Consider the following 57,671-nt stretch of genomic DNA (forward strand, 5'->3'; position numbering starts at 1 on the left):
GCACGAAGCGAAGCGTAGGAGGAGGCTCGGCGCTCGCCCGCGGAAAGCGAGCGGAATGCTTCGGAAAACAACAGTAGAGTCACAGTGCCAAATGAAAAAAGCGAGCTATTCAACGATTTAATCGTTGAATAGCTCGCAATGTGAAAAGATATAGACTTTTTCAGTGCCCTCCAATAAAGGGTGCATTTTTATTTACATAATAATTGATCCGCCATCTGATGTTAGAGTTATAGAGGGAGAATATTACCTTGAATGATAGTAAAGTCAACGTCTCCCTGTCGCAAGTTTTTTTAGCTAAAACCGCATCTAGGTTAGACAATGTGCAGAGATTGCTAGTTTCAATTCACTAAAAAAAGCCCAGCTCTCACAAGGAGCTGGGTTAGAAAAGGAATTTTATTTCTCTTCTTTTTTGACCGCGAAGACATGTGAAATGGCACCGTCTGTAGCTATATCTACTTTAAAGGAGCCATTAGAATGGCGATCTGCTCGAGTTAATGCTTGTACATCAAGGATCTCTTGCACACCTTTTTCCGTTTCAATCATTAGCTGTTCCCCATCAGTTACTTTGACTACAGCTACGATACGATGTGGGTTCGCTTTTAATTCTGTTAACACTTTTAAGCCGCGTTTTGCACGACTCGTCATCTCTACTTCGGCAACATTCATTTTTTTCACCGCACCGCGATGTGTCACAATCGCAACATACGCAGTGGCATTTGGCGGTAAAACATTGATGCCAACTAATGCTTCTCCGTCTTTCAACGTAATCCCTTTGACGCCGCCTGTTTTTACTCCTGTTACTGGTAATTCCTCCACAGGGAAACGAATAGCATAAGCCGTATCTGTCGTTAACATTAGCTCTGCATCGTCTGTCACGATACCTGCAAAAATCATTTCATCGCCTGACTTAACATTCATCGTTTTGATCGGTTTCGAATAGCGTGTAACAGCATAATCTGCTACAGGTGAGCGTTTAATTTGTCCATCTTTCGTAGCTGTTAAAATATACGTATTGGCCTGTTCGAAAGTCTCAAAACCGTATACAGCAATAATAGATTCATCTTTCCCTGTCGGTACAATACTAGAAATATGCTGACCAAGATCCTTCCAACGAATATCAGGTAGTTCATGGACAGGCTGATAAATATAATTGCCTCGATTTGTAAACAGCAGTAGATGATGCTGTGTATTTAAGTTTGCTTCATATAATAAATAATCGGAATCCTTCATCGCGAAATCCTGACCATTCGAAGCTGCATGTGAACGTGTAGATGTACGCTTAATATAGCCATCTTTTGTGACAGTCACTACAACCTCTTCACTTGGGACAAGGACATCTAACGTAATTTTGATTTCTTCAATTTCTTGTTCGATTTTTGAACGACGTGGCTCTGCAAAGCGCTTTTTAATGTCAAGTAGTTCCTGTTTAATAACACGTACAAGCTTTGCTTCACTATTAAGAATACCTTCAAGCTTAGCAATCAATTTATTTAATTCTTCCTGTTCAGCACGCAATTCCGTAATATCCGTATTTGTTAAACGGTATAATTGCAAGCTAACGATTGCCTCTGATTGCACTTCTGTAAAGTCAAACTTCACCTGTAAATTCGTTTTCGCATCTCGTTTATCATTAGAAGAACGAATCGTTGCAATGACTTCATCTAAAATGGACAGTGCCTTGATCAAGCCATCAACAATATGCGAACGATCTTTTGCCTTTTGCAAATCATAAATGGAGCGGTTTGTCACGACTTCCTTTTGATGAGCAATATAAGAATCCAGTAACAATGGCAATGTCATCATTGTCGGACGACGATTATGGATAGCAATCATATTAAAATTATAAGCTACTTGTAAATCAGTTGTTTTGAACAAATAGTTTAAAATTCCTTGTCCAGGAACATCTTTTTTCAGTTCAATGACAACACGTAGGCCTGTACGATCCGATTCATCACGAATTTCCGCAATTCCTTCAAGTCGTTTATCGACACGTTGCTCATCGATCTTCTTCACAAGATTTGCTTTATTAACATCGTACGGTAATTCCGTAATAACAATTTGCTCTTTGCCACCTTTAATTGGCTCAACGACTGCTTGCGCACGCACAATGATTTTACCGCGTCCTGTTTCGTATGCTTTTTTAATGCCATCGACACCTTGAATGATCCCACCTGTTGGGAAATCAGGCCCTTTAATAACGGTCATTAAATCATCGACAGTGGTATTTGGGTTATCTAAACGCATAAGAACACCGTCTAGCACCTCATCAAGTGCGTGAGGAGGGATATCTGTCGCATAACCGGCCGAAATACCAGTTGAGCCGTTGACTAGTAAGTTCGGGAAACGAGCTGGTAAAACAGTTGGCTCCATATCCTGATCATCGAAGTTCGGTACAAGTTCAACTGTTTTTTTACCAATATCGCGTAGCATCTCCGCTGCAATAGCAGAGAGTCTTGCCTCGGTATAACGCATCGCTGCCGGTGGGTCACCATCAACAGAACCGTTATTCCCATGCATTTCAATGAGCATATGACGCGCTTTCCAATCCTGACTCATACGCACCATAGCTTCATATACTGAACTATCACCATGAGGATGATAGTTACCGATAACATTACCGACAGTTTTTGCTGATTTACGGAATGGTTTATCGTTCGTATTGCCCTCTGTAAACATCGCATATAAAATACGTCGTTGCACAGGCTTAAGACCGTCACGTGCATCAGGCAACGCGCGGTCTTGAATAATATATTTACTATAGCGACCAAAACGGTCACCCATAACTTCTTCTAAAGGTAAATCTTGAAATTTTTCCGTACTACTCATGCTTGGTCCTCCTCCTGTTGGATGAATTCATTGTCTAAAATATTTGAATCATCCTCCATACCGAAGTCTACATTAGCTTCGATCCATTTACGGCGCGGCTCTACTTTATCGCCCATTAAAGTTGTCACACGTCTATCAGCACGTGCACCATCCTCGATCGTCACACGTATTAATGTACGTGTTTCAGGGTTCATTGTCGTATCCCACAGCTGGTCAGCATTCATCTCACCAAGCCCTTTATAACGTTGTAATATGTAACCCTTTCCAACTTTTTTAATGGCCGCTTGTAAGTCATTTTCAGTCCAAGCATATTCAATCACTTCTTTTTTACCAGTGCCTCTTGATATTTTATAAAGTGGTGGTAATGCGATAAATACCTTTCCAGCTTCAATCAATGGTCGCATATAACGATAGAAGAACGTTAACAGCAGCACTTGAATATGCGCTCCGTCAGTATCAGCATCGGTCATAATAACGACTTTGTCATACGCTGAATCCTCGACAGAGAAATCTGTTCCGACGCCAGCACCAATGGCATGGATAATCGTTGAAATCTCTTCATTTTTCATAATATCCTGCAGCTTTGCTTTTTCTGTATTAATAACTTTACCACGCAAAGGTAAAATCGCTTGGAACGTACGATCTCGTCCTTGTTTTGCAGAGCCACCTGCAGAGTCACCTTCGACTAAATACAGCTCGTTTTTCGCTGCATTTCGAGATTGTGCAGGCGTTAATTTTCCAGAAAGAATGGTACTGGCTTTTTTGCTCTTCTTGCCGTTTCGTGCATCTTCACGTGCTTTACGAGCCGCTTCACGTACTTGTTGGGCACGAATAGCTTTACGAACAAGAGATGCAGACAATTCTGCGTTTTCCTCAAGCACATATAAAATTTGCTCCGAAACAACACTATCTACTGCCGAGCGTGCCTCACTCGTACCAAGCTTGCCCTTCGTCTGACCCTCAAATTGTAGTAAATGCTCTGGTATACGAACAGAAACAATCGCCGCTAAGCCTTCTCGGATGTCTGTCCCTTCAAGATTTTTATCTTTATCTTTTAACAGGCCAATTTTACGTGCATATTCATTAAAAACACGTGTTAAAGCTGCCTTGGCACCTGTTTCATGTGTCCCACCATCTCGTGTACGCACATTGTTAACAAATGAAAGGATTGTTTCTGAGTATCCATCGTTGTATTGAAAGGCGAATTCAACTTCAATTTCGTCTTGGATCCCTTCCACATACTTAACAGGATGAAGGACGTCTTTCTCCTCATTCAAATACGCAACGAAAGCTTCAATGCCGTTCTCATAAAAGAAAACATCACCTTTGCCTTCCTCGCGTTCATCAATTAACTCAATTTTTAAGCCTTTTAATAAAAACGCTGACTCACGTAAACGTTCTGCAAGCGTATCATAATTGTATTTTGTTACAGAGAAAATCGTGTCATCTGGTAGAAAATGAACAAGCGTTCCTGTCTGCTTTGTTTGTCCAATTTCTTCTAATGTCGTCACAGGATGGCCACCGTTTTCAAAACGTTGTCGATATTTTTTACCATCGCGATGAATCGTAACTTCTAAAAAAGTGGATAAAGCATTAACAACAGACGAACCTACACCATGTAAGCCACCACTTGTTTTATAGCCGCCTTGTCCGAACTTACCACCGGCATGTAAGACAGTGAAGATAATCTCAGGAGTCGGTTTCCCCATCTTATGCATACCTGTTGGCATTCCTCGGCCGAAGTCTCGAACGCTGATACTTTGATCTTTATGAATAGTGACAATGATATGAGAACCAAAGCCAGCCAGTGCTTCATCCACCGCATTATCGACGATTTCATATACAAGGTGATGAAGTCCACGGCCATCCGTAGAACCGATATACATGCCGGGTCGTTTTCGTACCGCTTCTAATCCTTCTAATACTTGAATGGCGTCATCATTATAGACGCTTGGTGACTGTTTATTCGTCAAAAATTTCCCCTCCAAAAAACAAACGCATGTTCTATTTATATTCTCTTCCTAATAATAATAGCATTTCCTAACAATATCTAGTGACAGGCCCAAAAAATTTTTAAAATTCCTCACAGCTTCATCGTTTTGATCTGTTTTACCGGAAGAAAAATTTGCAATAGTTGCTCCAATATGTATCAAGAACTCTTCTCTTCCTTTGACGCAGGGCAATAAGTTTTAGTTGCACTGGTCATTACTTTTTTTCAAAACGATACGAATCGCTGAAGGCTTTGAACTTTCATTCAAAAGCATTTGACTATTCTCTGAAAAATATACAGGTACAGTAATAAATGGGTTTCTTCTGTCTAAAGAAATTCGTACTAGTTTACTCTAGAAATTAAAGATAGACTTCTATTCTACCAAAGGAATGGGTGATTGACAAAATTGCCTTTTTACCTATATTTTTAGAAAGGGCTTTCATGCTGCCTACATGAATCATGTCTAAAAGACTAACCTAAAATCATATACATATAAAAATCCTTGAAAAATAGAGTTATCTTTTGTAATGAATTCAAGATACACTAAGAAATCTCCTTCATGTCATTGTAGATTATAGAGAAAAAGTGTAGAATATTTGTTACATATTATTAGTACCAAGTGTTAATTAATGAATGAATGAAAGGAGTCCAAATATGCTAAATGGACTTATTATTTTATGTGCTTATTTAATCGGCTCGATCCCCTCTGGGTTATGGATAGGCAAAATTTTTTATAAAACTGATATTCGCCAACATGGAAGTGGCAATTTAGGTGCGACAAATACTTTTCGTATTTTAGGAAAAAAAGCAGGAATCGTCGTAACGATTATGGATGTCTTAAAAGGTACAGCAGCCGTATTACTTGTAGCTCTTCCTCTATTCTCTAATGTCTCTATCCATTCGCTATTACTTGGACTAGTAGCCGTTATTGGTCATATGTTCCCAATCTTTGCAGGTTTCCGCGGAGGGAAAGCGGTAGCAACATCAGCTGGAGTTCTCTTAGGCTATTCATGGCCTCTTTTTATCTTATTATTTATTGCGTTTATTGTAACATTAAAAATTACAAAGATTGTAAGTTTAACTTCCATGATTGCCGCTTTAGTAGCACTTATTTATTCAATCGTTTATTATTTTGTTACAGGCGACTTTGCGTTAGGTATTTTAATAGCTTGTTTATTTACCTTTATCATTTACCGTCACCGAGCAAATATTGCACGCATTAAAAATGGTACTGAACCAAAGGTGAAATGGTTGTAACATAGAAAGGAGCATTCTAATGAATATTGTACTAACAGATGAAGCCCTACAATGGTTCAAACAAGAGATGGAAGTAGAATCCGGAGATACGATTCGTTTTTATGCTAGATATGGTGGTTCCAGTCCTTTTCACGAAGGCTTTTCCCTAGGTATGACACGCGAAGAACCATTCAACATTGGTGTTAAGAAAGTTATTGACGATGTTACCTACTATATAGATGAAAAAGATTTATGGTTTTTCAATAATCACAGTTTATATGTAGATGTGGATGTTACAAATGACGAATTAAAATATGAGTATAAAAAATAAAGCAGTGTTCCCTTTCGTTTAAACGAAGGGAACACTGTTTTTTTATTTGAATCTATTCCAACCTTAGTTTATCTTCTTTCAAAGTTGTACATTCTATAGTTATGTAAAATCTTGAGGAGGAAATGAAAATGTCTATTTCTAAAATTACTGATACCTCCCAAAACAATGACCAACTGTATAGTTCTCTTTCTCAAAATTTGAAGATAATTAAAAACACACTCGGGAATAGTAATGACCTTATCATACGAGAAATTACCATTGGAAAAGCTGAAAAATATGTTTTCGCGATCATCTACGTAGATGGCTTAACCGATAAAATAAGCATTTCTGATTCTGTAATTGATAAACTAATGCTTGATATTGAGGCAAGTGATGAAACAGAAACAGACAAGATTATTCGCTATTTAAGAGATTCTTGTTTAACAGTCGGCGATGTTAATGATATTTTCAATTTTTCAACACTGTACAATTCGATTTTGAATGGTGATACGGTCATTTTATTAGATGAATCTTCAACTGGAATTGTAACAAGTACAAAAGGTGCAAAAGATAGGGCTGTTATGGAGCCTTCAACAGAGTCGGTCATTAGAGGTCCACGGGAAGCCTTTACGGAAACATTGCGTACGAATACGGCTCTGATCCGTCGGAAAATTAAAAGTCCGAATCTCTGGATCAAGTCTCGTATTGTCGGTGAAGTAACAAAAACGGATGTTGCTGTTATGTATTTAAATGACATTGCGAATGACAAAATAGTAGCGGAGGTTCTTTCCCGATTAGATCGTATTAATATTGATGGTATTTTAGAAAGCGGCTACATTGAAGATTTTATTCAAGATTCTAAAACCACCATATTCCCTACAGTTTATAATTCTGAACGACCTGATGTTATTGCTGGTGAACTATTAGACGGAAAAATTGCAATTCTAGTGGATGGATCACCGTTTGTCCTAGTTGTCCCAGCTCTATTTACATCCTTTTTACAATCTGCTGAAGATTATTATCAGCATTGGATGATTAGTACTCTTGTACGTTTATTGAGATTTTTTGGAATTGGCCTAGCCTTGATAGCGCCATCGCTTTACGTAGCGATTACCACCTTTCATCAAGAAATGCTACCAACTCCTATGTTAATAAGTATTGCATCTCAACGAGAAGGAGTCCCCTTCCCTGCCGTTGTAGAGGCACTCATAATGGAGATTGCCTTTGAGGTGTTAAGAGAAGCAGGTCTTCGAATGCCAAGAACGATTGGACCAGCCGTATCCATTGTTGGAACATTAGTGATCGGTCAAGCCGCTGTAGAAGCAGGAATTGTATCAGCTGTAATGGTCATTATTGTGGCACTTACAGCCATTTGTAGCTTTTTATTCCCTGCTTATGGCTTATCCAATACAGTTCGTGCACTTCGTTTCCCATTAATGATTTTAGCAGCAATTGTTGGATTGTATGGTGTGATGTTTGGCCTAATGATCATTCTCCTTCACTTATGCAGTTTACGAACTTTCGGTGTTCCATATTTAAGTCCATTCGGGCCATTAATTCTAGACGATCAAAAAGATGCCCTTGTGTTGTTCCCACGAAGAGCATTATTGACTCGACCACGCTTAATTAGTCAAAAAAATACTGTCAGAGGTCATAAATATTTTAATACGAAAAAAAGGAATCAAAAGAATGTGTAAACGAGGAATAAACCATGTCAAAATATAAGGCAATATGTTTACTAATGATTCTTTCTTTACTTTTAAGTGGTTGCTGGAGTAAGCGCGAACTCAATGAATTAGCAATTGTCGCAGCATTGGGAATAGATAAGGTAGATAATGAGTTCGAAATAACTGTTCAAGTTGTAGATCCTGGTGAAATCTCCTCCAAACAGCCTACTTCAGGACGATCACCGGTTATTACCTATCATTCAAAAGGTAAAACGGTCTTTGAGGCCATTAGAAAAATGACAACAGTAACAGCTAGAAAACTTTATTTCGCTCACCTTCAAATCGTTGTACTCGGTGATGAATTGGCGAAAGAAGGAATGGCCGAACCGTTAGATTTAGTGTCAAGAGATCATGAATTCAGAAATGACTTCGATGTCATCGTTGCTCATGACGCGACTGCCGACGAAGTTTTAAACGTTTTAACACCTATCGAAAAAGTTCCAGCTAACAAATTACTAAATTCTCTTAAAACGTCAGAGAAAACTTGGGGTACAACACAATCCATTAAAATTGATGAATTAATCAATACTTTAAATAACAAAGAAACAAGTGTAGTCATGTCTGCCATTGAAATACAGGGAGATAAAAATGCGGGAAAGGATCCATCGAATGTTAAAAAATCGAAGTCTTCTGTGCTATTAAAGTACGCAGGCTTAGGTGTTTTTAAAGAAGATAAATTCATTGGGCTTTTATCAGAAGAAGATAGTAGAAGTCTAGGTTTTTTAAAGGACAAAATAGACAGTACAATTGAAATTCTTGCTTGCCCTAAGGAAGGTACTGTATCAACAGAGATTACGCACTCAAAGACGAAAATAAAAGGTAAATTTGAAAATGGAGCACCAAAAATCAATGTTTTTATAGATGTTAGCCAAAATGTCGGAGAAGTTGAATGTACGATAGACCTTACTAAAGAAAAATCGATTCACTACATCAATAAAAAAACAGAAGAACATATTAAAAAACGAATCGAAGAAACAATTAAAACAGTTCAGCAAAATTATCGGGTCGATATTTTTGGATTTGGTTCAGAACTTCATCGTACAAATCCGAAAGAGTGGAAAAAAATAAAAAAAGACTGGCTCACTATATTTCAAGAGGTGCCAGTTAAAGTTGAAGTACATGTGAACACACAAGGATTAGGGACGATGGAAAACTCATTAGTGAAGAAGCCGAAGGGAGAATAATCTATGATTATGACGATTTTTATACTATTAATTACAGCTGTTATAGCCTTTGCCTTCATTCCAAATTTAAACAAAAATAAAGAAACGAAAACAATCGTTATTTTTTCGATTTTTTTAATGCTCGGTGCTGCATTAAATGTTGCGGTCTCATTAAGGTTCAAAATACCGAGCCCAATAGATTTAATTACCTTTATTTTTTCACCAATTAAAGATTTATTCATTTCCATGACAAAGTAATAAAGCAACTTTATGTTAAGAAAGGGGTATCGTTCATGATGGAAAAAGAAATAATTAGTTCAAGACAATTTATGATCATTACCCTTCTCTTTTCAATTGGCACAGCCATTTTAATTATCCCTGCAAGTGTAACAAGCGAAGCAAAGCAAGATGCATGGATTGCAGCAATCATTGGTGTCGTTTTAAGTTTGCCCATAGTAAAGCTTTTCGTTGCTTTAGGAAATAGAACACCTACCCTTACATTTGTAGAGGCTAATGAAAAGATATTAGGTCGTTTTTTTGGAAAATTCACTGCAATTGGCTTTATTATTATATCTTTACTTTCTGCCGGTGAATTATTATATTTCATTGGGATTTTTATGAAAACGGAAATTATGCCAGAAACACCTACGATGGCGTTTGCATTTATGTTCAGTATTATCATTATATATGCTGCATTTTTAGGTATTGAGGTATTTGCCCGTTCTGCAGAAATACTATGTCCAATTTTTATTTTAATTTTTATTTTCTTTGTAATTTGTATTTCGCCATCCATCCAGATTGAAAATATACAGCCAATAATGGAAACACCAAAAAAATCATTATTCTTTAGTATGATTCGATTTATAAGTCTTTTTTCATTCCCGCTTGTTGTATTATTAATGATTTTCCCTTCCGCAGTTAACGTCCAAAAATCTGCACAAAAAGGTTTTTACATTGGCGCAATTTTGGGAGGGATTGTCTTAATTACGATCATCACACTATCTATCCTTGTCCTAGGTCCGGCAAATACTGCTTCTAGGACATTTCCTAGTTATTCATTAGCTCAAAGAATTTCAATCGGGAATTTTCTGCAGCGTATTGAAGTGATTATGGCGACCATGTGGGTAATATCTATTTATATTAGAACTTTTATGTATTTTTATGCTTCGGTGATCGGTATCGCACAAATATGTAAAATTAAAAATCATCGACCGCTCATTTTTCCACTCGGCATGATTATCCTTGGACTTTCACAAATTGTTCATCCTAATATTATTCATTCAGATATTTACAATAGAGATATCTGGCCTATATTTTCCTTTGTTTTAATGATTTTATTACCATTAGTTTTATTACTAGTCTCAATGATTCGCAAAATTAATGGAAATAATACACAAAATGAAAGTAATAGTAATAACGATAATTCTACACAAGGTGAAAGTAGCAGTAATGGCGGTAATACTTCTCAAAATGAAAGTAGTAGTAATAACAATGATTCTACTCAAAGTGGTAGTAGCAATAATGGCGGAAATACTACACAAAATGAAAGTAATAGTAATAACAATAATTCTACTCAAAGTGATAGTAGCAATAATGGCGGTAATGCTTCTCAAAATGAAAGTAGTAGTAATAACAATAATTCTACTCAGAGTGATAGTAGCAGTAATGGCGGTAATGCTTCTCAAAATGAAAGTAGTAGTAATAACAATAATTCTACTCAAAGTGATAGTAGCAGCAATAGCGAAAATCCTTCACCGAGCACAAGTGATAACGCTTCAAGCAATAATACACAGAATGATAGCGATACCGGCAATACTCCAAATAGTGATAAAAATAAAGATTCTCCAGAAAATTAATAACATAGTGGCATAAAAAATGATGAACCTGATCGTTTCATGGTCATCATTTTTTCTTTACATTTCTATTGAAAATTGATCAATTATGTCTCGGTATAGTTCTGTAAGCGGATATCTTTTGTACCGAAAGCGTAGCGACAGGTACAGGTGTTTGGACACCCGCTGAAAGAAGTTATAAGAATTCAATTCCAACCTTTGTTTATCTTCTCTCAAAATTGTACATTATATAGTTATGTAAATGTTGAGGAGGAATGGAAATGTCTATTTCTATAATTGCCGATACTATAGTTCTCTTTCTCAAAATTTGAAAAACACACTAGGGAATAACAATGACCTTATCATACGAGAAATGACCATTGGAAAAGCTGAATAGTATGCGTCATCGATCATCTATGTAAATGGCTTATCAAATACAGTTCGCGCTCTTCGATTTTAGCAGCTATAGTTGGATTGTTTGGTTTAATGTTTGGTTTAATGTTTGGTTTAATGTTTGGCCTTATGATCATCGCTTACGAACTTTTGTGTTCCATATTTAAGTCCATTCGGCCCATTAATTCTAAAGGATCAAAAAGACTGTTGTTCCCTCGTAGAGCTTTATTGACTCGACCACACTTAATTAGTCAAAAAATACTGTCAGGGTCATTTTAATACGAAAAAAAGGAATCAAACGAATGATTCCAAAATTTAAATAATAAAGATTCGGTGCTGCATTAAATATTGGGGTCTTATAAAGGATCAAAATTCCAAGCCCATTAGACTTGCTTACCTTTATTTTTTCACCAATTAAAGATTTAATTGTCTCCCTGACAAAATAATAAGGATCTTTATGTTAAGAGCAAAGGGGTAGCGTTCAAATGGAAAAAGAAATAATTAGCTCAAGACAATTTATGATCATTACCCTTCTCGCTTCAATTGGAACAGCCATTTTAATTAGCCCTGCTAGTGTAGCAAGTGAAGCAAAACAAGATGCCTGGATTGCCGCGATTATTAGTGTCGTTTTAAGTTTACTTTTAATAAAGCTTTTCATAACTGTAGGAAAACGGACACCTACCCTTACATTTGTAGAAGCTAATGAAAAGATATTAGGTCGCTTTTTCGGAAAAATAACTTCGATTGGTTTTATTTTTCTATCCCTACTTTCTGCCGGTGAATTATTATATTTCATTGGCATTTTCATGAAAACAGAAGTTTTGCCAGAAACACCTACAATGGCCTTTGCGTTTCTGTTCAGTATTATCATTATTTATGCTGCATTTCTAGGGATTGAAGTTTTTGCCCGTTCTGCAGAAATACTATTCCCATTTTTTATTTTAATTTTTATTTTATTCGTAGTTTGTATTTCACCATCCGTTCAGATGGAAAATCTACAGCCAATAATGGAGGCACCAGCAAAATCATTATTCTTTAGTATGATCCGATTAATGAGTATTTTTTCATTCCCTCTTGTCATATTATTAATGATTTTTCCTTCTACTGTTAACGTCCATAAATCAGCACAAAAAGGTTTTTACATTGGCACAATTCTTGGAGGGATTGTCTTAATTGCTATCATCACACTAGCTATCCTTGTCCTAGGTCCGGCAAATACTGCTTCTAGGACATTTCCTAGCTATTCATTAGCCCAAAGAATTTCAATCGGGAATTTTTTACAACGTATTGAAGTGATTATGGCAGCCATGTGGTTAATATCAATTTATATTAAAACTTTTATGTTTTTTTACGCTGGGGTCATCGGCATCGCACAAATATGTAAAATTAAAAATCATCGACCGCTCATTTTTCCATTCGGAATGATTATCCTTGGACTTTCACAAATTATTCATCCTAGTATCATTCATTCAGATATTTACAATAGAGAAACCTGGCCTATTTTTTCTTTTATTTTCGCAATCTTATTACCATTAGTCTTATTACTTGTCGCGAAAATTCGCAAAATTAACGGTAATCAAGGAAATAATACAAAAAGTAATTGTAGTACACAGAATGAAAGCGGTAGTAATAACGGAAATGCTTCTCAAAATGAAAGTAGTAGTAATAACAATAATTCTACTCAAAGTGATGGTAATAGCAATGCCGGAAATACTACTCAAAGTGCAAGTAGTAGTAATAATGATAATTCTACTCAAAGTGATGGTAATAGCAATGCCGGGAATGCTTCTCAAAATGAAAGTAATAGTAATAACGATAATTCTACTCAAAGTGATGGTAATAGCAATGACAGAAATACTACTCAAAATGAAAGTAGTAATAATAACGAAGATTCTATTCAAAGTGGAAGTAGTAGCAATAGCGAAAATCCTTCGCAGAGTGTTAGTAGCAGCGATACTGGCAATACGCCAAACAGTGATAAAAACAAAAATTAAAATTAACAGTATAAAATCATAAAAAAATGATGACCCTACCATATCAAGGTCATCATTTTTAATTGCTATTAAATGGCATTAAATATGATATTCAATTTGATCGACGAAATCCCATTCATATGGTGTTTCTTGGTAAACATAGTAGTTCAACCAATTTGAGAATAATAAATGAGTATGGGCACGCCACGTATTAATCGGTTCATTAGCAGGATTATCATGTGGGAAGTAATTCACTGGTACCTCAATATCTAATCCTTTCGCAACATCTCGACTATACTCATCAGCTAAAGTCGTTGCATCATATTCAAGATGGCCCGTAATCATAATGTTTTTATTATCCTTAGATTGCACAATAAAAACACCAGCATCTTCAGAATAAGATAGTAATCGTAAATCAGGATGGCTAAGTACTTCATCAATTGATACGGATGTATATCGTGAATGTGGTGCAGTAAATGAATCACTAAATCCACGTACTAAATCCACTGTTAAATCCGTAATAACATGAGAATATACACCTGAGCATTTAGCAGGAAGTCCAATTTTACCGATACCGTAATGATGGTATAACGCCGCCTGTGCACCCCAACATATATGTAAAATCGATGTTACGTTTGCCTTAGACCAATCCATAATTTCTGAAATTTCCTGCCAGTAGTTCACTTCTTCAAACTCCATTTTTTCTACTGGTGCACCTGTAATGATCATACCATCATAACGGCGATGACGGATTTGATTGAAGGTCGTGTAAAATAACTGTAAATGTGATTTACTGACATTTTTCGATTCATGCGTAGCTGTATTTAAAAATGAAATATTCACTTGTAACGGTGTATTCCCCAATAAACGAAGTAATTGCAGCTCTGTTTTTTCTTTTTCTGGCATTAAGTTCAAAATTAATATATTTAACGGACGAATTTGTTGCGTTTTCGCTCTGTCCTCTTCCATAACGAAGATTTTTTCCTCACGTAAATGTTCTCCAGCTGGTAAGTTTTTCGGAATATTAATTGGCATCTTGCATTCCCCTCTCTTTTATTTCTTTTGTTACATCAATGCACGGGCCCTGCGCAAAGCTCAAATATCAAACGATGAAATTAAAAAATCCCCCTCATTCCATATGAGATAGAATGAGAAGGATTTTTCCACGTTCACTCTTATCTCTCAAAGGATAAATCCTTTGCTGGAATTAGCACCTTTCTAACTTTCGTTAGAGGTTGCTGAAGCGTCATCGGGCCAAATCCCTCAACTTCTCATGATAAGATTATTTAATTAAAAAGAATTGTAACATGAACAATTAAGAATATCAATAATACATAGAATATTTTGTTATTAATCATGCATGTCATTATGTCATTTGTTTAACACTAAACTTGAATGTTTACAATCATTATTTGATGGTAAACATGCTGTACTTATGTTAACATATACCTTTAGTAACAGAGAGGAACGTGAATAGTTTGATTAAAATTGATTTTCCAAAACCAGATTTAGTAATTCGCCAACGCGAACAAGATTTAAAGCCAGGAGATGTACCAATCACACCATACCATGGTTTTATCGACTTCCATAAAATCACTCGTGAAAACGGTGGAATTTTCTTATTCTACAATGAAGAGAACGAACTATTATTTGTAGGGAAAGCACGTAAAATTCGTCAACGTATTAAAAAGCATTTTGAGGACAATGTGTCACCGATGAAAAATCATCGTGATGAAATTTTCAAAATTGAAGTGTATGAAGTGGAAGATCCAATGGAACGTGAAATTTATGAAACGTACGCGATCAATTCATTCCGCGCTAAATACAATGTTGATAAAGTATTTTATTAATATTTAACGAAAAAAAAGAATCTGCTTGCCCTCTGTAATGTACATGACGGCTTGCAGATTCTTTTTCAATACTTTTATTCTAAGAAAAATGCTTTACGTTCTTTAGTAATCCATTCCTCAAGCTCCGTATCATCGCGCTTTAAAAGGCGATTAATAAGCACGTCATGCCATACATAATCCTCTAATAAATAGATATGAACAGGATCATTGGTAATAAAAGCCGTTTCCTGATTTGCCGGAGAGTGACCATAAATCATCTCTTGACCATCTACAGACAAAATAAACCAATGAGGTGTAGACGCATTCCTCGTATAGCGAGTGATACGGTGTTGGTCAATGGAAGCTAAATGGTCCTCCACATACAAGGTAATTCCATGAACAGGTATATGCTTCGCTACCTCATGTAAATCTTCCCGCAATTCTTCATACATATCTTCCCACATTGATAATATGACTTTTTTCTCCGCTTTTTTTAATAATGACTGACAATAATTGAAGATTGCCTCTTTTCCTTTTAACGTGACAACTTTATGCTCCGCTTCCTGCTCTTTTACTTCTAATTTTTCTAATCGATCACTAATCGACGAAAAATTAGATTGCCAACGTTGCTGAATTTGCTGTAAAAACACAGCGACAGGAATGGAAGAGTATGTCGTATGATCTGCCGTTTCTTCTTTCAGTACTAACCCTTTTTCAACAAGTACATCAAGTATATCGTATATTCTTGCACGAGGGATACCGGAGTTTTTACTTACTTGATAGGCACTAACATGACTATTTTGTACGAGTGCAGTATAGGCCTTCGCTTCATATTCTGTGAATCCCAGCTCTTTTAATTGGGCGATTAATTCAACCATTCGATCCCTCCATTACCTCTATTATAAGTTAAGGCTATGAAGATACGCCAACGAAAAAAATTAGTCTTTACAGCCTCGTGAAATTTAGTTACTATTTCAGTAGTAACTATCAAAAGAGGTGTAAACATGCTATTTGAAGTAGATGTAAATGTAGTCATATTATTAATATCTTTTGGATTTTTAGCCGCCTTTGTGGATGCAGTCGTTGGAGGTGGTGGCTTAATTGCGTTACCTGCCCTTATGTTTGCTGGTTTAAATCCAGCAGCGGCAGTAGCCACTAATAAACTTGCCGGCACCATGGGTTCTTTAACATCAACCCTTTCTTTTTATCGATCTGGTCAGCTAGAAATTCGTTCGGTTATTAAATACTTTCCCCTAGCCTTTGTAGGATCACTTTTTGGTGCATGGACAGTTCATTTAATTAATCCTGAATTACTAAAACCACTTATGCTCATAATGCTTGCTGCTGTTGCAGTCTATACAATCTTTAAAAAAGATTGGGGTTCTGTAGCTACAGTCAAAAATTTAAAGTTTACGCACTTAGTCCTATTCATGCTGTTGTTATTTACAATTGGGTTTTATGATGGGTTTCTTGGTCCAGGAACTGGCTCGTTTTTAATCTTTAGTTTTTTATTAGTCGGCTTCGATTTCTTAAAGGCAGCAGGAAACGCGAAATTTTTAAACTTAGCAAGTAATTTTGCCGGCCTTTTAATGTTCGCCTACTTAGGTCAGATTCATTATGTCTATGGTTTACTAATGGGTATCGCTCAAATTGCCGGTGCATTTGTAGGCTCACGTATGGCGATTAAAAAAGGTAGCGGCTTTGTCCGCGTATTATTTATTATCGTAACGATTACTTTGTTAACTAAAAATGCTTATGATTACATAAAAAACGCCGTAGATATCTAGCTCTACGGTGTCTTAGCTTGTCGACAATCTTTGGCGTTCTGTTTCTTTAATTTGGAGAGGCTTTTGGTCATTTCGGAGGGGCTTTCTGTCACTTTAGAGGGGCTTTCTGTCACTTTAGAGGGGCTTTCCGTCACTTTGAAATTGTCTATCCATCAATCCAGATATTCTATCCACGATTTTGGAGGTTCTATCCACGGTTTGGGTGATCCTCGCCATCATTTTTGAAGGTTCTATCCATCACTTCAAGTTATTTCCGTCAATTCAGGTTCTATCCATCACTTCGGAGGGACTTTCCGTCACTTTGAAATTTCTATCCATCAATCCAGAAATTCTATCCACGATTTTGGAAGTTCTATCCACCATTTTGAAGGTTCTATCCACGATTTGGGTGATCCTCGCCATCATTTTTGAAGGCTCTATCCATCACTTCAAGTTCTCTCCAGTCACTTCAAGTTATTTCCGTCAATTCAGGTTCTATCCATCACTTCGGAGGGACTTTCCGTCACTTTGAAATTTCTATCCATCAATCCAGAAATTCTATCCACGATTTTGGAAGTTCTATCCACCATTTTGAAGGTTCTATCCACGATTTGGGTGATCCTCGCCATCATTTTTGAAGGCTCTATCCATCACTTCAAGTTCTTTCTGTCACTTCAGTAGTTCTTTCCGTCACTTCGAACTTTCTATCCATCAATTCAGAGATTCTATCCGCGATTTCGAATTTTCTATCCACGATTTTGGACAATCTATCCATCATTACGAACTTTCTATCCATCGCTTATTGTCTGCAAAATAAACCGCCGTAGATATTTTATCACTACGGCGGTTTCTAATTTAAATAAACAACTTTTCATTTTTAAATTTATGACTTGTTAATAAGCTAACAATAATAAATATCACTAAGGAAGCGACGATTGGAATTGTCACGGTATGCATACCAAAGACAGAAGGATAAAAACGATCAATGATTATATAAAGGATCATACCCGAAATCATTGACGCTATAGCACCATACTTATTGGCCTTTTTCCAATATAGTCCTAATACGACGGTCCAAATAAAGACTGCCTCAAGTCCGCCAAAAGCGAATAAATTTAGCCATACTAATAAATCTGGTGGATTTAGTGCAAAAACGACAACGGCTAAACCGATCACTGTCGTAACAATAAAACTTGCACGCTTAATTTCCGTATCATTCGCTGTTGGTTTTATATAATTTAAGTAAATATCTTTCACTACTGTGGAGCTTACAAGCATAAGTAACGCGTTGACTGTAGACATCGTTGCTGCCATCGGTGCTGCTAAAACAATGCCAGCTAAAAATGGTGGTAAAACTTTTAATGTTAGCATCGGCATAACTTTATCACCAATTTCAATACCCGGTATCACTGGTCGTGCAAAAACACCGATTAGATGCATCCCAAACATTATTGTCCCAATGGCAATAGTGCCAATGATAATAGCTAAATGCATACTTTTAGAATCTTTATAGCTCATAGCACGAACTGCGATTTGTGGAAGTCCCACAACTCCAACACCAATCAAAATCCAAAATGTAGATACGTATAATGGCGTTAACTCACCTTCTGCTCCAAATGGAGACACAAGATTCGGATTCTCAACGACAAGTGAAGCCATAATATTATCGATTCCTCCACCAGCGATGATTGTCCCAATTAATAAAATAATAGTTCCGATAACCATAATAGAGCCTTGCACCGTATCCGTTAGTGCAACAGCACGGAAGCCCCCAATAATCACATACACTAATACCGAAATCGCAAATATAAAGAGTGCAGTTGTATAGTTTAAGCCAGTTAATGATTCTATTAATCGAGCACCACCTACCCATTGGGCCATCATTGCGGAAAATAAAAAAATGATAATACTAATGGCCGATAGGATAACAATAGTATGACTCTTATAGCGTTCTCGTAAAAAATCTATTAACGTGATGGCTTGATACCGTCTTGCGATAATAGCAAATTTCTTCCCTAAAATCATTAAGACGAAATAACCTGCAGGAAGCTGCGCCATCGCCAGCAATACCCAGCCAAGCCCTTTCGTGTATGCAACGCCTGGACCACCAATAAAGCTACTTGCACTACCGTACGTAGCAATCATTGTCATAGCGAGGATAAAGCCTCCCATTTCACGACCACCGAGGAAGTATTCCTGTAAAAATGAATTGGAAGAGCGTACATACTTATTTGACCAGATCCCAATACCAAAAATGATGACTAGAAATAATAGCAGTGGAAAAATAACTTGCCAATGCATTATTGATCCACCTCCTCATCGTCAAATGGTACCTCTTTGAAAAAGAGTTTCATGACGACCCAGATTAACATAATCATAAAACCTGTCCCTGCAATACAGCTATAGAAAAACCATGCAGGGAAACCGAATACATACGTATAGCTTGTTGGATCACCAGAGCCTAGTCCATAGGCAAAACCAAACCAAATCGCAAAGTTAACGATAACAAGGCCGATACCGATAAGCGCCTCTCGATGCGCAATTTTAAAGCGTTGATCTTTCAAAATACAGTCCCCCCTAACCTACTCTATTTTACTGATATGTTCGTATTATGGGAACCTTTGTGAAAAAATAAATATCAATAGCTCAAGCTATTTTTTAAAAATAACGATTAACAGAGATTTTCCCCTTATTTCGGGTTTAACATTAGATTGTTTTAATTCAATAGTATCTAATAGCTCTACATCTAAATTTTCGCTATCTTCCCAGTATGAAATATTTCTAGATGCCATTTATTTTTAAGTCTTTGATATTTATTCTCTTCAATCCACATATGTAGGTTTTTGCAGGTTCCATTATTTTACAATCAGCCCCTTTATGTTCTAAAGCGGCATATTTTTGAGATGGGATTGTTAGAGTTACCATATCATCTGGAATATGTTCGTACTTTTTCACTTCAACACAAACCCAGTAACCATCTTCAAAATCATGATCTACGACAAAAGCACCAACTTGCTGTGAAGAATTTTCTACATGTTTCATTTCGCCAATTCGTTTTTTTAACTGCAAGGATGTTTTAGGAATTTCGATTATCTATTGATCAGCTGGACATAAAACCCGAAAACCTACTAGCTTTAACTCCTCAATTTCTTTATCTCTTTGCGCTGCAATGTGAATTCTGTCATTTCATTTCCCCTCATACAATTATTTTACATTTTCTACAATAAAAATAAATATTCCTCTTTTTCCTATAAAAATTGAAAAACGCCTGATATCCAAGCGTTTTTCAACATTCCTTAATATTGAAATTTTTTTAATAAGCTTTGAAGCTCGTCTGCCTGTTGTGCCATCTCTTTGGCTGAAGAAGCCATATTGTCTATGAAAGCTAATTGCTCCTTCGCTGTTAGCGTAACGTACTCCGTACTTTCGGTTGCCTTGCTCGCAATGCGTGCCATTGCTTCTGTTGAGGCAGTAACTTCTTCAACACTTGCGGACATTTGCTCCGTCACGGCAGAGATGTCATGTAACTGCGTACTAACCCCTTTAATCGACTGCATAATCTTGTGGAAGGCCAGTTTTGTATCATCTACAACATCCATACCTGACGCAGCTTCCTTCGAGTTACTAGAAATAGCCGAAATTACATTGGCTGTATCATTTTGAATTGAATGAATAAGTGTTGCTATTTGGTCAGCAGATTCCTTTGATTGTTCTGCTAATTTGCGAACTTCATCAGCAACGACAACAAAGCCTTTTCCTTGTTCACCAGCACGAGCCGCTTCAATAGCTGCATTTAAGGCCAGCAAATTCGTTTGATCGGCGATGCTTGTAATCACATCAACGATATTGCCAATTTGCTGTGACTGATCACCTAATATACGGACCTGTGCCTCTACATTGCCAGATGATTCATTAATAATTGTCATTTGATGCAATACACGATTCAAAGAATCATTGCCTTGTGCAACCTCATCACTCATTAAATCAGCAGCATCTGAAACAGTTGAAGCGGTTTTAGCAACTTGTTGGATGCCTATCGCCATTTCCTGCATGGCAGTTAGGCTATCACTCGTGCTTTGTAATGTAGTTTTTGAACCATCCGCTATATCTTCTAATGTTGACGTTAGCTGTCTTGTCATATCTGCTGTTTGCTGCGATTTAGTCGTTAAGCCATCAGAAGATACATCAACCTGTTTAGACGATTGTGCTATTTGTTGCATTAATACTTTAAAACTTGTCAGCATTTTGTTAAAAGATTGCGCTAGCTCCCCTGCTTCATCCTTGGAATTAATTTGTAACTGTTTTGTTAAATCTCCTTCTCCATCCGCAATATCTCGTAGTTGATTGTTTATTTCACGAAGCGGTTTCACAAATGCTCTTGTGAAAAGGAAGCTACCTAATATAGCTATGATTGCCCCGATGAACAATACAATAAGAAGCTTACCGATAAATGTAAAAATAATTGTATTAATCCCATCTATTGTTTCACCGACAAACCACATTCCAATGATGTCTCCATTTGCATCTTTAATCGGTGCATAGAGTGTTAAATATTTCGTTCCTACTACATCAGCTTCACCTATAAAGGTTTCCCCTTTATTCATGACATTTTCAACGACTTTTGGATCAGCATCTTTGCCCACTAAACGTTCTCCATTTAGCTTTAGGTTGGTGATCAGTCCTTTTGACCCTTGAAAAATGGTTACACCGCCATCGATGCTTTCTCCTACCTCATCTACAAAGGCTTCCTGATTAACGATTTTTGTATCCCCTTTGTAAAGTTCCCCATCTTGTATAGCCCAATCTCCCTTAAATCGTTCCTCTAGCAGCATATAACCAACCTTTGAAATATGGGTTATGCTCTGTACAAAATTGTTACGCATAATTTGTTTTACTTGTATATGAGAAACAAATCCAATCATAACGCTTAAAAATAGGATGACTCCCACTAAAAGCAAATTAAATTTTGTACTAATTTTAAAAGTACGCAATAAATTTTTCTCTCCTTTCTCATATTTATTAGGAATATTATGTATAAAAAATAAGCCAAGTTTATTAAACATTATTCTATAAATAGTTTCAATATATTATCAATAAATTACCATTTTTAATCATTATAGGGTGTTTTGAGTATAGGAAAGACGGTAAATTTACAATGTGAGGTTGATTTTGTTTCGACTGTGCGCATTCTAGAGAGGGTACGATGAGCCGCTTCACTTCGCTGTAAGTTCTCATTTGTGACGCTAATCCTTAAGGAGAAGTCCAGTCTCCACTGTCACCAATCCTCACTAGTAAATAAATATTTCATTTTTGGGGGACGTTTAAATTATTCTTCATATATTTAGAAAAGTGGCCGTTGAATAAGTTATTTATTGGAAAGTTCATCAATCGCTAGAACAGCTAGCTCCAAAGCTTTAATTCTTCTTTCTAAAAGCGTTCTTTGGGGACTACCAGCCTTTGACTTAACATATACTTTCTCAATTGATGGAACTAAACTAGTAAGAACATTGCGAGCATCTGCTAATTCTTCCTGGGTGTAATGATGGGGGCTTTGATGCCAAACGTTTTCTAGTATTGCTAATCCAATGCAAACAGCTTTGAGTCGTTTCTTTACTAAGGTAGTATTTGCGCCTTTCTGAATCATCTGGGATAAGGCATTTTCGAGTTTATTGATTGTCGATTGTAACGATTTTATTGATTCCAATTTTTCTACATTTGATACGTTTTCCATTTTAGTACTGCCCTTTCTTCGTTTCCGAATTTTATTCCTTGATTCTTGATAAAATCGTAAAAAACCCGATTTCACCCGCAATATTTTAACATAACTACAAAGTGAAAGCCTCTTCTATCTGTTTATCCTCGTCTTTAAGGGATATTAGTCTTTACTTGAATAAGGATGATTTTACAAAGAAGTTGCTTAATAGAATCAAAAAACGCTTGGATATCCAAGCGTTTTTTATCTTTATTCAGTAAATATTTTTCTTCTCCAAGGCGAAATGGCTTAATTCGCGGCTTTCACATACATTTGTAATACTTTTTTATCGATCTTTCCAACACTTGTTTTTGGCAATTCATCGATGAACATAATCTTTTTTGGAATTTTGTAGCGACCTAAATACTTTCTACAGATTTCTTTGATTTCTTCTAATATAGTATCTTGCTTATCCTGGCAAACGATAACGGCCACCACGATTTCTCCCCAATAATCATCAACCATTCCAATCACTGCAACCTCTTGCACTAGCTGATGACGTAAAATGCATTGCTCTACCTCCTGGGGATAAACATTTTCTCCACCTGAAATAATCATCTCTTTACTGCGACCGACAATGTAAAAATCACCATCATCATCCATCAGTGCTAAATCGCCAGTTTTTAACCACCCATCTTGAATGATTTTTTCAGTCTCCTGCCGATTATTCCAGTAAAAGCGAAACATATGCTTTCCTCTAACTAATAGCTCTCCGACTACGTTTGGCGCACAGCTTTCTCCTGCACTATTGATAATTTTAGCTTCATTGAATTGCATGCTCTTCCCCACAGCACCTTTTTTTAAATAAGCGGCCTCCCGTGAAATATAAAAATTATTGGGCCCCGCCTCTGTTAAACCATAGCCCTCTTTAAAAAATAGTCCCTTCTTAAAAAATGCGTCATATATTGGATACGGGCACGGTGCGCCCCCTGATAAAAAAACTTTCACTGAAGGGAAGCTACTGTTCTTAAAGTAATCCTCTGCAATCATCGCTTGGTACATTGTTGGCACAAAAAGCGAAATCGTTGTCTTGTACTGATTAATCGCCTTTAGAGCTTTTTCTGCCTCAAACTTATCACCAATAACAACTGTACCGCCAGCCATTAGCAGCGGTATACATAAGGCATTCAAACCACCTGTATGGAACAACGGCATATAATTTAACGTACAATCACTATCGCTCAAGCCCCAGCTAATAATTGTATTTATCGCATTCCAATTAACAGAATTAAAGGATAGGACAACACCTTTCGCCTTACCAGTTGTACCCCCTGTATAAATCATTAACCAAGGGTCATTAAGGTCTACTGCTCGAATGGTTAGAGTAGCCCCTTCATTAACTAAACGAAGGGAATGCATGTTTTCGAAAGATAAAGGGCAATTCATTTCTTCATCGTAAAGCAGTAAGGAAGGCGTAGCATCCGTCAAAATATCAGTTAATTCCGCCGTACTCATACGCCAATTCAATGGCACGTAGATAAGGCCTCTTAATCCGCAGGCGAATAAGACAGCAAAAAGCTGAATATGATTTTTCGCAAATACGGCTACACGACTCCCTGCTTGCAAGTTTTGGCGCTCAAAAAAATGACTCCATTTTGTGATTTCCTCTGTTAATTGCTGATAAGTCCATTGTTCCTTAGTTTCTAAGTTCACCAATGCTAGACGTTTAGGTGTTAGAAATGCACGTTTTAAAATCCAGGATTGCTCTACAAACATCTTGAAAGCCTCCTTATCACATCATAATTGCTCCATCCACATGAAGCGTGTGACCGTGGACATAGGAAGCCTCATCAGATGCTAAAAATAAATAAGCATTGGCAATATCTCTAGGTGTTCCTAATCTTTGCAGTGGTACGATGGAGCGCATTTGTGCTAGCACATTTTCTGGCATTTTTTTCACCATATCTGTTTCTGTAAAGCCAGGTGCAACCGCATTCACGTTGATGCCTTTGCGCCCCAATTCCTTCGCCCATGTTTTGGTCATGCCAACAATAGCAGCCTTTGTGGCAGCGTAATTTGTTTGGCCAACATTGCCATAGACACCGCTAACAGAGGATGTATTAATAATTTTTCCCCCACCGGCAGCAATCATATGTGGAATTACTTCTTGTGTACACTGAAATACTCCAGTCAAATTCACATCAAGCACCTGTTGAAACTGATCTTCCGTCATTTTTGTTAACATCGAATCACGAGTAATACCTGCATTATTCACTAAAATATCAACTCGGCCCGTATGCTCTATAACCGTTGCCACTAGCTTCTTGACACTTTCTCTATCTGCAACATTTACTTGCATAAATAATGCCTGGTCACCTAATTGCTGGGCAGCTGAAGTACCCGCTTCTTCATTAAAATCTGCAATGACAACGAATGCACCCTCTTCAATAAATCGTTCAGCAGCAGCATAGCCTATCCCGTTCGCTGCTCCTGTAATAATGGCAACTTTATTGTTTAAACGCATAATTTTTTCCTCCAATTTCTAAAAATGCTTCAATTTCAGTTGTAAGCTGTGGTAAATCATCAATTAATGGGGAGTGACCGCAGTCTTTTAATCTGACGAATTGTGCATTCGCGCCTAAATCGAGCATTGTTTCTTCATTCATTCCTTCTGTTATGACATAATCACGATCCCCTCTTAACACTAAAACTGGAATGGTAATCTGTTGAACTTCATGAGTGCCTTTGGCGACCTCATGATTAACAGCACTTATATTGAAGACATTTAATGCATGATAAACTTCAGCTAAATTTCGTTGCGTCAACATATCCTCCACATATGTCTGATAGTGTTCCGGGCTAGGCTGATTATGAGTGTATATAAGTGCGTTCCAGACCGATTGTAAGCCTTGCACATTTTTCGAATCATAGAACCCTTGTACTAATTTTGTTTTAAATGTATCGACGAGTACTTCTTCATAGGTAAATGCCCTTTTTAATGCAGCTTGATTGCCAGTACCTAAATCCGTGTAAAATGGGTAGCCTCTCGTAGATGCTGAAGCTAGTAAAATAAGCTGCTGACAATAGCCTGGATACTGTGCGACAAACTGCATACATACAGCTCCGCCCGTTGACCAGCCAATCATGTCAAACTGTTTCAATTGAATGGCGTCCACAAAAAGCTTCACATCATCGCTAAAATCTTTAATCGCAGAAATTGGTTTATAATAAGATGAACTACCAAAACCTCGTAAATCCAGCGCATAAATTGTATATTTTTCATCCAACGCATCGATTAGAACGTCCCAATGCTTGGAGGATGTCATATTGCCATGAATAAGTAATAAAACTCGTTCTCCCCCTTGACGTTTACGATAAGCAATCGTTTCTCCATTAGATAGCTGAACAGTTTTTAACATCGCATTTCCCCCTTATCCCCATCGAATCGTAATAGCTCCCCAGACGTAACCAATACCTGCACTAACAAGTGTGACGATGTCTCCATCATGGATACGGCCTTCATCTAACGCCAGCTGCAATGATACTATTTGGTCAATCTGTCCAATATGACCATACTCTCGTAAATATATGGATTGCTCCTGCTGCAAGCCGAGTTCAGATAAAATATAGTCATGAGCTGATTTTTTCATGTGAAGCATCGCTAAATAACGAATATCCCCCTCATTTAATCCACTTTTCGCCAAGGATTTTCGAATTACCTTCAAAAAATTACTTAAAGATTTTTGCTCTAAGCGCTCCTTCATCCCAATCGGATCGATTACATCGAGCTGATACAAATTATTTTCTAAATCAGAAGGCGTTAAAGGTTTTTTTGTACCACCGACAGGCACGACTACATCCTCTGAGAACGAGCCATCCGTCATAATATCCGCCTCTAATAAATGATTTTTGTCATAGTTTTTTTGTAACAGGATAGCGCCACCACCAGCCGCTAAATTGTACATAAAGCGTGTTCGAGGATTGCTGTAATCGATAAAATCAACATTTCGATAGCCACCAGCTAAGAGGATCGTCTGAATGGAATCATCCGACGCCATTAAGCTTTGCGCTAGTTTTAGCGCCATAATGGTCGTGCCACATCTTAATTGCACATCGAATGCCCAAGCATTTACGGCCCCTAGCTCCTCCTGCATTTTTATAGAGGCAGTCCACAAGGGATACTCTTTATGCTCCTCTCCCATATAAATCACAACATCAATATCTTTTGGGTCGATATGAGCTTTGCGTATAGCGTCCTGCGCTGCCCATATCCCCATTTGAACCGTATGATCTTGCTCACCAGGAATAGGCTTTTCATAGATGCCCATTTTTTGTCGAATAATATCCTCTGGAATATTGGAAAGCCTCGCAATCTCTTTAGAGGTCATTTTCGTTTGTGGAATATAGATTCCTGTGCTTACAATGCCTACTGTCATTCAAATCGCTCCTTCTCCTGCGACGGGACAACCGATGTTTGGTTTATTTTCTTATGCTTTAATCGCCATTTCCAAAACATCAGGCGCAGTGATCCAATAATTCCTTTTGGGAAAAAGATAACAGCTAAAATATAAAGAATTCCAAAGAAGATAATCCAACGTTCAAATATTGGATAATCACGAGCTAACCCCGAAAGTGCATGCTGGGCATATTCAATAACAGCCGATCCTAGTAGTGGTCCAACTAATGTGCTCACACCGCCAATAATCGTCATTAATAATGCATCTAGCGTAATGTCCATTGTCATCACACTCGTATTGACAAATCGTAGTGACACAGCATATAAAGAGCCTGCTAAACTTGCGACGGTTCCTGCAACAACTGATGCAATCACTTTATAGTACAAGGTGTTATAGCCTAATGATTTTGTTCGTTGTTCATTTTCTCGAACAGCAATTAAAATTCGACCAGTTGGCGAGTTAACGAAACGATTTAGCGCAATAAAAATAACGACTAAGCATGCTAGCACGATGAAATAAAACGTCATTCGATCTCTAAACATTTCGGGTGCTCTAAACGTAAAACCATCATTTCCGTATGTAACAGAACGCCATTTTTCTGCCACTACTAAAAATAGTCCCGAAAAAGATAATGTCAGCATCGCAAAGAAATGACTTTTTAATCGAAGTGTCAGTAATCCTACTAAGAAACTAATAAACCCTGCTAGCAACATGCCGACTACGATCGATAATAAAAATGTTGCAAGTGTTGGCTCCATTTGTTTCAGCATAACAGCCGTTGTGTAGGCACCTAAACCAAAAAACATCGCATGCCCGAACGACACAATACCTGTATAGCCAAGGAGAATGTCATAGCTCATCGCTAAAATACCGAAAATAAAGATTTGCGTTAATAAAATGAGGAGCGTCCTTGAATCATTAACGAAAGGGAGAAGTACTAAAATCGCTAATAGGAGGAAAAAGCATAGATGCTGCAATGATAGCCTCATTGTCATGTCGATCTCTCCTTTCTCATAGCAAATAAACCTTGTGGGCGGAAAATTAAAACAATGGCCATTAAAATCATATTGACCGCAAGCGATAGCACTGGCACATAATAAGCCATAAAGCTACCTGCTAAACCGACTAATATTGCTGCCAATAGCGAGCCTGAAAAACTGCCCATTCCTCCGATTACGACAACGATAAAACCTAAAATCGCATACTCCATGCCCATTTCCGCATAGATGACACCTGAATACGGAGCCATTAACATGCCACTAAGTGCTGCGAGTGCCGCACCAACCATAAAAACATATAAAAATACCCGCTTTATATGAATGCCGAGTGCTTGTGCCATTTCTTTATCCTGTACACCCGCTCGAACGATTAGCCCAATTTTCGTTTTCTTTAACATGTATTGGAAAATACTGAAAATGATAAAACCTACTACAATAATAAAAAATCGATATTTTATAATAATAACGTCCCCAATTTCCCAGCTGCCTGTTAAGTAGCTCGGTGTTTTTACTGCCACACCATTTGGACCAAAAACAACTTTAATCAACTCCTGTAGCACAAGCATCAGCCCTAATGTAATTAAAATTTGCTGAATATGATTGCCATACACAGGTGTTATAATTAATTTCTCAGTAATGAGCCCGAGTAAAGCGCCTGTTACGACGGCACCTACAACGCCAATGAGAAAGCTCTCAGTGAACATATACGTAAATATGCCAGCATAAGCCCCCCAAACAAATAACCCCCCATGAGCAAAGTTCAAAACATCCATTAATCCAAAAATTAACGTCAGACCTGCCGCCAGTAAAAAAATTAACATGCCAGTTGCCAGGCCATTAATGAGTAGATTGACGAATAGCTCCAATAAGTACACCACCTTTTATCCGATTCCAAGATATTTTCGTTTTAATTCTTCATGATGGATAAGATCCTGCATGTTGCCCGAGTGAACTGTTCTACCATCATCGATGAGCGTATACGTATCACCAATTCGGCTCGCCATTATAAAGTTTTGCTCAACAAGAATGATGGACGTTTGTTTTTTCATTTCAACAATGGCCTCCATTACTTTCTCTACCACTATCGGCGCTAGTCCTTTAGAAGGCTCATCAATCAACATTAATTTACTATCATTGATAAATGCCCTTGCCATGGACAGCATTTGTTTTTGACCACCCGAAAGATATCCGCCCGCCTTCTTCCAAAATTTCTTCAAATCAGGAAACAGCTCCAGCACATAATTTTGTCGCTCTAAAGTAGCCGTATCTTCTTTACGCATGGCCACTTTCATATTTTCCTCAACGGTTAAATCTGCAAAAATCCCTTGGTTTTCTGGTACATAACCTATTCCTAATTTTGCCACTTTATAGGTCGGGCTTTTTTTAATAGATTGTGAGCGAAATTCTACCTCTCCCTTTGAAGCAGGTGTTAAGCCCATAATCGTTTTTAAGGTGGTCGTTTTGCCTGCACCATTTCTGCCGAGCAGTACACTTACCTGCCCCTCCTTTGCCTCAAAATTGACCCCTTGCAAAATATGATATTGACCGATATATGTGTGGACATCATTTAATTTAAGTAAGGTGTTCATCGTACAGACCTCCTAAATATGCATTTTGTACGGTTTCGTTTTTCATGATGTTCCCTGGTGTTCCATCCGCTAGAAGCTGGCCGTTAAATAGCACCATAATCGAATCCGACAAATCTAGAATCATATCCATCTTGTGCTCAATGAGGAGAATGGTTTTATCACCTTGATTTTTAATCGTGCGAATCACCTCTAAAATTGTCGGCACCTCCTCTAAGGACATACCTGCCGTTGGTTCATCGAGTAAGAGGATTTCCGTATCAAGTGCTAACAGCATCGCAATCTCAAGCTTTCTCTTTTCCCCATGGGACAGCATTGTCGTAAGGGCATCTCTTTTATTGTCAAGCAAGACGAGTGATAATAGTTCCTCCGCTTTTTCTGTAATCGCCTTATAACTTTTATAATGGCGCAACAATTGATAACGAATTTTCTCCTTGGATTGCACAGCTAAACGGACATTTTCTAAAACGGTTAAGTTTGGGAAAACATTCGTAATTTGAAAAGAGCGCCCTAGCCCTATTCGCGTTCTTTCGATAGCTGATTTTTGCGCAAGCGATTGTCCCTTAAAATAGACATTCCCGGCAGTCGGCTTTAATTCTCCACTAAGCAAATTAAAGAAGGTTGTTTTTCCAGCTCCATTTGGTCCAATAATTGATTTCAAATGTTTTTCCGGCATATTAAAATTCACCTGGTCGACAGCTGTGTGTCCACCAAAACGAATGCTTAAGTTTTCTGTTCGTAAAATAGGTTCCATCTTATTCTCCTTTCAAGTACTTCTATCTCTCTTCACCCATTCTCATTTGAAAGTGGGTGAAGAGAGACAGAAAAATATCTGTCTCGTAATTTCACTTATTCATAATTGGAGGTGCCGTTTCTTCAGGGCTAAGCTCACGAATTAGCACTGGTACCGGATAATCTACACTATCTTGTTTTTCCAGACGGATAGAATACATCGACTGTAATGCTTGATGGTCTTCTTTTCGGAAAGTCATCTTTCCTTTAGGCGTTTCAAATGACATCCCTTCCATAATGCCGATAAGTTTTTCTGCATCCGTATCACCATCTGATTTTTTCAACGCATCTACAATTGAGATAGCTGCAGACATGCCTCCTGGCGTAAATAAATCCGGAACTTCATTGAAGCGTTTTTTATGTTCCTCAACTAACCATTTATTAATATCATTTTGTGGTAACGTATGATAATAAACGGAGAACCCTTCCATACCAATTAACGGATTCATAAACTTTAATGCAATAATATCTGGTGCACCCGTTGAAATTTTTATGCCCTTTTCTTGAATTTTCAAATCTGCAATTTGATTCCACGGTGAGTTTGCACCTGCCCATACAACAAATAAATAATCTGGTTTTTTATCAATTACTTTTTGCAAATTGGACGTAAAATCAGTTGCTGCTGGATCGGCATATTCCTCTAAAACAATTTCTGCGCCTAGCTTTTCCGCAGCAGTCTTAAATGCCTTCACCCCATCCCAGCCAAAAGAATAATCCGGTGCAAACGTTGCAATCTTAACACCCTTTCCTGCAATCGCTGCCGCCGCTGCATAAGCATCCTGGGAAGAATTTCGACCTGTACGGAAAATATACTTATTAAATTCTGAGCCCGTAATGCTATCCGCTACTGCCGGCTCTACCACCATAATCTTTTGGTATTCTTCCGCCAGAGGTAGAACAGCAAGCGTATCACCTGAGCTAGAGGAACCTACTAAGAAATCAACCTTGTCATCTTCTAATAGCTTTGTCGCTTTTTGTACCGCAACCTCAGGCTTTGTTTCTGTATCTTCATAGACAATTTCTATTTTCTTACCGTTAACTTCCATCGTGCCTCCTGTAGCATAATCAATCCCTAATTCAAAGCCATTCTTTGTTTGTTTCCCATACGACTCAAGGGCGCCCGTCAATGACGCAAGCACACCAATTTTAATCGTGCCCCCTTCCTCAGTAGTCCCCTTTGTATCGTCTTCTGAAGCTTTATCCTTCGATTCCTCTGAATTACAAGCCACCATCAACATCGTCAGCATCAATAAAAGCACAAATAACCAATGCTTCTTCATCCCAAAACCCCTTTCATAATGAACTAAAAGAAAGCGCTTTCGTTGCTATGAAAACACTATATAAAACTTCAGTTACAAATTAGTTACAAGATAAGTGTGTTTTTTCCGGGGATGAAGGTTTATCGAAACATTTTTAAGATTTATCGAGAAATTTTGATTGTTTATCGACCAACTTTATCAATTTTTCACCCAACTTTTAAAAAAAATCGACCTTCATGTACTCAAATCTTAGCTGCAGCCCTTTTTTGAAGCAAAGTGAGATTTATCGGAATAAAATTGTTTTTTATCGGAACAATTTCTGATTTTATCGGAATGTTTTATCGATTTATCGGAATCTTTCAGAAATTTACAGTTTTCTGAGCGCACATAAAAAGGACTCACCTAATTTGGTGAATCCTTATAGTTAGCCCTAAAGATTAATTATTAAATTCTTCTACCCGATCCAACCATTCACTCATTAGGCTCGTAAACAAATCCGCTTGTTCAATTTGCAAGTTATGCCCGGCCTTATCTAAAATTGTGAAGGCTGCTCTTGGGAATTTATCTAAAATGGCAAAAGCGTCCTTATAGCCAACCATTGAATCCTGTTTACCCAGCAAAAATAAGCAAGGTTTATCAAATGAAATTTCATCTATAGGAAAAGAAAAACGATAGCTTCCTTGGATTTTTTCTAAAAATTCTACATCTGCGTTTCTTTGACCTGCTAACACTTCATTAGTATAGCGATGACAATTATAGTCATCTAAAACAACAAGATGTGAGCTAAAATCCTCTAGTTCTTCTTTCGTTAATGTCGATAAAAACTCTTTATCCACCGAAACAATACTTTGTACTGGTACTGTTCGACTTTGTTTATTAGGAATAATCAGTGGACAAATAAACCCAGCCCCTAAAATTTGTTCATGATACTCCCTCAAGATTCCTCGCACTAAAAATCCACCATAAGATTCTCCTACCAATAAATAACGTTCATTTGGTATTAATGAGTGAATTAGTTCTACTACGGCCTCTAGCATTTCATCTGAATTATCGATCTTTTCGTAGTCTGTCGTTTTGCCCATCCCTGGAAGGTCAATATAGATTCGTTTCAAGCCCTCCCTTTCTGCAAAAACAGGCTCCATACATCCCTTCATTAGTCTATGGTCTGGCGAATATCCATGGAGCATTACGATTGGTGTTCCGGTCCCTATTATTTCATAGTAAATATTCGCCTTACTTACCTTACAAAATGACATAGTAGTTCCTCCAATTATTATAAAAATATTGATTAATTGTTCATCAAAAGTTGTTATGGCTTTTTCCTTGTAGGAGCTAGTTGATTGGAGTGGAGGCTGGGTGACTCCATGGGGATCATCGTCAAAGATGAGACCTTGGAGCGCAGCGAAGCGCTCATTGGACGACCCCAGGACACTTTGCTCTGCACGAAAGCGAAGCGTCAGCGCAAACGCCCAGCGAAAAATCACCCCCGTGATACCCAATATACACTAGCCCATTATTAAATCATAAACAACCATCGTCGATTCCATCGGTGTTGTATTTAGTTCATTTTTTAATTGCTGCACACATTTTTCATACCATTTTAACGCAAGGGAGCGGTTTTGTAATTGATAGTAACTATACATCAACAACCGATAACCTTCTTCCCATAATGGATCCTCACGAATCATTCGTTCTGCATAAAAAATAGCTTGCTTATAATTTTGTTGTCTCGTCGCATTTTGTGCTAATCTTTCAAGTACTTCAATATATAATGACTGTAACTTTTCACGATCCTGTATAAGCCAATCTAATTGTTTTTTTTCAGCATAAAGTGCATCCGTATAGCTTGTTTCAGCAAGATGCAGCCATTCGTTTGACAATTGCGGATCGAACTCCTCCATCCCTAATTCATAAAAGTAATGAAAGCGTTCGACATCAATTTGCAGAATTTGAATTTGCTGCAATTGGTACATATTATTTTTACGCTGAATAAAAAAGCTGTCCTGACGCGCATTTCTATTTGGCTCAAGAACTTTTAATAACGTATTCAATACAACTTTGAAATCCCGATCTAGTGAATCAACATTCCGCTCTGGCCATAATGCCTGTGCCATCTCTTCCTTTGGTGCAAAACGGTGGCGATGACAATATAAATAGACGAAGAGCTCCTTCGATTTATCGCGCTGCCACTCTTTATCTTCAAGCTTTCGATGCTCTCTTATTAAATCCAAACTTCCTAATAAATTCACCCGCACTTCCTCATGCGGATAAACGATATTGTCCTCTACTTGAAAATAGTTACGCATTGCCAAAATAGCGGTATTTTCTCCATCACATTTTCTACTAAATTGTAAAAGCTCATAAAAAATCATCCGATTTAATGGACCGAGAATGGTCTTCCTTTGTAAAAAGTAGTCATAGCCATTATTGATGCAAAACTGGGCGAACTGCTGAAAATAATGATTGAATTGTTGAAGATTATGTTCTTTGAAGGCAATGACAGATTGAAAGAATAGTACATGCATCTCACCATTTTGATCGCCACAGTCGTGGAATAGTCGCTGTGCCTTTTTTAATAATTGCCGCGCTTGTTCAAATTCCTGTTGTGAAATAATAATTTTAACCTCGGCAATTAATATAAGAGCGGTCATCCATGCATCTTGAACTTGCTCCGTTTCCCGTAATCCAAGTGCTACATATTTTTTAGCAGAAACAATATCTCCTTGTGCATGTTTGACAATTGCTAGTCCCATGTACGGTTCGGCCTTTACGCGAGAAATATTAATGGTATTCAACAATGTAAGGGCTTTTTCATAAGCATTGCAGGCTCCTTGATAGTCCGGAAAATCTATTAATAGTAAAGCATGTGCTTTGCGAATATAACCAACAGCCTCAATAAAAACCGATTTTTCCCGTAACCCCCTACGAATCCCATGCTGAGCGGCATACCATGCATCCTTCCCCAACCCTAATAACGCATAGACAAATGATGCCAACAGCTCACTCTCTCTATGTGTCGCGACAAGCTGTGGCGGTAATTCCAACCGCTGCGTCAGCAATTCCTTTGCTTCTAGTAGCTGCCCTGTTCTTAACCATATTCGAACATCGACATTTGCTCTTTGTAGCACATCCTCCGTCAAAGCAACCTCACCTATAAAAATTTGTGCACCTTTAGCCTTTCCTAAATTCACCAAATTTTCTGCATATTGACGTTGCAATTCGAGAAGTTCCTCTTCATTTAACGGTGTATGATTCGCTAGCTCTAATGCCTTTATCAAATATGGCTCTGCCAATGCTGGCTGGATTGTATCGAGATAAATATGTGCTAATCCTGCTTGCGATTTCGTCATAAAGAGATAATCATTTTTATTTTTCGCGATGCTTGCACATTGTTCATAGGACTGCTTCGCTCTTTCATAAAAAGCACGATAGCGGTGGCACTCACCTTCAAAATAATATAATTTGTAATATTTCGATTTTTCATCAGCTGTAAATCGATTTATTTTTTCTAATAGCCACTCAAATTGCCCTGCACAAACTAGACTTTCAGCATGATTTTGTAATAATTCACCACAAAAATCCTGTTCATTCGTTTTAAATGCATGATGAAGAACAGCTTGTATATTGTTCTCTTTTACATAATACAATGCTGCTTGTTTATGTAATGCAATATATTGTGAAGCATTTTGTCGCCATTTTAGCTCTAAAAAGCGAATGAACAATGCATGAAAACGATATAAACCATCTGTTGTGATCGGTTGAATAAATAAATGTCGCTGTACAAACAGTTTTAACGCCTCTGCTATTTCCGAACCATAAAATTGTGTAATAAACTCCTCAGAAAATGTGGGAAAAATCGCCAGCTTTAGTATGGTCTCCTGTTCGAATGCTGACATCTTAACATAAACTTCCTCCGATAAATAGGTGAATAGATCATTAGTAGAGACATTTAGCCAATGCTCTAAAGATTCATTGTTCCATTGCTCAGCTAATAAAGAAATACTAATTGCCCAACCTTCTGTAATTTCTAAAACCTTAGTTATTTCTTCTGCTGTTAAATGCACTGCTACATATTCCTCGAAAAAAACAGCGATTTCCTCTGAAGAAAACACTAATTCACCTTCTGAAATAACGAGTAATTTTTTTTGTAGCTTTAATCTTCTCGTAATATCCCAATTCGGCAACGTTCTAGAGGCGATGATAAAATGAACATTCGGTGGTGAAAACTCAATTATCTTTTCCATCACATAATTAATATGAAATTCATGATCAACAAGATGGTAGTCGTCAATGACAATTAAAATCGGCATTTCGATTTCACATAAACTATTGACAAATAGCTTAAACCAACGATTAAGTTCCTCTATTTTCGGAAAACGGGATAATTGATTCCATGCATCAAATTCTTGACCAAAGCTCGGAACAATACGTGTGATACTAAAAAATAAATGTCTTAAAAACGGCAATATATTATCATCTTCCTCCGACACACTATACCAGGAAAATTTGCTTGATTGTGCATGTAGAAATTGTGTAAGGATGGTTGTTTTGCCATACCCTGCTCCACTATGAATTAGTGTGCAAGAATAGTTTAGGCTTTTTTTCAATGTTTTCATTAATATAGCTCTACTAATACAATGATTGGAAGGACTCGGTGGAATACACTTTGATTGAATAATAATGTCTGTAGTCATTTGGTGATAACCTCCCCATTCAACTGGTTATGTAAGGTTATAAGTCTTCAGAGTTAAAATCTTTAAATGATGATTTCCTTGTATAATCCAATAATTTTACATTTTATATCCAATAAAAGCGAAAACTCACGTATCGCAATTGTTGCTAAGTCAAACCACGAGAGGAGTTTTCGCTTTGTTCTCCAAGTTTATCAAATTGTTTTTACCGTTACCAATTTTTAAGTAGCTCTCCATTACTTAACTCAATTTCTTAAACTCAGGCGTTTCCATTAATCTTTGGAAAAAGATATCTTTAGCTTCCCGATAGTCATCCATTGATTTGGCTTCGTATTCTTTCTTCAATTTATCATATGCATCGCGATATTTATTATTTGCCAATAAAACTTCTCTAAACTTCCAAAAGAAATCAAACTCAGAATTAATTACAGTTAATTGAACTCCTAAAGGAGGTATAGTTGTATCATCTTTAAATGCCCTAAATGTATCCGTTTTGACACTTCCATCATTACTTTCATATAAATTAGATAGAAGTTCTACTGCATTCGAAAATTGTTCAGCACTAACACGTACTTGGATGTCTAAATCACCTTTAGTAAGGCTATTCGGAATTGCTGAACTACCAACATGCTGGATATCGGCCTCTGGTAGAAATTCTATTATTTTATTTTTGTGTATCAAAAAAGTTTTCTCTGCATTTTCATGAAATAGTTCATTATTAAAAAAATTTACTTTTTCCATATAAAAACACCCTCCTTTTTTATAAAACAACACGAAATTAGTAGTTTTCCTTTATTTTACCACAATAGCCCAATTTTACCCTATTGCCAGTACGAAATGTGTTTCTTCAGGATTCTTTGCTAGATTTACAATCAGTACCTTCAGTTTTAGTTACTAAACCATGGCACTTGGCCATTTATCTCCTCAATTTAAAAAGAATCCATTTTGAAGATTGATCAAAATGGATTCTTATTCATATTGAGTTTTTCCATAGATATGAAAACCTTTGCTATACCGCCGTTTAAAGGATAGTAAATGTAAACTAATTCTGTTCTTTGATACTTATCAAAGACTGATTAAACTTGTTTGGCTCTTCCCACTGGGGAAAATGACTTGAGTTTTCAAACCAAATGAGTTTTTTCGGAGTTTTTATTGTGTGATAGTATTCCTCTACTAATGAAGATGAAACATGTCGATCATGACGCCCCTCAAAAAACGTAATAGGAACATCGAAACTCTTGTATTCACTAAAATCAACTTCCATGAGCTCTTGCCACAAATATTGTATAGATTGTAGACTCCCTTTTTCGCGATTAATTAAATCTTTAAATGTGTACTTTGATGAAAAAATGAAATCCTTTACCAATTGGTTGTAATTGCTTTTTCCATATAAAGAATGTTTGTATCGAACTACTAATTTAGTAACAAATAATAAATCGTTTAACCAATCTTCTTGAGTCAATGAAAGATCAATAGTTTTCAATCGCTGAACAATCTTTCTTTGATTTCGTTCTTCACTTTCTTTCAAAACAAAATCATATTGACACTTCAACCCTTTTTTCATGTTAACTACTTGACCACATCCATAATAACTATGTATTAGCTGCGGATATTTTTTAATGAACATCAAGCCTAGGACACTTCCCCATGAGTGCCCTAAAAGGTAAACTTTTTCTTGTTTAAACGTTTCTAACAAATAAAGAATTAAACTGTGAAGGTCTTCTATATAAGTTTCAATAGATATTTGGTCCTCTTCAGAAAATTTACAGTACGATTTTCCAGCCCCTCTTTGTTCCCATACTACAACATTAAACGCTTTTCCAAGTTCAACGTTATATTTATACATCAATGGTAATGCGGCATCACCTGGTCCACCATGCAAATAAACTAAAAGAGGTAGATTGTTATTTTCACCAAAAATGGAAATAAATTGTTTGGAATAGCCTATTTGTATATACTTAGACACTTGAGTTTTCAATTTCTTCTCCTACCTTGCTATTTAAGATTAATACGAATAACACACTATATCAAAAAAAGGTTTTTTTGACAATATATACAATCGATTAACAAACCCCTAATTATTTGTTAGATTGATGAGTTCACTTTACGCAATGTTCGCTATTGTGCAGTCATTAATATTTTGACATCTCCAGCTTTTTATAAACTTTAAGTTTGCCTTTATAGTGATTTAACATAAATGATTTGCTAGAAATGAAAAATCCCGATTATCAACTATATGATAATCGGGTAGTTTACTATTATAAAAGTTCTTTACGTAATTCAGCAGCTGATTTTGATGATAACAGACCGAATGGGATATCGAATACTGTTTTTGCACCTTTGTCTCCTGCTTCGTTTAAGCGATAAGCTGCACGTGCAAAAGCTACTAGAACACTAGACGTGAAGTTTGGATTACTCTCAAGCTTTAATGAGAATTCAAGAATTTGTTTTTCGTTAGCGCCGCTTTCACCACTACGAATTACGAATCCACCGTGTGGCATGCCAGTGTGGTTTGCTTTAAATTCCTCTTCAGAAATAAAGTTTACTGTAGTGTCATACTCATCAAAATAATTCGGCATCGTCACGATTTCTTGCTCAACTTTTGCAGCATCTGCACCTGCCTCAAGAACAACCCAGCATTCACGTGCATGTTTTTCACGCGTTGTCAGCTCAGGATTTTCGCCATAGCGAACACGGTCTACAGCCTCTTTAATTGGTAATGTGTATTGTACAGCATTATTAACACCTTCGATACGACGAATAGCATCTGAGTGTCCTTGACTTAATCCATCTCCCCAGAAAGTATAAGTTGTGCCCACTGGTAGAACTGTCTCCCCAAGTATACGATTTAATGAGAATAAACCCGGATCCCAGCCAACTGAAATGACTGATACTTTTCCAGATTTTTGAGCTACTGCATCGACTGCATCGAAAAACCCAGGAATTTTCGCATGTGTATCAAAGCTATCAATTGTATTAAACCATTGTGCAAAATGTGGTCCTTGCTCTGGTAAATCTGTAGCTGAGCCACCACATAAAATCATTACATCAATGTCATTTTGGAATTTTTCAGCATCATCTACTAAATACACACTTGCATTACTTGCGATGTTTACAGTTGAAGGATCGCGACGTGTAAATACCGCTACTAATTCCATATCTGGATTTTGCGAGATAGCATACTCTACTCCGCGCCCTAAATTTCCATAACCAACAATACCTACTCGAATTGCACCCATTAAAAATTCCTCCTCACGATTACGTGACTCTGTGAAGCTTTTCACGTTAAATCTAATTACAATAATACGTTTTGTTAGGAAAATTCACAATAGTTCGAGTACGTGTTTTTCTCTTGAAATTATACAAGTTTTCTATGATTTCTATTCGTTAATGGCATGAATACGGTTACATTTTACTAATCTAACGGCTAACCTTTAAGTTTTCGTTAAAGCCTTGTAAATTGAGACTATTCCGACCGTATGTCTTGTACAATAACACTAACGACAAAGGGGGCATGTTGAATGAAAGGTAATTGTTATTCACCAAGCACAACAATGGAACAAGGAGAATTACTCACTCGTCCATTCCAAAATGCACAAAAATCTAATACAGCTTATATCGAAACTGAGGCAATGCACAAAAAGATTCCACCCAACACACACCAATGTTTAAGGGTTATACCTTTTGGCGTTATAGAAGAAACCCTAAATATCTCCATACAAAACCAAAGAGTCAATGAAGCTTACTTTTACCATAGCGGAAAGGAGATAGTACGCTGGTTAGTTAAAAAAAGTGAATACAATAAGTAATAGCACTCCTCACAGTATTTCCTGTGCCAATTCGGCAAGACGCTCTTCATTCATAATGTGATAGCCATTCTTTTTCTTCTCTAAAATTTTTTCTTCGCAAAATTGCGCAAGTACATATAATAAATGTCGATAGGAAACCCCTAAATATTCACAGATTTCAGTATGCTTTTCTTTATAAACTCCTTGATCTGACGAAAATTGAATAAATGCAGCCAATCGATTTTCAAGTGGAAATGCTTGATTTTGTGTATATTTTGACGTCATTTTGAACGCCTTTTCCCCTAAAAACACACAAAGTTTACGCAAAAATAGTACATCCGTGAGTAACTTTTCTTTGCAGGACTGTGTAATCGAAAAACAAATCGTCTCGGTTACTGTCTGAATCCCCTTCGTATATCTTGCCTCATTAAGCAACTCAATTTCCCCCATAAAACGTGGTGCCTCCAAGTAATCGATAAGCGAGACCTTGCCATTTTTATGTGTCATGTATAGCTTCGCCTTCCCTTCGATCATGTAGTATAGCGTATCTGGAAATGACCCTTCTTGAAAAATCCATTCACCTTTGTCAAACTTACATATTTCTAGAAATGGATCAATTTTAAAAGAAAAAAAATCATCTATTGGATATTTATCAAGATAATAAGAACGTTCTTCAGCTGTCAGTATATGCATTATTTTACTCTCTCCTCCGAAATGTGAGATATCTCACATTATTGTAACGATGAACGTGCTATTATTCAACATAGTTAAATTGGAGGTACAAAAAAATTTATGAACAATCAACGATGGCTTTCTCAAAATTTCTTTGCATTTTTCTTTACATGGGGTATTTTCTTACCTTACTGGACTGGGTGGCTTGTAGATGCCAAACATCTTACTGTTTCACAGGCTAGCGTCGTAATGGGCTGTGGTCTTTTAGCACGAGCAACATCAAATCTATTTTTCTTCCCGACGCTTGCAAAATATGTGAATAATAAACGACTCATTAGTATTCTTGCAATAGGTGCACTAATCACAACTTTACTTTACATACTAAGCACGAGCTTTATCTCGCTTCTTATTGTTACCCTTTTATTTAGCGTTTTCTATCCAGCACTGCTACCTGCCGTTGAAAGTAGTGCGGCAACGCTCGTACAGCATGGAAATGTACACTATGGCAAAAGCCGTTCCTATGGTTCCCTTGGCTTTGTCATTGCAGTATTAATCATTAGTATGCTGACAGGTGCATTTGGCAATGACATTATCTTCTGGAGTATGGTGGTCGGCCTGATCGGTATGCTGTTGATGCAACAAATGGCTACACCTAAAGAGTTACTCGTTGTACCGACGAAAGAACAACGTGCAAAATCATTGTCGATGAAAACATTATGGTCTATTAAAGGCTTCCCTATTGTTTTATTAGTCGTTATTCTGTTGCAAGGCGCACATGCTTCTTATTACAGCTATGGCTATATATATTTAGGAGATTTACATGTTGATCCATTCTATATGGGGATGATTATTAACATCGCCGTTATTTGCGAAATCTTATACTTTATGAAGGCTGATACATTATTTAAAAAATGGAGCTCATCTTCTTTATTACTTTTAGCAGCAAGTAGTTCTTCGCTACGTTGGTTACTTATTTACCTATTCCCTAATGTCTGGGTATTTATCGCTTCTCAAACATTGCATGCATTTTCTTTCGCTCTCGCACATTTCGCTTTTATCGGCTATTTGACAAAAACATTGCCGAAGGAGCAAATTCCGAATGCACAAGGCCTCTACTCTGCATTAGCAATGGGATTAAGTACAGCGATCCTTACATTTTTAGGCGGCTATTTATACGAGATTTCACCTGGACTATCATTTGCAGCAATGCTTATTTGTACTGTTCCAGCAATCGGTATACTGCTTGCAACTAGAAATAAATATCAATATTAAAAAAATGCAGGTAGGAAAGTTCTTTGATCTTTCCTACCTGCATTTCTAAACGCTCACCTTGGATAATAAGAAAATCCAGGTTATTTATACAACTGGCCATTTTTCCTTTCTCAATACGTTAAGAAGTTCAGGACCAATCTTTAAATTGCTTTGTACTAGCTCAGATGGAGTAAGGGCCATCCATTGATTTAACGAAACATCCTGAAATCTATCACTTTTAAATATTTCAAGGAACCATAATGTCTCTGTGCCGGTATTCTCAATGTAGTGACCATTTGCAAACGGCACGTACCCTACATCTCCTGCACGATAATCGAATGTTCGAGCTACACCATTTGCAGCAAACACTGTCATACGCCCTTGACCTTGAAGGTAATATTGCCATTCGTCATTATTCGGGTGCCAATGCATCTCTCTCATTGCACCAGGCTTAATCTCGACAAGCGCTGCGGCGATATTTTTTGAAATAGGAAAGTTTGTTGAATCCACAATTCTAACGCTACCGCCAGGAGTTTTAATAGGAGTTTGGGCAAGCAGGCGATGCTTGAAGGTTTGAGGGACTGTACCGTATGGGGATTGTACTTTTTGTGTGTCTAGAGGTCCTGGAACCTTATCTTGATAAATATAGACCTGTTCTTTCGGGATATGTGTAAAAGCACTCAAAGGAACACCAAAGTTAGAGGACAGCACATCTTTAGGAGTATGAGCAAACCAATCAGATATTGAAAATGTACTAAGATCTGAAAAATGTCCATCATCAAACACCAGTAAAAATTCACAGCCATCATGAAGACCCTGTATGGAATGCGGAATTCCAGGTGGGAAATACCATAAATCTCCCGGTCCTACATCAGCAATGAAATTACGCCCATTTTGATCGACTGCTGTAATGCGTGCATGGCCAAGAAGCATATACGACCATTCTGCTTGTTGATGCCAATGCAGTTCCCGTACTCCACCTGGTGTCAAACTCATATTAACACCTGCCAATGTAGTGGCGATTGGCAAATCACGAACAGTAATTTCTCGAGACCAACCGCCATTTTTTAAAACCATATGCGTATCAGAAAAAGAGAATTTTAAATTTGGTACAAGTCCAGCATCTGTTTTTGGAGGGACAAGCATATTAGGATTTTCCAGATCCCTCATAAAATCTCTCGGCCCTTTATCAACCCACCCCGCCCCATCTTTCCGAATAGGCTGCGGAACATAAGAATAGTCCTCTGGCATGTTCTCCAATGGATTCACCTCTTCATAAAGAAATCGTTATTTAAATATGTATGGATTTTTTACTTGGAATATTCTTCTTTCCCTTTCAGCTTAGTTGCGAGGATAGCAGAGGATGTTGGTGTTAAATAGATTTCTGTAGTTTGGCTAACATTTTACATGCCTTCACCATTTCCGGAATATATGTATTGGAGCGATATTTCGATAACATAATGACCAACCCCCTTTACGATTTTAAACTATATATTCGCTTTTTCCCTTAAAATCCCTTTGTAAAATATCGCTTCCTTAAATAGAGGTGCGATGCAGTTTTTCATAAATTTATTTCTTTTTCAAAGTAATCGCGACTTATGTATAACGGTTTTAACCTAAAATGCTTAACCCATCTTATTTTATTATCCCTTTTTAACCAAATTTACAGTTGGAATGTTATCGAATAATTTTACATATATTTACTTCGCCCCAAACGTCATTGCAGTTTGCTATCACACCATTATTTTAATTTCCCAGATAAAATCAAGTATTATTTGAGATCCGCAAAAGCCTTCGAACGCTGCGGCTTTTCATAGTATAAAAAAGATAAAAATGGGGAGTTGTACCGATGAATGCAATATCTATCCTACTGTCAGTGGTATATTAATAAATTAAAAGTTAGTAGACCAAATTAATTCATTAAATTTTAGAGCGCAGTTTTAATCGCTCTTTTTAGATTTAAACTCATAATTGTTCATTTAGTTGCTGTAGCGTATGGTGACACGGCGGCTATTTCCATGATAAAATTTACATATATTACATAACGAGGTGCTAACATGGAAAATAATACTTTAGTTTGTAAGGCTTGTGGTAGTGATTCCTTCGCACAAGGTGAATTAGGCGGATCTATGGCAAATGTAAAACCCATTAAGCTCGATATGGTCCATTTTTCGAGTTCGCCACTAATTTTGACTATTTGTACGAATTGCGGAGAAGTAGCTTCAATGAAAGTTAAGAAAGTTGATAAGTTTAAATAGCTCTTATAGTTAAACTTTGGGTCACTTCCAGTTGAGTGACTCTTTATTAGTTTCTTTCCTCTTGTAAGATTACTTACTTGGATTAAAAATTAATCATTTAGAAATGAACTACTCAAGCACTAAGGAACTGTTCTAGCTTAAAAGTACTGAAATCAACCTTTCAGGCACATCGGAGCAAGAATCTAATAACCTTTTTCTTTACCAATTTTGGGATACATGAATTTTGCTAATATAAAAATAACCCCACAAAAACAATTATGCCTCGGCATAATTACGTCCGGAATGGCTTTGTGCTTAGGCATGTAAATGTTTTTTGCGCGAAAGCGTAGTGCTAACGCAGCATCAGCAATGTGTTTTTTGCCTTCGAAACGCAGCGTCAGCAACATGTTTTTTGCCTATGCGAAAGCAAAGCGTCAGCAACAGCACCGATATTGGTCACTCAGTCGTTGCCACATGACATGGCGTTCTTAGACTGGGTTCCTCTGTTTGAACACACGTATAAATCCGCATTTATCTCACCTCCTATAGGAGTGGTAGACTTCTGTAGCTGACGCTTCGCCTTTTCTACAAAAAACATTTGCTGGAAGAAGTTAAAGAAAATCCGTTCCATATCTAAAAAATAGGAGGTGGATAACATGCATTATTTCCAAGTTTTTTTCCTTACTTTATTTTTAAGTGTCGTCAGCTTTTTTGCTTTAGGCGCAACAGGATTCCTTGCCTATATTGATGGTATACTAATGTCTATTGGGCTAATAATAGTTACTTTACTTTCTATTATTATGAGCTTATTAGTGAGCATTAATAGACAATTAAAAAAGAGAGTGTAAATGGATAAAACGACAAAAAAGGAAGACCTTTTATTGGGAGAATTAATTCACCATAACCAACCCTAAAAAAGAGGTCTTCCGCTACACATATAGGACAGTGAGTTTTTGTTGTAGCGATTTTCATAATAGCAACTGGAAATAATTCTATAAGGCACAATAAAAACTCATTATTAAAGAAACTACGCTAAACCATTAATACATAATAAGTATATATTTCACTAAAGTAATTTAGCATATTTTTGGATATATCCTACCAAAAAAAGTTCAAACATTAAATATTTCCCCTTGTGTAATTTACCCCAAGCACGTTCACTTCACTAATTCTAGAATATATGAATATAAATGATTACATGATTTCCTTTACTAACCTCGATTTTTTCTCAAAAAAAACGATTTGTCGGAAATGTAGTAGCAATTGCATTTTTCGTAAAAATATTATGGTAAAATATCTCTTTATTCTTTAAGCATCAGGAAAGAAGGAAAGATATGGAGAAAGACAAATCAAAAAAAATTAAGAAGAATTTTAGCCCGAAAGACGCTATTTTTGTATTCTCTTCTTTTACATTCGTTTGTGTAGCTATCATTTTCGCTTTAATAGTTTATGATGTATTCACAGTACAGGATTTCCTATCATTCAATCAGCCATTCACCATGGTAACGTGCGTAGTTCTCGCTTCACTTAGTCTACTTTTGTTTGGGGTAATTTTAACTTTGTTTAATCCCTCGAAATACATAGACGAAACAAACAAAAGCTATCAAGACTATTCGTTGTTAAATATGGGTGCCTTTATGTTTATAGGCGCGTTATTTGAAGAAGTTTTGTTTAGGGGAATTATTCAAAATTTACTACTTGTATTTTTAGAACACCCGTGGACTGCCATTATCATTACAACTTTATTGTTCATTGGGATGCATACTCAATACTTCAAAAAACCTATAATGTTAATAAATATAATCGTTCCAAGTTTAATTTTCGGATGGATCTATTGTCAAACACACAATATTTTAGTACCTTTTCTTGTACATTTTTTGATGAATATCGGAATGACACTATTATTCAAATACAATTTAATAAAAGTTAAACATTAAAATATACACAGGATTAATGAGGCTTGTCGACGAAATAGCTTGATAAATTAATTCCTATCAACTATTGGTTCATGCCGGATTCTTCACTTGAATTAATTATTCTTTTCTCAAAAGGTTACGCCTGAAAAGAGCCACCAAGATCATCATAGATCAATTGATATTCTAGGTTACTATTTATAGCGGAATCATAAATTTTCCATTACAAATAATAACAAATCGTTTATAATACTATTTGAATGAAAAAACACGATTCGGTTGGTAGTCCGGATGCATCATTAATATGATGTCAGTAACCTTCCCCTCCTCGGGATGTCCATCATTCGATTTTAATATGAGGAGGGACCTACTATGAAACTAACCATTTTTTATGATGGCCAATTTTATATAGGGCTAATAGAAAACATTTCCGAAAACAAATACAAAGCATACAAGTATACTTTTGGGAATGAACCTAAAGATCAAGAAGTCTTTGATTTTGTAAATAAAAATTTGTTGGATTTTATCAAAAATAATGATAAACATGATGGAATACCTATCCAACAAATTAAAATGAAGAAAATCAACCCTAAAAGGCTTCAAAGAAAAGTTGCAAAAGAACTAAGAAATCCAAGTATCACCTCTAAGGCCGAAGAAGCGATAAAAGCCGAATTGGCACTTAGAAAAAAAGAAAAATCTATTACCAGTAAACGACTTAAAGAAGAACGCAAAGAATATATTCGGAATATCAAAGTTCAAAAGTCTAAAAATAAACATAAAGGTAGGTAATATCATTCTTTTTACTGACAACTAATGTTGTCAGTTTTTTTATTAGGGATTTGCTAAACTTTTAATATTCTCCACCTTTTTCTTTAAAAATCGGGGACTTCTTTCAGGGGAAGTTAATTTTGTCAAATTTGTCTTCCGCCAAATCTACTATAAAATAATTCCCTATAGTTGATGTTCTTATAGCCAAAAGCGGGCTTCTTTTAGAATCTACATAAGACTTCATTTTTTCTTGGTTGCAATTTCAAAAAGGATATTTAAGCCCTTTTCCAACTCTACTTCTGTTCCATAGGCATATGATAATCGAATATGCTGAGTATCTTGCGGATCGTAAATATAGCCAGGATTAATGAGAACTTGTCGATGCAATAGCTTGGTGAATAACTCTTTATCAACGATTGGCTCATGAAACTTTAGCCAAATATAAAAGCCACCTTTCGGCTTATCCCAACTAGCAATGTCCTCAAATTTTTCTTGTAATATACCCTCAACAAAATTGGCCCTCCGTATTAATTCTTTCCGCAAACTCTTAATATGCTTTTCATACTTCCCTGATTGCAACCAATGCAGCACAATTTCCTGTGAGATGGCGCTTGATCCGTAATCTGTTTGCATTTTTATATCTGCTAATCGCTCAATTACTGTAGTTGGACCAATTAACCAGCCAATACGAAGTCCGGGGCTTAATGTTTTCGAAACACTGCCAATATAAAGGACTTGCCCGCTTTCATCCATTGATTTAATTGGTGGCGTTGCGGCTTCAAAGAGCAATTCATGATAGACGTCATCCTCAATAATAGGAATACGAGATTCTTTACACGCTTGATATAGTTGCCTTTTTTCAAACGACGTCCATACCCCACCAGTCGGATTGTTTAAAGTGGGAACAGCATAAAATACGGCCTGTCTTTTTCTTTTCTTTTGGGCTAACGTTTGTGCGAGCTGTTCATCACGATCGATAGACAGCATTTGCATACCTACAGACTGGAAAGGATGGACTGAATTTAAATAAGACGTCTGTTCCTGGAATACGATAGAACCCTGTTCAAGTAGTCCTACAGCAATCAACTGCAATGCTTGAAGTGCACCAGATACAATACAAACATTTTGCGGCTTTGCATGGATCCCTCTTTTTTTCACGTATTCGCAAATCTCTTCTCGAAGTTTATCGCTACCTTGTGGTGATGAATAGCCTAAAGCTTTCGGCTGCAAAGAGAGCTCTTTCAAAGAAGCTTCAATTTCAGTGGTGGGCAATAAACTAGGTGCTAGCTCACCAGTGCCTAATCGAATGATATCATCGCGCTGCTCGTATTCATTGATTAATTGAATGGTAAGATAATTCGGCTTATGGAGACTTGTGTCTATGTACTTTTGCCAATTTGGTTGTGTTTGTACAATTAATGAATCCCAGGAATTTTGTGCCACATAAATACCTGAACCTACTTTCGATTCCAATATTCCTACCGCTTTTAATTCTTCTAACGCCTGTTGAACAGTACTACGGTTTACCCCAAACTGCATCGCTAGCTGTCTTTGTGTCGGTAGCTTTGTTCCTGCCACCCAATCCCCCCGTTCAATATGTTCAGTAATCCACTGAATAATTTGCTGTTGTAATGTCATTTTTCCCTCTCTACTTGGTTGCCAGCTCATCGTATCACCTCAAACTTGCGAAATTGGATGGCTTAAAAACCATCCAATTGGTCGTTTTCTTTTAGTTATAACATATTTAAAATGTTTAGTGAAAGGAGGTATTTCATTGGAAGCATTTCTACATGGAATAATTTTAGCATTTGGACTTATTTTGCCCCTTGGCGTACAAAATGTCTTTGTCTTTTCCCAAGGTGCAACACAGCCCCATCTAGTTCGTGCCTTACCCGCCAGCATCACTGCCTCAATATGTGATACGCTTCTAATACTACTTGCGGTATTTGGTTTATCTATAATTGTGTTGCAATTTGAGTGGTTACGTATCACCTTGATGAGTGTTGGGATACTTTTCTTACTCTATATGGGCTATACAATTTGGCGTTCAAATCCTGCATCTGCAGATAATAACGAAGCACTTCCAGTAAAAAAACAAATTTTATTCGCAGTTTCTGTCTCTCTCCTAAATCCACATGCCATTTTAGATACAATAGGAGTTATCGGAACGAGTGCCTTAAAATATAGCGGGACGGAGCAAATGTTGTTCACTACTGCATGTGTTTTAATTTCTTGGTTGTGGTTTTTCGGTCTTATCATTGCTGGAGCATCCTTAAAAAAACTGGATAGCTCTGGTAAGCTTATGAATATTTTTAATAAATGCTCAGCGATTTTTATTTGGGGAACCGCTCTCTACCTTGTTAGTGATTTACTGTAATCTATGTCATAAAAAACGCTCAGGATACTGTTTTTTATGAAAAGCCAAGAGTTGAGTAAGGCTCTTATATTTCCCGATCCTAAATACAATGTGCAACAAATGCAATTTCTTAGCTGAGCTAATTTCAATAGTAGTTCAGCTTTTATTTTTGTTTAAAGATTTAGGTAGATATATTTATAGTATCTGTAAATTTAACTAACGGAGCAGCAGTTTTAAAAGTATCGAAGTAATTGGAGCTATTTTCCGGAACATTTTTTACATTTACTTGATTACATTGGATAATATGTAAGTTAGATTACGAGGTGAAGTTAATTGTTAAATAATTTAGGTATGTCTTTTATATGGATGTTACTTGCTTATACAGTCGCAACGTTAGTAGTTTTTATACATATGTTAATCTCCAATAAATTTTACGGTGTCCAAAATGCGAAGCAGGCAGGAACAACTTTTTTAAAATCACCAGTTTATGTTAAATCTAGACCCTACCAGGTTCTTTACAATGTTTTAATATTTCCAATTTTTCTATGGCTATATAGCAAAGGGATTGATACGGATAATGTAAAAGAATTTATCCTTAATACGGTTATCCAATGGACAATACTTTCTATAATAATTGATTATATTAGTTGGGTTTTAATTCCCCATAAATTTAGGTTAACACATAAAGAATTTTATATTGATTATCAACCTTATATTACTTTAATCTATGTTGCAATTTTTGTTAGTCATTATATAGTAGGATTTTTCATTTCGTAAATTTTGTAGGATTCATAACCCTTTATTTTTCTTATACTTAGGGAAGCACATAATTGAAGGTGCTTTTTTACTAAAGAAAATGCTTCCCTATAATAAGTTTACTGCGTGTTGGACAATCGTACTCCCTTTGTCGAATGAAAAAGATTATGCCTTCTTGAAAATGCTATCAAAGTAATCACGCCAATAGTCAACTAGCCAATTATTATATGTATGATACAAAGGCAACAATTTCTCAACATCCTTAGAATGTATTAAACAACCTCTATCATCGTACATATGAAATAGTAGGTCCTTATCAGTACTAATAAAGTACGCAGATTGTCCAATAGAAGGTACTCTTCCTTGTTCATAATTCCCTATACCCTTAAGTATTTCCTGGTAGGGTATAGACTTTAATTGTGCGTATACAAATTTCACTTTGTATTCAATATTAACTTCTATTGTTTGAGACGTTACCTCATCATAATCCTCCTCTATCTCGAATAACGTTTCCTCTTCTATATTTTGATCAATTAATAAACTGTACAGATATTCTGGAGTAGTATTTCCAAACATAATATCCTCTGTAACTTCCCAATCTTTTATATAAATATAAATAGAATCATCGGGCTTGAACACTTCTTCAAACAATGTTGTTACTCTTTTTACAACTTGATTTAATCTATCTTCAGTTCCATTTTCATAGGGCTCGCCTAGTTCAAACCTTAGATGCCATTCACTTGTTAGGTTGGGAAAATGGCTATCGATATACTTCATTATATTTTCCTTCATTGGAGTTACTCCCTTATATAAATTCTTCTATTATATAAATAACGTTACCAACCGCTTATTGAACTAGTTGAATAAGGCACTAACTTTAATTAACATATTGAGAAATATAAGGAATAATAAAACTATATGTATCCACACTATATATTTTACGAATAATCCCGCCCAAACATTCTGTCGTAAAGCATAGTGTAGAACAATAGAAAAAAATAAAAGACTGATTATTGCACGAAGGATACTACCTTCTACAAAGAATGAAACTACATTTATCAATACAGATATACTAAATAAAATGACATATACCTTAAATATCTTTTCTTTCCTTTGTCTCTCGTGTTGGAATTGATACATTACTTTTCACCTCGTGTTTCTCAATTGAAGTTTCATCAAGAACACAAACACTTCAACCCTTGTAGAAGCTATATTTTAATTCAATGGTTTAGTAAAGAAAGTCTTCACTTGTTGGAGAAATGCTTCCGCTCTAATTTCTTTCCATAGAATACTTGACCTATCAAATGTTAACAATGTATGGCTTAATTTAATATATGTAATTTTTTCCTTATTCAACTAAATTGCGCTTCGTTAGTTCAATAAAAAAGAGCTGCATATGCAACTCAATGATCTTTAATAAATGCCTCTGTCAGTACGTATGTACCACTTTTGCCAGAACAAGTGATTATAGAAGTTGAAAATTACATAATGACACTCTTATTTAAAACGTTTAATAATTTCTTCTCGTGAGTATTCATCAATCCAATCGCCGTATTTTTTATACAAAGGGTATATGGTTTCTTTATTAGTTGCAATGACCTCGCATCCTCTATCATCATAAATAAAAAAGATCACATTTTTAGTCATATTTATAAAAAACACATCTGGATAGTTTGAACCTGACCCCCATTTTTTATCAAACCTAGGTTTTAAGGGGAAATCCTCATTACACGCTGCTTTAATAAGCAATGGGAATTTAAAATCTTGTTTGCGGCACTTTAGGGAAAATCGACAAGTATAATAATCGTCAACTTCTTCAGCATCAAATACATACGGTAAAGTTTCTTGTGTTAAATGGAATTTTAATTTTTTATTTTTTACATAGCGATCATAAACCTTTATTCGATTTTTCTTCATTTCATCAGACCTATGCTGATAAACATTCGTAACCAGAAAAATTTCATCCAAATCAGAAAAAAGTTCATTGAAAATAGACAATGCTTGACTGTATACGCAGTCAAACATTTCGTGATTCAGACTACCATCATCTTTAAGCTGATAAATCCCCATTCCTAATTCAAAGTGAATTCCTATACTCCATTGATGATAAAGACTAGGTGCCAAAGTAAGCCCTGGAAAAGCATTATGTAAATATTGACCTACATCTATCGTCATTCACTCCATTCTTTCTAGTGATTTTATATTACACTAACCTGCGCCGTTAGTGAAACGTATCCATCAAAAACCCCTTGTTACAAAGCAATGGTTATTAAGTCAAGTTCAACGAATTCTATTACAAATTTAGGTGATGGGCAAAATACATACTGTTGATAGGAATCTTCTGCTGCTATTTGAATAATATTTTCAATAACCTTTGATAGTGGCATCTTCAGCCAAGGTAATGTACTGAAAAAGGTGGTAGGTCGTCTTGTAAGAAAAGATACACTGAATTCTCGGTGTAAAGTTCTTCACCGTTTAAAAAAGATGCAATCTTATCGCTATTAACATTATGTATCACGAATTTGTTATTCATTTTCTCTAAATCTAGACTTACCCATTCAATTATAGGGATGCTCGCAATAAATTCAGTTTTCATTTTCGCCTTTTCCTCAATATCTAACAGCCTAATACTTTCTTTAGTTGAGAACGGCTCCAACATCCAATTTAATTGCATCTGCAATTCATCTTTTCTTTCTCTTTTTGCTTTTGTAAGAGAAACTCTAATCTTATTTTCCGATCATTCGTGTTCATTGTCCACCTTCTCTTCTTACTGTTGCTTGTTTAAACTAATCTCTCATTTATCTTCCCATTCTAATAGCTTACTATACGTTTTAATTACGCCCCAAAGTGCTATTTTATATACATTTTTTCTCACTCTCAACTAACTTGCTTAAGTTAGTTCAATAAAGAAAAAAACTAGCATTTAATCTAATTTTTTTACAAATAAAACTCTGTCTTGATTTGGTCCGTCATATTCAGTATTTACTGATAGACCATCAACAATTCTATCTCCATCTTCAATTTCAATTTCAAAACCCATCTTGGTATGATAGGCAATCGAAACTTTGTTGACAGGTGACGTTACACATCGAACAATACTCCGATTATTTTGTTTTACAGTATAAAAAAATTTATTGTATAATTGTTGTCCAATATGATGCTTTCTGTATTCAGGATGAACTCCAACAAAATGAATATACGCCTCATTTGAATGAGTTTGAGAAAGGAGTCCTATTAGAAAGCCTACAAGTTTACCATCCTTTTCTGCAATGAAACTTGTTAGTGTAAAATGGTCGAAGAATAGTTTTGGTAACATATCCGACATATTCCTCCCACCCCACCACTCATTGATTAGCGGCGAAATTACATAGTAGTCTGAACCTGTAACTGAACGAATTTCCAATTTAATCCCCCCTTTTTATGTAAAAATCCATTTAAACTAATAGTAACATTATAGTAAATTTTATATTATTCCTTTTGCAACTAAACTGCTCGCTAGCACAAGAAGCGACTGCTCTAGTTGAACAATCGCCCCCCACTTTAAGTACAAATATTCATAAACTCTGTTTGTCAAAATAAATTTAAACAAAATAATGCTTTTATTGAATAGGCATAAATGACTCTTGCCAAATTCCATCTTCATTTTTAATCATCTTACAAATCAATGGAGAACCATTTGTTCCTTCGCATCCTTAAGTATCCTGTGAAGATATCCATTTAGTTAATCATAAAACCCTAAAATCTTTCATACTTTCTCCAAGAATATAGTGGGAAAACCACATCAAATTCTGCTTCATAATAGCCACATTAATTCCTGGCTGGTTAGAACTATATGCCATTCCTTTAAAAATAATTAATTCTGTATCAACCTCCATATCCTTTAATCCTTGATATAGCTCATATGCATTGGGAATTGGTACTCTTGCATCTTGTTCGCCATGTTGAATTAAAGTAGGAGTACAGGCCGATTTAATATATGTCATTGGTGATGTTTTAGTATATACCTCTGGATCATTCCATGGATCATTTCCTAAATACGTCCTTGTGAAGTAAGGTATATCAGTATTTACATATTGGGTTCTCCAATTCGTTATTCCGCCTCCAACAGAAACAGCTTTAAATCTACTACTAAATGTAGAACAGAAAGCTGCTACATATCCCCCGTTGCTCCAGCCCATAACCCCTACTCTATCTTTATCTGCCATCCCTTTGTCAACTAGTTGATCCACTCCAGATATAACATCATCGTAGTTAACAATCCCTAGTTTTCTATAATTTGCTTTTAAAAATTCATTACCATAACCAGAACTTCCTCTATAATTTGGTTCTAAAACGATAAAGCCTTTTTCGATAAACTGTTCAATAGGATATTTCTCATTAAAACAGTTCGAAAATATTGGAAATGATGCCCAAGCTGGACCACCATGGACTACCACTAGTAAGGGGTATTTTTTATTCGCATCAAAGTCGATTGGGGTTGATAAAACTCCCTCTATTTCAAAACCATCACTACTTTGCCATGAGATTATTTCCCTATTACTTTTAAGCTTTCCTTTGAAAAAGCTATTTTCACTTGTTATTTTTTTATCGTCTAAATAAATTTCAAAGGTTTCATTTGTTATAGCCTTATTATAGGATAGATGATTTCCATCCCGTGTTATAGAAGCATCCATAATAAAGCTATCTACTTTATCGCTTAACATTTCCACAGAGCCATTCTCAGATAACAACCCAATAAGATAATTAGTTTTATTCTGCCATCTAATTAATATTCCTTTAGCTGTCCACTGTAATGGCATAACCGTACTATCAAAATCTGTTAAAGGTTGAATTAGCTCTCCATTATTCATATCGTATATTTCTAGCGTACTATCTTGTATATGGGTCTTATAGTAATCCTTCTCTCTTATGCTTGCTGAGTAACATATTTTGCTACCATCAGGAGAAAAGCAAACATTCCCTGCCAACAACTTATCTATCGTTATCTTTTGTAGTTTCCTAGCTTTAATATCTAGTATGTATAGAACGCCATTATTATAATCTTCCATATTTGGACTTGGTGTAGCCATCAATACAACCTTTTTCCCATCATTTGAAATATCAAAGTCATGAACATGAAAATCCTTACCATCAGTTAGTTGATTAACAACGCTATTTTCGTGTTCATCTTTATCATTTTGTATCACTTTTTCTATTTCAATATAATATAAACAATTTTTCTGGTATTCCTTACCTATCTGATGGAAATCTCCATATAGTTCCTTACGTTTCTTTATCGCCTTAGATTCTTTTGATGGTGCAACATAATATAAACCCTTACCAGTAGGCTCCCATTTGAATTTACTGACCCCTTCTTTCTCATCAGTAATTTGAACACCCCTATAATCATCTTTAGACTTAACAAAGATCTGGTTTTTCTTATTATGCCCATCATCAACTGGACTAAGGTATGCGATAGCTCTAGAATCTGGAGACCATAAAGGGTTTGAACTATCCATATCCCTAGTTGTTAATGGGGAACACTGCCCCTTATCTTTTTCATATACCCATACATGATTCCTATAAATATTGTCTTTCCAGTTAGCCATCTTCTTAACAAATGCTACGTTTTTGCCATCATCACTTATGTTTGTATCGGATAAGGTTGGTATTGAAATAATCTCTTCTATACTTAAATATGTTTTTTCATTCCTTTTCATTAATAGTCCTCCTCATTAACTCTCTTCCAATAAAGTTAGCTGGTACAGGGCTTAATTCTAATTCTCTCGCCCACACAGAAAGTTGACCCATGTGGTGTACTTCGTGCGTAATGATATGGTGTAATATCTCATCAACAGTATATGTATCTTCATCCCAAGAAACACTGACTAGCTTTTCTTTTAAACTCCCTAAATTTGTTGCTAAAAATTCAGCTATTTCATTTCGTGATTTAGCTGAAAGAGATTTAACCTTTTCAAGTGTACTGTAATTAACAAACTGAAATGCTACATCTTCTTTCCCTTGAATACCACGAATCCAACTATATTCCACATCAATTATGTGAAAAAGTGTATATAATATATTTCCTACCCCACCCCTACGTTCTTTTAACAACTCTTCAATTGTCAGTTGATTGCACCAATCAAACCATTCATCTCTTACTTGTCAATTATATTTAAAGAATTTAATCATTGTAAGCACTCCAATCTAACTTATTACATAATATTTCGATATAAATCCAACTATTTCCTTCTTCAACTAACCTGCGCTGTTAGTTCAAATATGATTCTTCACAAATTCTTGATATTCGTAATAAGTAGTCAATTACTTTATTTATTAATTTCTTCAAAGTGTTCTTTCGTTTACTGTAGCGTATGACGACGCCTGCAGCTTTTTCTTTTTCAATCGCCATGAACTATTTGAAACCTTTTCCATTTTTATACGTAGATTAATTACAGGGCAGTATTCCTTTATTATTATTCGGAGGTATTTAAATGAACGCTTTTGCACTTATGGCCTTTTCTTTTGCTTGTTTATCATTCACCTTTGCGGTCTCAGCTGATGCTAAGATTAAAAAGTTAGAAAAACGTATCGAAGAACTTGAAAAAAATAAGTAATTACTTGAATACATAGTGGGATTATAGAGCGTTTTACTCGCTCTATTTTTGTTTAATTCCCATATTTCCCAGTATAGCTTTGTAAAAAAGACGGATTGTTCGTCTATGATAAAGTCTAGAGCTGATTTTCCATTGAATATTTATGTCAAAATCGAAAGTAGTTGGATCATCACCAAAACGTGTGGTTGATTTCCGTTCCGACTGGGCGCTTTGTTGCTGCCGCTTCGCTTTCGCTACAGAAAACATTTGTTGCTGCCGCTACGTTAACACTACGCTTTCGCACAGAAAACATCCGCTGCGCTGCAGGGTCTCGGGCCAACACGATGTTGGTCACGAAGGCGTTATCACAGGATGTGATGCTTTTAGCCTTCGTTCCTCTATCGCTGATCCCCGAGGAGTCGCCTATTCTCCACTCCAATCAACTATTTACATAGTAGACGTTTTAACAAAAGTCATCCACAACTTAAGGTGATGAATCAAGTAGTTCGAAAAGATAGAAAATTAAAGGAGCGTGGTTCAAATTATGACTTCATTATCCACATGCTTATAATTTTTTTTATAATGGCTTTCGTTCTTACTTTTAAACGTTCTTGGTCACTTAATTTTGTGATATGGGGCATGTACTTAGCGCTATTTTTTACGCCTATAGTCACTGTTGCTGGTTCATTCATTTATGCAGACATAAAAAAAGACGGATTTGCAGGAATAGGATTTCTGACTTTATTCGTGCCACTTGAAATAATTGCAATCCTTATATTTATTGTTGGTTGTATAGGCTGTATAGTAAGTAAAAAAAAGAAACAAAATGAACATC

The 57,671-nt window shown here is 36.4% G+C and carries 50 protein-coding genes, 1 pseudogene and 1 riboswitch (1 of these 52 running past the window's edge); of the genes and pseudogenes, 19 read left to right on the top strand and 32 right to left on the bottom strand.

Annotated elements, in window-relative coordinates; translation table 11 throughout:
* Positions 1-393 precede the first annotated feature (393 nt).
* Positions 394-2,826, bottom strand: a complete 2,433-nt coding sequence (parC, locus tag C7Y47_RS20300; RefSeq protein ID WP_142510413.1) for a DNA topoisomerase IV subunit A — start codon at positions 2,824-2,826, stop codon at positions 394-396.
* Complete coding sequence (gene parE, locus C7Y47_RS20305; RefSeq protein ID WP_142510414.1) at positions 2,823-4,799, bottom strand: DNA topoisomerase IV subunit B; 1,977 nt, start codon at positions 4,797-4,799, stop codon at positions 2,823-2,825. The genes parC and parE overlap by 4 nt, the downstream gene beginning before the upstream one ends.
* A 671-nt stretch (positions 4,800-5,470) precedes the next feature.
* Here parE and plsY point away from each other — a divergent pair.
* From plsY to C7Y47_RS20340, 7 genes are all read left to right on the top strand, one after another.
* Complete coding sequence (gene plsY, locus C7Y47_RS20310; RefSeq protein ID WP_142510415.1) at positions 5,471-6,073, top strand: glycerol-3-phosphate 1-O-acyltransferase PlsY; 603 nt, start codon at positions 5,471-5,473, stop codon at positions 6,071-6,073.
* Between the two features lie 19 nt (positions 6,074-6,092).
* Positions 6,093-6,383: a HesB/YadR/YfhF family protein gene (locus tag C7Y47_RS20315; RefSeq protein ID WP_142510416.1), complete on the top strand. Its 291-nt coding sequence runs from the start codon at positions 6,093-6,095 to the stop codon at positions 6,381-6,383.
* Positions 6,384-6,511: 128 nt separating this feature from the next.
* A complete protein-coding gene (locus tag C7Y47_RS20320; protein WP_142510417.1) occupies positions 6,512-8,059 on the top strand; it encodes a spore germination protein in 1,548 nt (515 codons plus the stop codon).
* A gap of 14 nt (positions 8,060-8,073) precedes the next feature.
* Positions 8,074-9,273 (top strand): Ger(x)C family spore germination protein, encoded by a 1,200-nt coding sequence (locus C7Y47_RS20325; RefSeq protein ID WP_142510418.1) that lies wholly within the window; start codon positions 8,074-8,076, stop codon positions 9,271-9,273.
* A gap of 3 nt (positions 9,274-9,276) precedes the next feature.
* Positions 9,277-9,510 carry a hypothetical protein gene (locus C7Y47_RS20330; RefSeq protein ID WP_142510419.1) on the top strand — a complete coding sequence of 78 codons (234 nt, stop codon included), beginning with the start codon at positions 9,277-9,279 and terminating at the stop codon, positions 9,508-9,510.
* Between the two features lie 35 nt (positions 9,511-9,545).
* On the top strand, positions 9,546-11,108 hold the full coding sequence (locus tag C7Y47_RS20335) for a GerAB/ArcD/ProY family transporter (RefSeq protein ID WP_255505283.1): 1,563 nt from the start codon (positions 9,546-9,548) through the stop codon (positions 11,106-11,108).
* 854 nt (positions 11,109-11,962) lie between these two features.
* Positions 11,963-13,471, top strand: a complete 1,509-nt coding sequence (locus tag C7Y47_RS20340; RefSeq protein ID WP_142510420.1) for a GerAB/ArcD/ProY family transporter — start codon at positions 11,963-11,965, stop codon at positions 13,469-13,471.
* Positions 13,472-13,549: 78 nt separating this feature from the next.
* Here the strand turns inward: C7Y47_RS20340 and metA are convergent, their stop codons facing one another.
* Complete coding sequence (gene metA, locus C7Y47_RS20345; protein ID WP_142510421.1) at positions 13,550-14,485, bottom strand: homoserine O-acetyltransferase MetA; 936 nt, start codon at positions 14,483-14,485, stop codon at positions 13,550-13,552.
* A gap of 137 nt (positions 14,486-14,622) precedes the next feature.
* A riboswitch (SAM riboswitch) is annotated at positions 14,623-14,733 on the bottom strand.
* Positions 14,734-14,928: 195 nt separating this feature from the next.
* On the opposite strand from metA, the gene C7Y47_RS20350 reads away from it, so the two are divergent.
* Positions 14,929-15,300, top strand: a complete 372-nt coding sequence (locus C7Y47_RS20350; RefSeq protein WP_142510422.1) for a nucleotide excision repair endonuclease — start codon at positions 14,929-14,931, stop codon at positions 15,298-15,300.
* A gap of 74 nt (positions 15,301-15,374) precedes the next feature.
* Here the strand turns inward: C7Y47_RS20350 and C7Y47_RS20355 are convergent, their stop codons facing one another.
* Positions 15,375-16,157: a TrmB family transcriptional regulator gene (locus tag C7Y47_RS20355; RefSeq protein ID WP_142510423.1), complete on the bottom strand. Its 783-nt coding sequence runs from the start codon at positions 16,155-16,157 to the stop codon at positions 15,375-15,377.
* Positions 16,158-16,283: 126 nt separating this feature from the next.
* Between C7Y47_RS20355 and C7Y47_RS20360 the strand changes: the two genes are divergently transcribed.
* Positions 16,284-17,066 carry a TSUP family transporter gene (locus C7Y47_RS20360; RefSeq protein ID WP_142510424.1) on the top strand — a complete coding sequence of 261 codons (783 nt, stop codon included), beginning with the start codon at positions 16,284-16,286 and terminating at the stop codon, positions 17,064-17,066.
* A gap of 834 nt (positions 17,067-17,900) precedes the next feature.
* Here C7Y47_RS20360 and panF read toward each other — a convergent pair.
* The 19 genes from panF to C7Y47_RS20455 form a co-directional block, all read right to left on the bottom strand.
* On the bottom strand, positions 17,901-19,346 hold the full coding sequence (gene panF, locus C7Y47_RS20365) for a sodium/pantothenate symporter (RefSeq protein ID WP_142510425.1): 1,446 nt from the start codon (positions 19,344-19,346) through the stop codon (positions 17,901-17,903).
* The gene (locus C7Y47_RS20370; RefSeq protein ID WP_142510426.1) at positions 19,346-19,609 is read right to left on the bottom strand and encodes a YhdT family protein; all 264 of its coding nucleotides are present in this window, start codon (positions 19,607-19,609) and stop codon (positions 19,346-19,348) included. The genes panF and C7Y47_RS20370 overlap by 1 nt, the downstream gene beginning before the upstream one ends.
* 217 nt (positions 19,610-19,826) lie before the next feature.
* Positions 19,827-20,087 carry a GyrI-like domain-containing protein gene (locus C7Y47_RS25875; protein ID WP_255505284.1) on the bottom strand — a complete coding sequence of 87 codons (261 nt, stop codon included), beginning with the start codon at positions 20,085-20,087 and terminating at the stop codon, positions 19,827-19,829.
* 254 nt (positions 20,088-20,341) lie between these two features.
* Positions 20,342-22,036, bottom strand: coding sequence for a methyl-accepting chemotaxis protein (locus tag C7Y47_RS20380; protein ID WP_185903552.1), 1,695 nt, complete (start codon positions 22,034-22,036; stop codon positions 20,342-20,344).
* Positions 22,037-22,410: 374 nt separating this feature from the next.
* Complete coding sequence (locus tag C7Y47_RS20385; protein WP_142510428.1) at positions 22,411-22,776, bottom strand: hypothetical protein; 366 nt, start codon at positions 22,774-22,776, stop codon at positions 22,411-22,413.
* Between the two features lie 270 nt (positions 22,777-23,046).
* Complete coding sequence (locus C7Y47_RS20390) at positions 23,047-24,513, bottom strand: class I adenylate-forming enzyme family protein (protein WP_142510429.1); 1,467 nt, start codon at positions 24,511-24,513, stop codon at positions 23,047-23,049.
* Between the two features lie 16 nt (positions 24,514-24,529).
* A complete protein-coding gene (gene fabG / locus C7Y47_RS20395; protein ID WP_142510430.1) occupies positions 24,530-25,261 on the bottom strand; it encodes a 3-oxoacyl-ACP reductase FabG in 732 nt (243 codons plus the stop codon).
* Entirely contained in the window at positions 25,245-26,156 is a 912-nt protein-coding gene (phaZ, locus tag C7Y47_RS20400; RefSeq protein WP_142510431.1) for an intracellular short-chain-length polyhydroxyalkanoate depolymerase, read from the bottom strand. The genes fabG and phaZ overlap by 17 nt, the downstream gene beginning before the upstream one ends.
* A 12-nt stretch (positions 26,157-26,168) precedes the next feature.
* Complete coding sequence (locus C7Y47_RS20405) at positions 26,169-27,173, bottom strand: 3-oxoacyl-ACP synthase (protein WP_142510432.1); 1,005 nt, start codon at positions 27,171-27,173, stop codon at positions 26,169-26,171.
* Positions 27,170-28,183: a branched-chain amino acid ABC transporter permease gene (locus tag C7Y47_RS20410; protein WP_436970129.1), complete on the bottom strand. Its 1,014-nt coding sequence runs from the start codon at positions 28,181-28,183 to the stop codon at positions 27,170-27,172. The genes C7Y47_RS20405 and C7Y47_RS20410 overlap by 4 nt, the downstream gene beginning before the upstream one ends.
* Positions 28,184-28,185: 2 nt before the next feature.
* Positions 28,186-29,058 carry a branched-chain amino acid ABC transporter permease gene (locus C7Y47_RS20415; protein WP_142510434.1) on the bottom strand — a complete coding sequence of 291 codons (873 nt, stop codon included), beginning with the start codon at positions 29,056-29,058 and terminating at the stop codon, positions 28,186-28,188.
* 15 nt (positions 29,059-29,073) lie between these two features.
* Positions 29,074-29,781 (bottom strand): ABC transporter ATP-binding protein, encoded by a 708-nt coding sequence (locus C7Y47_RS20420; protein ID WP_142510435.1) that lies wholly within the window; start codon positions 29,779-29,781, stop codon positions 29,074-29,076.
* Positions 29,765-30,532 carry an ABC transporter ATP-binding protein gene (locus C7Y47_RS20425; RefSeq protein WP_142510436.1) on the bottom strand — a complete coding sequence of 256 codons (768 nt, stop codon included), beginning with the start codon at positions 30,530-30,532 and terminating at the stop codon, positions 29,765-29,767. The genes C7Y47_RS20420 and C7Y47_RS20425 overlap by 17 nt, the downstream gene beginning before the upstream one ends.
* Before the next feature lie 91 nt (positions 30,533-30,623).
* A complete protein-coding gene (locus tag C7Y47_RS20430; RefSeq protein WP_142510437.1) occupies positions 30,624-31,850 on the bottom strand; it encodes a substrate-binding domain-containing protein in 1,227 nt (408 codons plus the stop codon).
* Positions 31,851-32,266: 416 nt separating this feature from the next.
* Positions 32,267-33,085: an alpha/beta fold hydrolase gene (locus C7Y47_RS20435; protein ID WP_142510438.1), complete on the bottom strand. Its 819-nt coding sequence runs from the start codon at positions 33,083-33,085 to the stop codon at positions 32,267-32,269.
* Positions 33,086-33,334: 249 nt separating this feature from the next.
* Positions 33,335-36,523, bottom strand: a complete 3,189-nt coding sequence (locus C7Y47_RS20440; protein ID WP_142510439.1) for a BTAD domain-containing putative transcriptional regulator — start codon at positions 36,521-36,523, stop codon at positions 33,335-33,337.
* A 237-nt stretch (positions 36,524-36,760) separates the two neighbouring features.
* Positions 36,761-37,261: a GrpB family protein gene (locus tag C7Y47_RS20445; RefSeq protein WP_142510440.1), complete on the bottom strand. Its 501-nt coding sequence runs from the start codon at positions 37,259-37,261 to the stop codon at positions 36,761-36,763.
* A 301-nt stretch (positions 37,262-37,562) separates the two neighbouring features.
* Positions 37,563-38,498 carry an alpha/beta fold hydrolase gene (locus C7Y47_RS20450; RefSeq protein ID WP_142510441.1) on the bottom strand — a complete coding sequence of 312 codons (936 nt, stop codon included), beginning with the start codon at positions 38,496-38,498 and terminating at the stop codon, positions 37,563-37,565.
* Between the two features lie 280 nt (positions 38,499-38,778).
* A complete protein-coding gene (locus tag C7Y47_RS20455) occupies positions 38,779-39,759 on the bottom strand; it encodes a diaminopimelate dehydrogenase (RefSeq protein WP_142510442.1) in 981 nt (326 codons plus the stop codon).
* 282 nt (positions 39,760-40,041) lie between these two features.
* Here C7Y47_RS20455 and C7Y47_RS20460 point away from each other — a divergent pair, with 282 nt between their 5' ends.
* Positions 40,042-40,329 carry a hypothetical protein gene (locus C7Y47_RS20460; RefSeq protein ID WP_142510443.1) on the top strand — a complete coding sequence of 96 codons (288 nt, stop codon included), beginning with the start codon at positions 40,042-40,044 and terminating at the stop codon, positions 40,327-40,329.
* A gap of 9 nt (positions 40,330-40,338) precedes the next feature.
* Here the strand turns inward: C7Y47_RS20460 and yeiL are convergent, their stop codons facing one another.
* Positions 40,339-41,001, bottom strand: a complete 663-nt coding sequence (gene yeiL / locus C7Y47_RS20465) for a transcriptional regulator YeiL (protein WP_142510444.1) — start codon at positions 40,999-41,001, stop codon at positions 40,339-40,341.
* Positions 41,002-41,100: 99 nt separating this feature from the next.
* Between yeiL and C7Y47_RS20470 the strand changes: the two genes are divergently transcribed.
* A complete protein-coding gene (locus C7Y47_RS20470) occupies positions 41,101-42,252 on the top strand; it encodes an MFS transporter (protein WP_142510445.1) in 1,152 nt (383 codons plus the stop codon).
* A gap of 84 nt (positions 42,253-42,336) precedes the next feature.
* Here the strand turns inward: C7Y47_RS20470 and C7Y47_RS20475 are convergent, their stop codons facing one another.
* The gene (locus tag C7Y47_RS20475; protein WP_142510467.1) at positions 42,337-43,482 is read right to left on the bottom strand and encodes an oxalate decarboxylase family bicupin; all 1,146 of its coding nucleotides are present in this window, start codon (positions 43,480-43,482) and stop codon (positions 42,337-42,339) included.
* 806 nt (positions 43,483-44,288) lie between these two features.
* On the opposite strand from C7Y47_RS20475, the gene C7Y47_RS20480 reads away from it, so the two are divergent.
* From C7Y47_RS20480 to C7Y47_RS20495, 4 genes are all read left to right on the top strand, one after another.
* Positions 44,289-44,489 carry a hypothetical protein gene (locus C7Y47_RS20480; RefSeq protein WP_142510446.1) on the top strand — a complete coding sequence of 67 codons (201 nt, stop codon included), beginning with the start codon at positions 44,289-44,291 and terminating at the stop codon, positions 44,487-44,489.
* Between the two features lie 635 nt (positions 44,490-45,124).
* The gene (locus tag C7Y47_RS20485; protein ID WP_142510447.1) at positions 45,125-45,316 is read left to right on the top strand and encodes a hypothetical protein; all 192 of its coding nucleotides are present in this window, start codon (positions 45,125-45,127) and stop codon (positions 45,314-45,316) included.
* Between the two features lie 486 nt (positions 45,317-45,802).
* Positions 45,803-46,405 (top strand): CPBP family intramembrane glutamic endopeptidase, encoded by a 603-nt coding sequence (locus C7Y47_RS20490; RefSeq protein WP_142510448.1) that lies wholly within the window; start codon positions 45,803-45,805, stop codon positions 46,403-46,405.
* Between the two features lie 348 nt (positions 46,406-46,753).
* A complete protein-coding gene (locus tag C7Y47_RS20495) occupies positions 46,754-47,170 on the top strand; it encodes a YjdF family protein (RefSeq protein ID WP_142510449.1) in 417 nt (138 codons plus the stop codon).
* A 219-nt stretch (positions 47,171-47,389) separates the two neighbouring features.
* Here C7Y47_RS20495 and C7Y47_RS20500 read toward each other — a convergent pair whose 3' ends face one another.
* On the bottom strand, positions 47,390-48,817 hold the full coding sequence (locus tag C7Y47_RS20500; RefSeq protein WP_142510450.1) for a PLP-dependent aminotransferase family protein: 1,428 nt from the start codon (positions 48,815-48,817) through the stop codon (positions 47,390-47,392).
* A gap of 106 nt (positions 48,818-48,923) precedes the next feature.
* Here C7Y47_RS20500 and C7Y47_RS20505 point away from each other — a divergent pair, with 106 nt between their 5' ends.
* Positions 48,924-49,526: a LysE/ArgO family amino acid transporter gene (locus C7Y47_RS20505; protein WP_142510451.1), complete on the top strand. Its 603-nt coding sequence runs from the start codon at positions 48,924-48,926 to the stop codon at positions 49,524-49,526.
* A 312-nt stretch (positions 49,527-49,838) separates the two neighbouring features.
* Positions 49,839-50,282: a hypothetical protein gene (locus C7Y47_RS20510; protein ID WP_142510452.1), complete on the top strand. Its 444-nt coding sequence runs from the start codon at positions 49,839-49,841 to the stop codon at positions 50,280-50,282.
* 144 nt (positions 50,283-50,426) lie between these two features.
* Here the strand turns inward: C7Y47_RS20510 and C7Y47_RS20515 are convergent, their stop codons facing one another.
* The 6 genes and pseudogenes from C7Y47_RS20515 to C7Y47_RS20540 all read right to left on the bottom strand — a co-directional run bounded on the left by C7Y47_RS20515 (position 50,427) and on the right by C7Y47_RS20540 (position 56,432).
* Positions 50,427-51,053, bottom strand: a complete 627-nt coding sequence (locus C7Y47_RS20515; protein ID WP_142510453.1) for a DUF3885 domain-containing protein — start codon at positions 51,051-51,053, stop codon at positions 50,427-50,429.
* A 705-nt stretch (positions 51,054-51,758) separates the two neighbouring features.
* Complete coding sequence (locus C7Y47_RS20520) at positions 51,759-52,436, bottom strand: DUF3885 domain-containing protein (protein WP_142510454.1); 678 nt, start codon at positions 52,434-52,436, stop codon at positions 51,759-51,761.
* Positions 52,437-52,650: 214 nt separating this feature from the next.
* Positions 52,651-52,935: a hypothetical protein gene (locus C7Y47_RS20525; protein ID WP_142510455.1), complete on the bottom strand. Its 285-nt coding sequence runs from the start codon at positions 52,933-52,935 to the stop codon at positions 52,651-52,653.
* Between the two features lie 249 nt (positions 52,936-53,184).
* Positions 53,185-53,664, bottom strand: coding sequence for a GNAT family N-acetyltransferase (locus C7Y47_RS20530; protein WP_142510456.1), 480 nt, complete (start codon positions 53,662-53,664; stop codon positions 53,185-53,187).
* Positions 53,665-53,986: 322 nt separating this feature from the next.
* Positions 53,987-55,960, bottom strand: coding sequence for a S9 family peptidase (locus tag C7Y47_RS20535; protein WP_142510457.1), 1,974 nt, complete (start codon positions 55,958-55,960; stop codon positions 53,987-53,989).
* Positions 55,947-56,432 (bottom strand): annotated as a pseudogene (locus tag C7Y47_RS20540) (DinB family protein). Before C7Y47_RS20540 ends, C7Y47_RS20535 begins: the two are co-directional and overlap by 14 nt.
* 302 nt (positions 56,433-56,734) lie before the next feature.
* Here C7Y47_RS20540 and C7Y47_RS25880 point away from each other — a divergent pair.
* Together C7Y47_RS25880 and C7Y47_RS20545 are read left to right on the top strand one after the other, a co-directional pair.
* A complete protein-coding gene (locus tag C7Y47_RS25880; RefSeq protein ID WP_255505285.1) occupies positions 56,735-56,857 on the top strand; it encodes a hypothetical protein in 123 nt (40 codons plus the stop codon).
* A 471-nt stretch (positions 56,858-57,328) separates the two neighbouring features.
* Positions 57,329-57,671: the 5' portion of a hypothetical protein gene (locus C7Y47_RS20545; protein ID WP_142510458.1), read on the top strand. It continues 20 nt past the right edge of the window; only the first 343 of its 363 coding nucleotides appear in the window; the start codon lies at positions 57,329-57,331; the stop codon falls past the right edge of the window.

The sequence above is a fragment of the Lysinibacillus sphaericus genome (assembly GCF_006864135.1).
Classification (GTDB): Bacteria; Bacillota; Bacilli; order Bacillales_A; family Planococcaceae; genus Lysinibacillus.

Excerpts from the sequence above, each read along its gene's own strand:
- C7Y47_RS20425 (WP_142510436.1), bottom strand. The coding sequence starts at position 30,532 with ATGGAACCTATTTTACGAACAGAAAACTTAAGCATTCGTTTTGGTGGA.
- C7Y47_RS20360 (WP_142510424.1), top strand. The coding sequence starts at position 16,284 with ATGCTATTTGAAGTAGATGTAAATGTAGTCATATTATTAATATCTTTT.
- plsY (WP_142510415.1), top strand. The coding sequence starts at position 5,471 with ATGCTAAATGGACTTATTATTTTATGTGCTTATTTAATCGGCTCGATC.
- C7Y47_RS20440 (WP_142510439.1), bottom strand. The coding sequence starts at position 36,523 with ATGACTACAGACATTATTATTCAATCAAAGTGTATTCCACCGAGTCCT.
- C7Y47_RS20495 (WP_142510449.1), top strand. The coding sequence starts at position 46,754 with ATGAAACTAACCATTTTTTATGATGGCCAATTTTATATAGGGCTAATA.
- C7Y47_RS20410 (WP_436970129.1), bottom strand. The coding sequence starts at position 28,183 with ATGAGGCTATCATTGCAGCATCTATGCTTTTTCCTCCTATTAGCGATT.
- fabG (WP_142510430.1), bottom strand. The coding sequence starts at position 25,261 with ATGCGTTTAAACAATAAAGTTGCCATTATTACAGGAGCAGCGAACGGG.
- C7Y47_RS20520 (WP_142510454.1), bottom strand. The coding sequence starts at position 52,436 with ATGACGATAGATGTAGGTCAATATTTACATAATGCTTTTCCAGGGCTT.
- C7Y47_RS20535 (WP_142510457.1), bottom strand. The coding sequence starts at position 55,960 with ATGAAAAGGAATGAAAAAACATATTTAAGTATAGAAGAGATTATTTCA.
- C7Y47_RS20420 (WP_142510435.1), bottom strand. The coding sequence starts at position 29,781 with ATGAACACCTTACTTAAATTAAATGATGTCCACACATATATCGGTCAA.
- C7Y47_RS20405 (WP_142510432.1), bottom strand. The coding sequence starts at position 27,173 with ATGACAGTAGGCATTGTAAGCACAGGAATCTATATTCCACAAACGAAA.
- C7Y47_RS20315 (WP_142510416.1), top strand. The coding sequence starts at position 6,093 with ATGAATATTGTACTAACAGATGAAGCCCTACAATGGTTCAAACAAGAG.
- C7Y47_RS25875 (WP_255505284.1), bottom strand. The coding sequence starts at position 20,087 with ATGAAACATGTAGAAAATTCTTCACAGCAAGTTGGTGCTTTTGTCGTA.
- C7Y47_RS20355 (WP_142510423.1), bottom strand. The coding sequence starts at position 16,157 with ATGGTTGAATTAATCGCCCAATTAAAAGAGCTGGGATTCACAGAATAT.
- C7Y47_RS20485 (WP_142510447.1), top strand. The coding sequence starts at position 45,125 with ATGCATTATTTCCAAGTTTTTTTCCTTACTTTATTTTTAAGTGTCGTC.
- C7Y47_RS20480 (WP_142510446.1), top strand. The coding sequence starts at position 44,289 with ATGGAAAATAATACTTTAGTTTGTAAGGCTTGTGGTAGTGATTCCTTC.
- C7Y47_RS20460 (WP_142510443.1), top strand. The coding sequence starts at position 40,042 with ATGAAAGGTAATTGTTATTCACCAAGCACAACAATGGAACAAGGAGAA.
- C7Y47_RS20500 (WP_142510450.1), bottom strand. The coding sequence starts at position 48,817 with ATGAGCTGGCAACCAAGTAGAGAGGGAAAAATGACATTACAACAGCAA.
- panF (WP_142510425.1), bottom strand. The coding sequence starts at position 19,346 with ATGCATTGGCAAGTTATTTTTCCACTGCTATTATTTCTAGTCATCATT.
- C7Y47_RS20325 (WP_142510418.1), top strand. The coding sequence starts at position 8,074 with ATGTCAAAATATAAGGCAATATGTTTACTAATGATTCTTTCTTTACTT.
- C7Y47_RS20445 (WP_142510440.1), bottom strand. The coding sequence starts at position 37,261 with ATGGAAAAAGTAAATTTTTTTAATAATGAACTATTTCATGAAAATGCA.
- C7Y47_RS20430 (WP_142510437.1), bottom strand. The coding sequence starts at position 31,850 with ATGAAGAAGCATTGGTTATTTGTGCTTTTATTGATGCTGACGATGTTG.
- C7Y47_RS20470 (WP_142510445.1), top strand. The coding sequence starts at position 41,101 with ATGAACAATCAACGATGGCTTTCTCAAAATTTCTTTGCATTTTTCTTT.
- C7Y47_RS20385 (WP_142510428.1), bottom strand. The coding sequence starts at position 22,776 with ATGGAAAACGTATCAAATGTAGAAAAATTGGAATCAATAAAATCGTTA.
- C7Y47_RS20335 (WP_255505283.1), top strand. The coding sequence starts at position 9,546 with ATGATGGAAAAAGAAATAATTAGTTCAAGACAATTTATGATCATTACC.
- C7Y47_RS20320 (WP_142510417.1), top strand. The coding sequence starts at position 6,512 with ATGTCTATTTCTAAAATTACTGATACCTCCCAAAACAATGACCAACTG.
- C7Y47_RS20525 (WP_142510455.1), bottom strand. The coding sequence starts at position 52,935 with ATGCAATTAAATTGGATGTTGGAGCCGTTCTCAACTAAAGAAAGTATT.
- C7Y47_RS20515 (WP_142510453.1), bottom strand. The coding sequence starts at position 51,053 with ATGAAGGAAAATATAATGAAGTATATCGATAGCCATTTTCCCAACCTA.
- yeiL (WP_142510444.1), bottom strand. The coding sequence starts at position 41,001 with ATGCATATACTGACAGCTGAAGAACGTTCTTATTATCTTGATAAATAT.
- C7Y47_RS25880 (WP_255505285.1), top strand. The coding sequence starts at position 56,735 with ATGAACGCTTTTGCACTTATGGCCTTTTCTTTTGCTTGTTTATCATTC.
- C7Y47_RS20340 (WP_142510420.1), top strand. The coding sequence starts at position 11,963 with ATGGAAAAAGAAATAATTAGCTCAAGACAATTTATGATCATTACCCTT.
- C7Y47_RS20330 (WP_142510419.1), top strand. The coding sequence starts at position 9,277 with ATGATTATGACGATTTTTATACTATTAATTACAGCTGTTATAGCCTTT.
- C7Y47_RS20490 (WP_142510448.1), top strand. The coding sequence starts at position 45,803 with ATGGAGAAAGACAAATCAAAAAAAATTAAGAAGAATTTTAGCCCGAAA.
- C7Y47_RS20455 (WP_142510442.1), bottom strand. The coding sequence starts at position 39,759 with ATGGGTGCAATTCGAGTAGGTATTGTTGGTTATGGAAATTTAGGGCGC.
- parC (WP_142510413.1), bottom strand. The coding sequence starts at position 2,826 with ATGAGTAGTACGGAAAAATTTCAAGATTTACCTTTAGAAGAAGTTATG.
- C7Y47_RS20435 (WP_142510438.1), bottom strand. The coding sequence starts at position 33,085 with ATGTCATTTTGTAAGGTAAGTAAGGCGAATATTTACTATGAAATAATA.
- phaZ (WP_142510431.1), bottom strand. The coding sequence starts at position 26,156 with ATGTTAAAAACTGTTCAGCTATCTAATGGAGAAACGATTGCTTATCGT.
- C7Y47_RS20390 (WP_142510429.1), bottom strand. The coding sequence starts at position 24,513 with ATGTTTGTAGAGCAATCCTGGATTTTAAAACGTGCATTTCTAACACCT.
- metA (WP_142510421.1), bottom strand. The coding sequence starts at position 14,485 with ATGCCAATTAATATTCCGAAAAACTTACCAGCTGGAGAACATTTACGT.
- C7Y47_RS20475 (WP_142510467.1), bottom strand. The coding sequence starts at position 43,482 with ATGCCAGAGGACTATTCTTATGTTCCGCAGCCTATTCGGAAAGATGGG.